Annotated in this window: 45 protein-coding genes, 1 tRNA gene and 2 pseudogenes (2 of these 48 only partly in view); 21 read left to right on the forward strand and 27 right to left on the reverse strand. The window is 59.5% G+C overall.

What is annotated here, in order from left to right; translation table 11 throughout:
• The 6 genes from ACPYOJ_RS04940 to metG form a co-directional block, all read right to left on the reverse strand.
• A protein-coding gene (locus ACPYOJ_RS04940; RefSeq protein WP_481415241.1) for an arginase family protein crosses the window boundary here: on the reverse strand, positions 1 to 689 show its 5' portion. The gene continues 184 nt to the left of window position 1, outside the view; only the first 689 of its 873 coding nucleotides appear in the window; the start codon lies at positions 687 to 689; its stop codon lies off the left edge, out of view.
• A 46-nt stretch (positions 690 to 735) separates the two neighbouring features.
• Positions 736 to 1,509 (reverse strand): slipin family protein, encoded by a 774-nt coding sequence (locus ACPYOJ_RS04945; protein ID WP_481415242.1) that lies wholly within the window; start codon positions 1,507 to 1,509, stop codon positions 736 to 738.
• Positions 1,506 to 2,882, reverse strand: coding sequence for an NfeD family protein (locus tag ACPYOJ_RS04950; RefSeq protein ID WP_481415289.1), 1,377 nt, complete (start codon positions 2,880 to 2,882; stop codon positions 1,506 to 1,508). Before ACPYOJ_RS04950 ends, ACPYOJ_RS04945 begins: the two co-directional genes overlap by 4 nt.
• Before the next feature lie 167 nt (positions 2,883 to 3,049).
• Positions 3,050 to 3,880 (reverse strand): MBL fold metallo-hydrolase, encoded by an 831-nt coding sequence (locus ACPYOJ_RS04955; RefSeq protein WP_481415243.1) that lies wholly within the window; start codon positions 3,878 to 3,880, stop codon positions 3,050 to 3,052.
• Between the two features lie 3 nt (positions 3,881 to 3,883).
• Positions 3,884 to 4,666 carry a TatD family hydrolase gene (locus ACPYOJ_RS04960; RefSeq protein WP_481415244.1) on the reverse strand — a complete coding sequence of 261 codons (783 nt, stop codon included), beginning with the start codon at positions 4,664 to 4,666 and terminating at the stop codon, positions 3,884 to 3,886.
• A gap of 9 nt (positions 4,667 to 4,675) precedes the next feature.
• Entirely contained in the window at positions 4,676 to 6,226 is a 1,551-nt protein-coding gene (gene metG / locus ACPYOJ_RS04965) for a methionine--tRNA ligase (RefSeq protein WP_481415245.1), read from the reverse strand.
• Between the two features lie 238 nt (positions 6,227 to 6,464).
• On the opposite strand from metG, the gene ACPYOJ_RS04970 reads away from it, so the two are divergent.
• Positions 6,465 to 7,265, forward strand: a complete 801-nt coding sequence (locus ACPYOJ_RS04970) for a sulfite exporter TauE/SafE family protein (protein ID WP_481415246.1) — start codon at positions 6,465 to 6,467, stop codon at positions 7,263 to 7,265.
• On the opposite strand, the gene ACPYOJ_RS04975 is transcribed toward ACPYOJ_RS04970, so the two are convergent.
• The 4 genes from ACPYOJ_RS04975 to ACPYOJ_RS04990 all read right to left on the reverse strand — a co-directional run bounded on the left by ACPYOJ_RS04975 (position 7,266) and on the right by ACPYOJ_RS04990 (position 11,470).
• Positions 7,266 to 8,291 (reverse strand): DNA polymerase III subunit delta', encoded by a 1,026-nt coding sequence (locus ACPYOJ_RS04975; RefSeq protein ID WP_481415247.1) that lies wholly within the window; start codon positions 8,289 to 8,291, stop codon positions 7,266 to 7,268.
• Entirely contained in the window at positions 8,284 to 8,967 is a 684-nt protein-coding gene (tmk, locus tag ACPYOJ_RS04980; RefSeq protein WP_481415248.1) for a dTMP kinase, read from the reverse strand. Before tmk ends, ACPYOJ_RS04975 begins: the two co-directional genes overlap by 8 nt.
• A gap of 124 nt (positions 8,968 to 9,091) precedes the next feature.
• Positions 9,092 to 10,285 (reverse strand): D-alanyl-D-alanine carboxypeptidase family protein, encoded by a 1,194-nt coding sequence (locus ACPYOJ_RS04985; protein ID WP_481415249.1) that lies wholly within the window; start codon positions 10,283 to 10,285, stop codon positions 9,092 to 9,094.
• 72 nt (positions 10,286 to 10,357) lie between these two features.
• Entirely contained in the window at positions 10,358 to 11,470 is a 1,113-nt protein-coding gene (locus ACPYOJ_RS04990; protein WP_481415250.1) for a septal ring lytic transglycosylase RlpA family protein, read from the reverse strand.
• A gap of 269 nt (positions 11,471 to 11,739) precedes the next feature.
• On the opposite strand from ACPYOJ_RS04990, the gene ACPYOJ_RS04995 reads away from it, so the two are divergent.
• A tRNA-Ser gene (locus tag ACPYOJ_RS04995) sits at positions 11,740 to 11,829 on the forward strand.
• Between the two features lie 420 nt (positions 11,830 to 12,249).
• On the opposite strand, the gene ACPYOJ_RS05000 is transcribed toward ACPYOJ_RS04995, so the two are convergent.
• From ACPYOJ_RS05000 to ACPYOJ_RS05010, 3 genes are all read right to left on the reverse strand, one after another.
• Positions 12,250 to 12,753, reverse strand: coding sequence for a very short patch repair endonuclease (locus ACPYOJ_RS05000; protein ID WP_481415251.1), 504 nt, complete (start codon positions 12,751 to 12,753; stop codon positions 12,250 to 12,252).
• A 6-nt stretch (positions 12,754 to 12,759) separates the two neighbouring features.
• Complete coding sequence (locus ACPYOJ_RS05005) at positions 12,760 to 14,175, reverse strand: DNA cytosine methyltransferase (RefSeq protein WP_481415252.1); 1,416 nt, start codon at positions 14,173 to 14,175, stop codon at positions 12,760 to 12,762.
• Positions 14,176 to 14,508: 333 nt separating this feature from the next.
• Positions 14,509 to 15,012, reverse strand: a complete 504-nt coding sequence (locus ACPYOJ_RS05010; protein ID WP_481415253.1) for a hypothetical protein — start codon at positions 15,010 to 15,012, stop codon at positions 14,509 to 14,511.
• 188 nt (positions 15,013 to 15,200) lie between these two features.
• Between ACPYOJ_RS05010 and ACPYOJ_RS05015 the strand changes: the two genes are divergently transcribed.
• From ACPYOJ_RS05015 to ACPYOJ_RS05035, 5 genes are all read left to right on the forward strand, one after another.
• Entirely contained in the window at positions 15,201 to 17,255 is a 2,055-nt protein-coding gene (locus ACPYOJ_RS05015; protein WP_481415254.1) for an ATP-binding protein, read from the forward strand.
• A 221-nt stretch (positions 17,256 to 17,476) separates the two neighbouring features.
• Positions 17,477 to 19,606, forward strand: coding sequence for a Z1 domain-containing protein (locus ACPYOJ_RS05020; protein ID WP_481415255.1), 2,130 nt, complete (start codon positions 17,477 to 17,479; stop codon positions 19,604 to 19,606).
• The gene (locus ACPYOJ_RS05025) at positions 19,603 to 20,598 is read left to right on the forward strand and encodes a PD-(D/E)XK motif protein (protein ID WP_481415256.1); all 996 of its coding nucleotides are present in this window, start codon (positions 19,603 to 19,605) and stop codon (positions 20,596 to 20,598) included. Before ACPYOJ_RS05020 ends, ACPYOJ_RS05025 begins: the two co-directional genes overlap by 4 nt.
• Before the next feature lie 231 nt (positions 20,599 to 20,829).
• Positions 20,830 to 24,630 carry a hypothetical protein gene (locus ACPYOJ_RS05030; protein WP_481415257.1) on the forward strand — a complete coding sequence of 1,267 codons (3,801 nt, stop codon included), beginning with the start codon at positions 20,830 to 20,832 and terminating at the stop codon, positions 24,628 to 24,630.
• Positions 24,631 to 25,070: 440 nt separating this feature from the next.
• On the forward strand, positions 25,071 to 26,033 hold the full coding sequence (locus ACPYOJ_RS05035; RefSeq protein ID WP_481415258.1) for a hypothetical protein: 963 nt from the start codon (positions 25,071 to 25,073) through the stop codon (positions 26,031 to 26,033).
• A 6-nt stretch (positions 26,034 to 26,039) separates the two neighbouring features.
• Here ACPYOJ_RS05035 and ACPYOJ_RS05040 read toward each other — a convergent pair whose 3' ends face one another.
• The 5 genes from ACPYOJ_RS05040 to ACPYOJ_RS05060 all read right to left on the reverse strand — a co-directional run bounded on the left by ACPYOJ_RS05040 (position 26,040) and on the right by ACPYOJ_RS05060 (position 32,227).
• Positions 26,040 to 26,543: a hypothetical protein gene (locus ACPYOJ_RS05040; RefSeq protein ID WP_481415259.1), complete on the reverse strand. Its 504-nt coding sequence runs from the start codon at positions 26,541 to 26,543 to the stop codon at positions 26,040 to 26,042.
• A 512-nt stretch (positions 26,544 to 27,055) separates the two neighbouring features.
• Positions 27,056 to 30,052 (reverse strand): hypothetical protein, encoded by a 2,997-nt coding sequence (locus ACPYOJ_RS05045; protein WP_481415260.1) that lies wholly within the window; start codon positions 30,050 to 30,052, stop codon positions 27,056 to 27,058.
• Between the two features lie 135 nt (positions 30,053 to 30,187).
• On the reverse strand, positions 30,188 to 30,373 hold the full coding sequence (locus tag ACPYOJ_RS05050; protein ID WP_481415261.1) for a helix-turn-helix transcriptional regulator: 186 nt from the start codon (positions 30,371 to 30,373) through the stop codon (positions 30,188 to 30,190).
• 179 nt (positions 30,374 to 30,552) lie between these two features.
• On the reverse strand, positions 30,553 to 31,881 hold the full coding sequence (locus ACPYOJ_RS05055) for a tyrosine-type recombinase/integrase (protein WP_481415262.1): 1,329 nt from the start codon (positions 31,879 to 31,881) through the stop codon (positions 30,553 to 30,555).
• A gap of 4 nt (positions 31,882 to 31,885) precedes the next feature.
• On the reverse strand, positions 31,886 to 32,227 hold the full coding sequence (locus ACPYOJ_RS05060) for a hypothetical protein (protein WP_481415263.1): 342 nt from the start codon (positions 32,225 to 32,227) through the stop codon (positions 31,886 to 31,888).
• Positions 32,228 to 32,779: 552 nt separating this feature from the next.
• Between ACPYOJ_RS05060 and ACPYOJ_RS05065 the strand changes: the two genes are divergently transcribed.
• Entirely contained in the window at positions 32,780 to 32,998 is a 219-nt protein-coding gene (locus tag ACPYOJ_RS05065) for a hypothetical protein (protein ID WP_168833668.1), read from the forward strand.
• Here the strand turns inward: ACPYOJ_RS05065 and ACPYOJ_RS05070 are convergent.
• Both ACPYOJ_RS05070 and ACPYOJ_RS05075 read right to left on the reverse strand, forming a co-directional pair.
• Positions 32,987 to 33,157 (reverse strand): annotated as a pseudogene (locus tag ACPYOJ_RS05070) (ATP dependent DNA ligase); the annotation flags it as partial. The gene ACPYOJ_RS05065 and the pseudogene ACPYOJ_RS05070 sit on opposite strands and share 12 nt — an antisense overlap.
• A gap of 38 nt (positions 33,158 to 33,195) precedes the next feature.
• Positions 33,196 to 34,581: an FAD-binding oxidoreductase gene (locus ACPYOJ_RS05075; protein ID WP_481415264.1), complete on the reverse strand. Its 1,386-nt coding sequence runs from the start codon at positions 34,579 to 34,581 to the stop codon at positions 33,196 to 33,198.
• 1,013 nt (positions 34,582 to 35,594) lie between these two features.
• Between ACPYOJ_RS05075 and ACPYOJ_RS05080 the strand changes: the two genes are divergently transcribed.
• The 5 genes from ACPYOJ_RS05080 to ACPYOJ_RS05100 all read left to right on the forward strand — a co-directional run bounded on the left by ACPYOJ_RS05080 (position 35,595) and on the right by ACPYOJ_RS05100 (position 41,292).
• Complete coding sequence (locus tag ACPYOJ_RS05080) at positions 35,595 to 37,457, forward strand: PAS domain-containing sensor histidine kinase (RefSeq protein ID WP_481415265.1); 1,863 nt, start codon at positions 35,595 to 35,597, stop codon at positions 37,455 to 37,457.
• Between the two features lie 174 nt (positions 37,458 to 37,631).
• Positions 37,632 to 38,279, forward strand: a complete 648-nt coding sequence (locus tag ACPYOJ_RS05085; protein ID WP_481415290.1) for a response regulator transcription factor — start codon at positions 37,632 to 37,634, stop codon at positions 38,277 to 38,279.
• Between the two features lie 85 nt (positions 38,280 to 38,364).
• Complete coding sequence (locus tag ACPYOJ_RS05090; protein ID WP_481415266.1) at positions 38,365 to 38,736, forward strand: response regulator transcription factor; 372 nt, start codon at positions 38,365 to 38,367, stop codon at positions 38,734 to 38,736.
• Between the two features lie 875 nt (positions 38,737 to 39,611).
• Positions 39,612 to 40,550: a LysR family transcriptional regulator gene (locus tag ACPYOJ_RS05095; protein ID WP_481415267.1), complete on the forward strand. Its 939-nt coding sequence runs from the start codon at positions 39,612 to 39,614 to the stop codon at positions 40,548 to 40,550.
• A 34-nt stretch (positions 40,551 to 40,584) separates the two neighbouring features.
• Positions 40,585 to 41,292: a peroxiredoxin-like family protein gene (locus tag ACPYOJ_RS05100; RefSeq protein WP_481415268.1), complete on the forward strand. Its 708-nt coding sequence runs from the start codon at positions 40,585 to 40,587 to the stop codon at positions 41,290 to 41,292.
• A gap of 276 nt (positions 41,293 to 41,568) precedes the next feature.
• On the opposite strand, the pseudogene ACPYOJ_RS05105 reads toward ACPYOJ_RS05100, so the two are convergent.
• A pseudogene (locus tag ACPYOJ_RS05105) lies at positions 41,569 to 41,875 on the reverse strand (ATP-binding protein); the annotation flags it as partial.
• A 226-nt stretch (positions 41,876 to 42,101) separates the two neighbouring features.
• Here ACPYOJ_RS05105 and ACPYOJ_RS05110 point away from each other — a divergent pair.
• Positions 42,102 to 43,154: a glycosyltransferase family 2 protein gene (locus ACPYOJ_RS05110; RefSeq protein ID WP_481415269.1), complete on the forward strand. Its 1,053-nt coding sequence runs from the start codon at positions 42,102 to 42,104 to the stop codon at positions 43,152 to 43,154.
• A gap of 199 nt (positions 43,155 to 43,353) precedes the next feature.
• Here ACPYOJ_RS05110 and ACPYOJ_RS05115 read toward each other — a convergent pair whose 3' ends face one another.
• Positions 43,354 to 43,560 (reverse strand): helix-turn-helix domain-containing protein, encoded by a 207-nt coding sequence (locus ACPYOJ_RS05115; RefSeq protein WP_481415270.1) that lies wholly within the window; start codon positions 43,558 to 43,560, stop codon positions 43,354 to 43,356.
• Here ACPYOJ_RS05115 and ACPYOJ_RS05120 point away from each other — a divergent pair.
• Positions 43,466 to 43,768: a DNA cytosine methyltransferase gene (locus tag ACPYOJ_RS05120; protein ID WP_481415271.1), complete on the forward strand. Its 303-nt coding sequence runs from the start codon at positions 43,466 to 43,468 to the stop codon at positions 43,766 to 43,768. The genes ACPYOJ_RS05115 and ACPYOJ_RS05120 overlap by 95 nt on opposite strands.
• 106 nt (positions 43,769 to 43,874) lie before the next feature.
• Here ACPYOJ_RS05120 and paoC read toward each other — a convergent pair whose 3' ends face one another.
• The 5 genes from paoC to ACPYOJ_RS05145 form a co-directional block, all read right to left on the reverse strand.
• Positions 43,875 to 46,073: an aldehyde oxidoreductase molybdenum-binding subunit PaoC gene (gene paoC, locus ACPYOJ_RS05125; protein ID WP_481415272.1), complete on the reverse strand. Its 2,199-nt coding sequence runs from the start codon at positions 46,071 to 46,073 to the stop codon at positions 43,875 to 43,877.
• A gap of 2 nt (positions 46,074 to 46,075) precedes the next feature.
• A complete protein-coding gene (locus ACPYOJ_RS05130; RefSeq protein ID WP_481415273.1) occupies positions 46,076 to 47,026 on the reverse strand; it encodes an FAD binding domain-containing protein in 951 nt (316 codons plus the stop codon).
• Positions 47,023 to 47,661 carry an aldehyde dehydrogenase iron-sulfur subunit PaoA gene (gene paoA / locus ACPYOJ_RS05135; RefSeq protein ID WP_481415274.1) on the reverse strand — a complete coding sequence of 213 codons (639 nt, stop codon included), beginning with the start codon at positions 47,659 to 47,661 and terminating at the stop codon, positions 47,023 to 47,025. The genes ACPYOJ_RS05130 and paoA overlap by 4 nt, the downstream gene beginning before the upstream one ends.
• A 677-nt stretch (positions 47,662 to 48,338) precedes the next feature.
• Positions 48,339 to 49,223: a YghX family hydrolase gene (gene yghX, locus ACPYOJ_RS05140; protein ID WP_481415275.1), complete on the reverse strand. Its 885-nt coding sequence runs from the start codon at positions 49,221 to 49,223 to the stop codon at positions 48,339 to 48,341.
• A 92-nt stretch (positions 49,224 to 49,315) separates the two neighbouring features.
• Entirely contained in the window at positions 49,316 to 50,410 is a 1,095-nt protein-coding gene (locus tag ACPYOJ_RS05145; RefSeq protein ID WP_481415276.1) for an ABC transporter ATP-binding protein, read from the reverse strand.
• Positions 50,411 to 50,823: 413 nt separating this feature from the next.
• Between ACPYOJ_RS05145 and ACPYOJ_RS05150 the strand changes: the two genes are divergently transcribed.
• The 6 genes from ACPYOJ_RS05150 to ACPYOJ_RS05175 form a co-directional block, all read left to right on the forward strand.
• Positions 50,824 to 51,651, forward strand: a complete 828-nt coding sequence (locus ACPYOJ_RS05150) for a p-hydroxycinnamoyl CoA hydratase/lyase (protein WP_481415277.1) — start codon at positions 50,824 to 50,826, stop codon at positions 51,649 to 51,651.
• A gap of 141 nt (positions 51,652 to 51,792) precedes the next feature.
• Entirely contained in the window at positions 51,793 to 52,827 is a 1,035-nt protein-coding gene (locus ACPYOJ_RS05155) for an ABC transporter substrate-binding protein (RefSeq protein WP_481415278.1), read from the forward strand.
• 12 nt (positions 52,828 to 52,839) lie between these two features.
• Positions 52,840 to 54,600 carry an ABC transporter permease gene (locus tag ACPYOJ_RS05160; RefSeq protein WP_481415279.1) on the forward strand — a complete coding sequence of 587 codons (1,761 nt, stop codon included), beginning with the start codon at positions 52,840 to 52,842 and terminating at the stop codon, positions 54,598 to 54,600.
• A 48-nt stretch (positions 54,601 to 54,648) separates the two neighbouring features.
• Positions 54,649 to 56,826: an acetate--CoA ligase family protein gene (locus ACPYOJ_RS05165; protein WP_481415280.1), complete on the forward strand. Its 2,178-nt coding sequence runs from the start codon at positions 54,649 to 54,651 to the stop codon at positions 56,824 to 56,826.
• Positions 56,826 to 57,590 (forward strand): enoyl-CoA hydratase-related protein, encoded by a 765-nt coding sequence (locus ACPYOJ_RS05170; RefSeq protein WP_481415281.1) that lies wholly within the window; start codon positions 56,826 to 56,828, stop codon positions 57,588 to 57,590. The genes ACPYOJ_RS05165 and ACPYOJ_RS05170 overlap by 1 nt, the downstream gene beginning before the upstream one ends.
• 74 nt (positions 57,591 to 57,664) lie before the next feature.
• Positions 57,665 to 57,671, forward strand: the beginning of a protein-coding gene (locus ACPYOJ_RS05175; RefSeq protein ID WP_481415282.1) for an aldehyde dehydrogenase family protein. 1,484 nt of this gene lie beyond the right edge of the window; 7 of the gene's 1,491 nt are visible here — the first part of the coding sequence; it begins with the start codon at positions 57,665 to 57,667; its stop codon lies beyond the right edge, outside the window.

Here is a 57,671-nt window from a genome sequence, read left to right on the forward strand (position 1 = left end):
TCCGGCTTGTTGAACAGGATCGGTCTGAAGCTGCGTGGGCTGATGGCGTCCACATCGAGATGCACTGCCATGTGAGTAATGCCTTCAGCTTTGATCCAATCCAGGATCCGCGCCGAACCATAGGCCAGCTCTTTCGAACTTGTCCGCCGGAGGCCCAGCCTGCTTAGCACCTCGTTTTCGGCCGGAGACCATTCATCCAGCCCGGCATACATGACCTTGGCGAGCTGGATCGGGCTATCGACCTCACGCACGAAATCCGCGTCACCCTCGCCAAGCAGCATGCCAAGCACTTGGGCGTGACCGTGATGGAAGTCTTTCAGCGTCTGAACGTCAGCGTGTGCATCGATCCAGAGAACGCCGACCTTCCCGCCGTATCGCTTGTTCAGATAGGCGATGGGCGCGAGATCAACCAGACAGTCGCCGCCTATGGTCAGCACCTTATCGGGCTGATGCTTCTCGATTGCCGCGCGGGCGGCGCGGGCCTGCTCCAGCAGGGCATTTTTGGCGAGAATGCCATCCTCGATTTTAAGGGCGGCTAGATCGTGCGGTGCAGGCACCGGCACGGTTTCACTTGGACCTTCCGTCGGAGGAAGCAGCCACGAAAGTAGTTGAGAGCTTAAGTGATACTCCGCCAGATTGCCGCCCTGCCATTGGGGCATATGAAGCCGAAGCGTTGTGACCAACGTCATTCCTCCCAATTCTGATAGGCGCATTATGGAACAAATGTCATGCCCATCATTCCGTCCCTCTATCGGTTTTGGCCGGAAACAGATTGGCTAAGTCGATTGGGAACGGAAATACGATCGTGGAACTGTTCTCGCCGGCGATGACATTCAGCGTGCTCAAATAGCGTAGCTGCATGGCCTGTGGTTGCCGGGCCAGAATTTCGGCAGCTTCCAGCAGCTTGGCCGCCGCCTGCTGCTCGCCTTCGGCATTGATGACTTTGGCGCGCCGCTCGCGCTCGGCTTCCGCCTGGCGGGCGATGGCGCGGATCATGGATTCGTTGATGTCGACATGCTTGATCTCGACATTGGCGACCTTGATGCCCCAGGCGTCGGTCTGCGTGTCGAGGATTTCCTGGATGTCATGGTTGAGCTTGTCCCGTTCTGCCAGCATCTCGTCGAGATCGTGCTTTCCGAGGACTGAGCGCAGCGTCGTCTGGGCGAGCTGGCTTGTGGCCATCATGAAATCCGCGACCTGGATGGTTGCCTTTTCCGGATCGATGACACGGAAATAAATCACGGCGCTGACGCGAACCGAGACGTTGTCGTGCGAGATGACATCCTGGCTGGGGACATCGAGAACACGCGTGCGAAGGTCGACTCGTACCATTTGCTGCGCATACGGAATGAGCAGAAACAGCCCGGGTCCCTTGATGCCGGTGAAGCGGCCAAGGGTGAAAACCACACCGCGCTCGTATTCCCGCAGGATCTTGATCGCGGCGGCGACAATGATGAGAAGTACGACAATGATGACGAGATAAAAGGCCAGATCTGCGAACATGCTCATGACTTTTCCTCCAAAGCCGGCTGCGGACCGGGTTTGACCTCGAGCGTCAGCCCGTTGCGGCCTGTGACCTTGACCCAGTCGCCGCCGACCAGCGGCTCGACGGAGACCGCTTTCCAGCGCTCGCCATGCACGATCACGTAACCGCTTGTGCTCGTCCAACTGTCAACCTTGGCTGGAAGGCCGATCATCTGCTCCGCGCCGGTGACGACCGCTCGCCAGCGCGAGGTCAAGGCGAGACGCGCGACGACAAGACTGAAGCCCAGGCTAGCGATGCCGATCCCGCCTAACATGGGCCAGGAGACCGACAGGCCTGGTATATCGACGTCGAACAACATGGCAGCGCCCAATACCAAGGCGAGCCCGCCGATGCCGCCGAGAATGCCGAACGAGGGCGAGTGCGCCTCCGCAACCGTCAGGCCCGCACCGAGGACGAGCAACCCTACCCCGGCATAGCTGACCGGCAGCAAAGCCAGCGCATAAAGCCCGAGCAGCAGGCTGATACCGCCGACCGTTCCGGGAACGAGTGTGCCCGGCGTCAGAAATTCGAGGATCAGGCCGTAGATGCCGATCATCATCAAGATCAGCGCGATATTCGGATCGGTGATCACTGAAAGAAAGCGGGTACGCCAATCCGGCTCGAGCTCCTCGATGGCAAGGCCAGCAGTGTCCAGCCGGACATCCGTCTGAGCTGTCCGGACGACACGCCCATTTGCCTGTGCCAGGAGATCGGTGATGCTGTCGGCCGTAAAATCGATGACGCTTTCGCGCGCAGCCGCAGGCGACGAAAGGCTTGCAGCTTCGCGAACCGCGCGCTCGGCCCAGTCGGCATTGCGGTGACGGAGTTCCGCCAGCCCACGGATATAGGCCACCGCATCGTTGATCGCCTTCGCCTCGCCCGCGTCGCGCGGCGCCGGAGGCGCCTTGCCGTCTTTCTCGTTTGTGTCGCTCGGGCTACGGGGGGCGTTATCGGGTGGCGGCCCGCCGAGCGAGATTGGTGTCGCCGCGCCGAGATTGGTCCCCGGCGCCATTGCCGCGATATGGCTGGCGTAAAGAATATATGTTCCGGCGCTGGCGGCGCGCGCCCCGCTGGGCGCCACGAACCCTGCGACCGGCACGGACGAGGCAAGGATCGCGCGGATGATGTCTCTCATCGACGTGTCGAGGCCCCCCGGCGTGTCCATCTGCAGGATGATCAGGCTGGCGTTGCGGTCGTTGGCCCGTTGAATGCCGCGTTTGACATAGTCGGCGACCGCCGGGCCGATCGCGCCGTTTATTCTCAGGAGCACGGCCACGCGTTCCGCTTCGGCTGCCGGGTAGCCCGGTAAAATGAACGCTGTCAGCAGACCGAATACGAGCGCGAGGATTGGCGACACCGGCCGCCAAAGCGCGGAACGCAAGGCCATCGTTCGACAAGCACTCATACCGGGAAATATATGTCGAAACTGCCAAACGGTAAGGTAGTGCAATTGGGGGAGGTCGCCGAGCGGCATGAGCGGCATCCGATGCGCCCTCGCCCCGCGACACGGCGGTCGCTAACCCTCTAGGAATCGCTAAGTTCGTCCAGTTCGATCTCGAACTGCATCTGATCGTACGCCGGTACGACGTTCTCCGGCGTCTCGGTCATCACCGTGTCGTAGTCCAGCGGCGTGTGCATATGAGTCAGGATGGCCCGCTTCGGCTTCAGCCGCCCGATCCAGTCAAGCGATTGCTCCAGGGACAGATGGCTCGGGTGATAGCGGTATTGCAGGGCATCGATGACAAGGACGTCGAGATCGTCAAGCTTTGCGACCGTTTCGGGCGGAAAGTCGCTGATATCACTGCAATAAGCGACCGCGCCGATCCTGAAGCCGAGCGAATGGATATCGCCGTGCTGCTGCAGATGCGGCTTGAACGAAATCGCCCCACCGGCGCCTGTGATTGAAATCGGCTTATTGATGTCTTCGATCAGGATCGGTTCGACGATTGGCGGATAATTGCTGTCGGGCGGCGTTTCGATGCAGTAGCTGAAGCCCTGGCGAATGCGTTCCATCGTGAACGGATTGGCATAGATCGGCACGCGCTGCTGAGCGTTGTGAAAGAAGCCGCGCAGATCGTCGATCCCGTGGATGTGATCGGCATGCGGATGCGTATAGAGCACGGCATCGACGTGCTGCACCTTGGCGGCGATCATCTGCTCGCGGAAATCCGGTCCGGTATCGATGACGACGGTCGTGACGCCGCCATTGTCGTCGTATTGCTGCACGAGGAAGGCTGCACGCGTGCGCCGGTTCTTCGGGTTGGCTGGATCGCAGGCACCCCAATCGCCGGTAATGCGTGGCACGCCAGGCGACGACGCGCAGCCGAGAATGGTGAAGCGCCGCCGGTATCCCACGCGCTAGACCCTCGGCATTTTCGAGAAGAGCCGGAACGCGTTCTCGGTCGTAATACGCGCAATGTCGGCATAGCTGAGATCGAGTGTCTCAGCGAGTACCTCGGCCGTATTCACGACATAGGATGGCTCATTGCGCTTGCCGCGCCAGCGCTTCGGCGCAAGGTAAGGCGCATCGGTTTCGATCAGCAGACGGTCATGCGGGATCGTCTTTGCGATCGCCCGAAGCTCCTCGGATTTAGGGAAGGTGAGGATGCCGGAGAAGGAAATGTAACCGCCGAGTTTGACACCGGTACGGGCAAGCTCCGGACCGGCGGAGAAGCAATGGAGAATGAAGGGGAAGGCCCCCTTCCCTGTTTCCTCAGTCAGGATCGCCGCCATATCCTCGTCGGCGCTGCGGCTATGGATCACCAGCGGCAGCTGCGTTTCCCGCGCGGCAGCAATATGCCGGCGAAAGCCGGTTTGCTGGTCTTCCGGTTTCTGCGTGTCATAAAAATAATCGAGCCCAGCCTCGCCGATTGCGACAACTTTTTCGTGGGCGTTGGCGAGGCGTACGAGATCCTCGGTCTGAATGTCGAGCTCCTCGTCCGCATTGTTCGGATGCGTCCCGACGGAGCAAAAGACCGAGGGATACTTTTCCGTAATCGCAAGCAGCGTTTCGAGCTTTCGCACGCGTGTCGAGATCGTCACCATCTGCTTCACGCCGGCCTGGTGCGCGCGCGAGATGATATCGTCGCGCTCTTCCTCGAAGTCGGCGAAATCCAGATGGCAATGCGTGTCGATCAGCATGGCAGACCCCTAAGCTTCCGGCGCCACATAGCGCGGGAACACAGGCTTCGGTGCTTCCAGCGGGGTCCCCGGTACGAGACGCCCGGCTTCGCCCAATGCGGCGAAATCGCGCTTTTCCGCAGGCGCAGCAACGAGGTCGAGTAGCTTGCCCGACGATTCCGGCATGAACGGCTGCAGCAGGATTGCAATCTGGCGCACGACCTCTGCCGTAACGTAAAGCACGGTGCCCATACGCGCCGGATCGGTCTTCTTCAGCGCCCAAGGCTCCTGACCGGCGAAATAGCGGTCGGTTTCCGAAACCACCGCGATGATCGATGCCAGCGCTCTGTGAATCAGCTGCTTGTCCATGTCCTCGCGGGTCGAAGCGAGCAGCGCATCGGCTTGCGCCAGCATCGCCTTATCCTCGTCGGTGAGCGGTCCGCATTCCGGTATCTGGCCGTCGCAGTTCTTGACGATCATCGAGAGAGAGCGGCTTGCGAGATTGCCGATACCGTTCGCAAGATCGGAATTGATACGCGTGCCGATCGCCTCTTCGCTGTAGCTGCCGTCCTGGCCGAAGGACACCTCGCGCAGGAAGAAATAGCGTACCTGATCGAGACCGAAATGGTTCACCAGATTGACCGGGTCGACGACGTTGCCGACCGACTTCGACATCTTCTCGCCCTTGTTGAGCAGGAAGCCATGCGCAAAAACCCGCTTCGGCAGTGGCAGCTTCGCCGACATCAGGAAAGCCGGCCAGTAGACAGCATGGAAGCGGATGATGTCCTTGCCGATCACATGGATGTTGGCCGGCCAGTATTTCCCCCTCAGGCCTTTCGGATCATCCAGATAGCCAGTCGCGGTAATGTAATTCGTCAGCGCGTCGACCCACACATACATGACATGCGACGGATCGTTCGGCACCTTGATGCCCCAGTCGAACGTGGTTCTTGAAATCGAGAGGTCCTTCAATCCCGATTTGACGAAAGAGATCACCTCGTTGCGCCGCTCGGCGGGGCCGATGAAATCGGGGTTCTCCTCATAGTGCTTGAGGAGCTTGTCCTGATATTCGGAAAGCTTGAAGAAATAGCTTTCCTCCTGCACCCATTCGACCGGCGTGCCTTGCGGTCCGTAGCGTACCCCGTCGGCGCGGAGCTCCGTCTCGTTTTCCTGGTAGTAGGCTTCGTCGCGCACGGAATACCAGCCGGCGTAGGAATCCTTGTAGATGTCGCCGTTCTCCGCCATCCGGTTCCAGATCTCTCTGGAAGCCTCGTGATGACGCTCTTCGGTGGTCCGGATGAAGTCGTCGTTCGAGGCGTTCAGCAGCTTGGCCATCGCCTGGAACTCACCGGAGTTGCGGTCCGCGAGCTCCTGAGCCGTGATGCCCTCCGCCCGCGCCGTCTGCTGCATCTTCTGGCCGTGTTCGTCGGTGCCCGTCAGAAAGAAGACATCGCGTCCATCGAGGCGCTGAAAGCGCGCCAAGGCGTCCGTCGCGATCAACTCGTAGGCATGGCCGATATGCGGCTTGCCGTTCGGGTAGGAAATCGCGGTCGTAATGTAGAAGGGCTTCTTGTCTGTCATGGCGGCCATCGTGTCCGGCTTACTCTCTAAAAATGTCAGCCGCTCTTAGCGCATGTCAGGAAGAAGAGAAACACTAAGTTTCGAAAGCGCCTGCGATTCGCCGGTTCGGCGAGGCTGTGAGCTTGACTCACTTTGTGCCGCATTCTACGCGTTGCGACACTGAAGAACGAGGCGCAGTCGACGTGAGATTTCCAACAGCGCATTACAGCAGTCTCTCGGTCTACCAGAGGTCCGCTGCTTGACGTTTCTCGAAAGTTTTCAGCCTCTCTATTCGCTCTCGGGCTTTGTTGTCGGCGCGCTTGTCGGCATCACCGGTGTGGGTGGCGGATCACTGATGACCCCCCTGCTCGTTCTGCTTTTTGGCGTTCATCCCGCAACCGCGGTCGGCACGGACCTGCTCTACGCGGCCATCACCAAGACGGCAGGTACTGCCGTTCATGGCATGCATGGCCGCGTCAACTGGCGCGTTGTCGGCTCGCTGGGGGCAGGCAGCGTTCCGGCAGCGATTCTGATGCTCTGGCTGATGGCCGGTGTCGACCGCAAGAGCCTCGAAGTCACCCAGACAGTGACTGTGGCACTGGGCTGGCTGCTTGTCATGACGGCGGTGTTGCTGATCTTCCGTCCGCAGGTTCTCGCCTTCGCTCGCCGCACCATCGGCGAGCGTGCGCCGCCGCGCCCAGCGACGATTGCCGCCCTCACCGTCGTTCTCGGACTGGCGCTCGGCGTTCTCGTCACGCTGACATCGGTCGGCGCCGGTGCGCTCGGGGTAACGATCCTGCTGATCCTCTATCCCAAGCTCGACGTCCGCGAAATCGTCGGCTCCGATATCGTTCATGCGGTACCGCTGACCTTGATCGGCGGTGTAGGATATTGGTTCATCGGAGAGGTCGACTGGCTGATGCTGCTGGCACTGTTGATCGGCTCCATTCCCGGCATCATTGCTGGCAGCCTCGTGGCGCCGAAGCTGCACGAACGCACCATCCGTATGGTCCTGGCGGTCACGCTGGCGATCGTCGCCTGGAAATTGCTTGCCGGCTGATCAAGGCCCCGGCTGCTTGATATCGCCGAGAATGCTGAGGATCGTCTGTTTGCGGTCGAGGTTGTAGGCGTCGGAAACGGCAAGCCGCTCATTGATGTCGGACTGGAGTCGCGCCAGCCGCTCTGCGGAGGAAAGCTCGCCTGCCCGCGCCGCATTTCGCGCTCGGTTCATCAGGTCATCCGCGATATGGCTCACGAAAAATTCGAAGATGGTGTCGCCGTCCTTGCCGGAGAGCGCGTCCGCCAAACGATGCATCGCTTTGCGGGCCGCCGGACCCTGAGCAGACAGCACTTCGTTATAGGCGGCGATGATTTCGCCTCCGCCGTAGTTCAGAAGCTTCAATGCTTCACCAACGCTGCCCTTCGCCATCGAAAGCACCGCTGCATCGCCGGCTGGCGTGCCAAGATTGGCGAGGGCCGCGCCCAATGCTCTGTCGTCGAGTGGCGCAAGCTTGAGCGGCAAGCACCGCGACCGGATCGTAGGCAGAAGCTTGCCCGGCGCGTGCGACAACACGAGAAAGAGCGCCCGTTTTGGCGGCTCCTCGAGGATTTTCAGGATGGCGTTTGCCGCATTGCGGTTCATGTCGTCTGCCGGATCGATGATTACGATGCGCCAGTTGCCCGTTCCTGATGTTTGCGAGAAGAAGCGGCCGGCCCGCCGCACCTCGTCCACCGTTATCGCCGACTTCACCTTGCCGGTCTTTTCGTCCACAGGACGTGAAAGATAGAGGAGGTTATGCGACGCCCCCGAGGCAATCTGGCGGCTGACAGCAGACGCAGGATCGGGATCTCCGACCACCTCCGGCGCTGTTGCCGGATCGGGATTCGACAGAACGTAATTCGCGAAGCGGAATGCGAGCGTCGCCTTGCCAATTCCCTCCGGCCCCTCGATCAGGACCGCATGGTGGCCTTTGCCCGACCGATAGGATTGGGAAAGAAAGGCCTGCGCTTCGTCATGCCCGAAGAGTTTTGTATTTTCGGCTGGCGAGATTGCGCCCTCCAGAAGCCCCGGCCGCTCGTCACTCATTCGCAGCTTCCGGCATTCTCTCGGTGAGTACAGGCGCGAGACGGTTATCGACGATCGCGAGAATCTCTGCGGCTATAGCCTCTTCGCTCTGCGTGGCGTCGATGACGTGGCACCGCTCTGGTTCACGGGCGGCGATATCGAGATAGGCTTCCCGGCGCTTTTCGTGTGTCTCAAGTTCTTCCTTCTCGAACCGATCCGGCCCATCCGCCGTTGCCGCACTGCGCTTTTTGGCGCGCTCCAAGCCGAGCCGTGCCGGAATGTCGAGGATCAACGTGCAGTTCGGCACGACCCCGTCGACAGCGATCCGCTGCAGCGTCTCGATGAAATCCGCCTCGAGATTGCCTGTGACGCCCTGGTAGACACGCGATGAATCCATGAACCGGTCGCAAAGGACGATCTTGCCTTGACGAAGTGCAGGGCGAATGACCTCCTCGACGTGATCGTTGCGGGCTGCGGCAAAGAGAATGGCTTCCATGCGCGTGCCGAAAGCTTCGGCCGCCCCCGATAGCAGGACGTGGCGCACGGCTTCGGCGCCGGGTGAGCCGCCGGGCTCCCGCGTCAGCAGAACGTCGAGCCCCCGCGCCCTCAACGCCTCTGCAAGGCGGCGGATCTGCGTGGATTTTCCCGCACCCTCCCCGCCCTCAAACGTAACGAACAATCCCGTACCGGATGACAATGACTCATTCCCGCATTCTGGCGCCGGCGGCGCGCCGGGCTCTTTTCTTATCTATCGAAAGACAGGGCCAAGCGAAACCGTCCGAGTGACCTCCATGCGTTCTCCGCAATCCGCCATTGGCGGATCAGGTCGGTTCTGCCCTGTCCCAGAGCCAGGAAAATAACAACGATTCACCAAGCTCCAGCAGCGCATCGACGGCACGGCTTCTGAGCGATCCCACCCCGACGCTCTGCGCTGTGTAAAGCGGTACCTCGCGCAACACGCGGCCGCCTGCCGCGATGACCAGCGTGCCGGCTTCCGTATCGGCATCAACGGGAGCCGTCAACGGCCACCGGTAGACGATCCGCGCCGACAGCCGCTCAGGGTTGCTCACTGGAATGTAGACGCTGACGGGACCCTTCGCGACGAGATCCACGGTCCGGGCCGTGCCGCCATAGACGCTGGCGGCGCCAATGGCCTCCTTGTCGGCAAAAAGCTGGCGGCTCTCGAAGGCCGTCAGGCCCCATTCCAGAATGCGTTTGGCTTCTTCGGTCCGTTCCTTGTCGGATGGCATGCCACCGAGCGCCAGGAAAAGCCGCTTTCCATCACGCTCCACCGACGCCACGAGCGAATACCCCTCGCCTTCTGCAAAGCCGGTTGCCAATCCGTCGGCGCCAAGCCCCAAGTCAAGCAAGGGGTTGCGGTTACGCTGGAATATCTTGTTCCATTCGAAATCCGGCTGCGCGAAATAATGATAATACTCGGGATAAGACTGCTGCAGATCCGTCGCGAGCGTCACTAGGTCACGCGCGGACACCTTGCTTTTGCCGTCCGGCAGGCCGGTGGAGTTTCCGAAGATCGTTTTTTCCATTCCGAGCGTTTGCGCCCGCCGGGTCATCGCTGCCGCGAAATTACCCTCGGTGCCGCTCATGCCCTCCGCAAGAATGATGCAAGCGTCGTTGGCGCCCTGGATCGCAACGCCCTTGACCAGGTCTTCGACGCGAATGCGCGATTTCAGCGCCGCAAACATCGTAGCCGTCCGCGAGGGTGCACCGCCCGTCCGCCAGGCATATTCAGAAACCGGATAGTCGGTGTCGAGCGTGATCTCGCCGTTCTTCAACGAGCCGAAGACAAGATCCATCGTCATCAGCTTTGCGAGCGAGGCGGGCGAGAAAGTCTGATCCTCGTTCTTTGCAAGCAGCACCGTCCCCGTCGACGCCTCGACCATATAGGCCTGCGCGGCTTTCGTGACAAAACCCGCGGGCGCGGGTTCTGCGGCGTAAGATGGCGAAGCGAAGGATAGAAGGCATGCGCAGAGGCGAAGCAGGCGCTTCAACATCGGAGCTCCATTGGACAGAAGTTTCGACTCCAAACGTTAGAGACAGTGCGCGCCGGGCGCAATCGCTTCCGTTCAGCGTGCGATCTGTTTTGCCTGCTGGCGCTTGTAGGAGGCTCGAATTGAATTCTGCGTCAGCCTGTCATTGCGAACCAGGACGGCGTCGAAGGCAAGTTCGACGGGCACCGTCTTCACAACCTCATCCTGGTAGCCCAAGGCGAGCGAGCCTCCCTGCCCGGCTCCGTAAGGACGCTCATAAGGAATAGGTCCGATTTCCGGCAGCACGACCATCTGCCCGAAAGCCTGCTCGGCACTGGCGAAAGCCGGAGCCTGCCCGGCATTGGCGAAGGCGGGAGCCGGCCTCGGTACCGGCGCTGCATTGTAGGGCGCACTCGGCGTTGCGCCGCCATAGGCCGTTGCGGAGAAAGGCACAGGTACGTTCGACGGATCGACCGTCAATGTCCCAAGGCTCTGGAGCTGGTCGCCGGTGATCTTCTTGCTGTTGGATGCGACCATCACGCCCGTTGCAATCTGGCCTTCCGGATTGACGGCCGGAATGCGGCTGCCCTTCGGTATGTAGGATGCCATCAGGTAAGGCATGTCATGCCCATCCATGCGCGCCTTGCCGACATATTGCACGCGCACCTTACCAGTACCGCTATGCTGCAGGTCGAGCATATCCGCCGTCTTGTTGGAAAGATCGATGATGCGGCCTTCGTGATAGGGGCCACGGTCATTGACGCGAACGATGACCGAGGAGCCGTTTTCGAGGTTCGTCACGCGCGCGTAGCTCGGCAACGGGAAGGTCGGATGCGCGGCGGACAGATGCATCTGATCGTAGACTTCACCATTTGCCGTCAGGCGGCCATGGAAGGCCGAGCCGTACCAGGACGCCACACCGACCTTGCTATAGCTGAAGTCTTCCTTGGGGTAATACCACTTGCCCCTGACCTCATAGGGATTGCCGACCATGTAGCGGCCGCCGCCTTTGGGTATGCTGTTGCCGGTGGCAACACGCGGGCTGGCCTTAACGCCGTATTCCTTTTCGGAGAAATATTCCTTGCCATGGGCCCGCTTCTTCGGCACCTGCGATGTCGTGCCACAAGCCGTGACGGTTGCGCACATAAGCGCCAATCCAAGCCACCGCGTACCCGTTGCGAAAGACGCCGCCCCGTATCTCAGTCTCATATGCCCCACGCCGCTCAAATCATTATGGTGAAGGAGTTGCCCGAAATGGACCAGTCACGCCTATCTCCATCCACCTAACGAGACTTTAATTCTGTGGTTTCGGCGTTGAATTTGCGGATGTTTTCGGCGGAATGCGAACAATTTTAATGGTTATAGTTAACGAGTTGCTAATGCGCTGCTTGTGACCGCCGCCGTTGCTGGTCCTCAAACCAAGATTTTTCCATCCGACCCTTGCATTGGCCACGACCTTTGCGCCATAAGGCGCGCAAGGAAGAGTGTCCGAGTGGTTTAAGGAACCGGTCTTGAAAACCGGCGTGCGGGAAACCGTACCGTGGGTTCGAATCCCACCTCTTCCGCCATTATCAATTGATTTTATTATGCTATTTCGTACAGTTGCTCGCTTGCCCATCCATTTGCCCACCTTCTTGTGACAGCGGGATGGGTTGTACCTCAACAAACCTTGCACGAACTTGGTACTGCCTGCTCCGTGCTAATAGAGGGGGCGCGAAAATCGACAGCGTTGTGGCTCCTGCGTAGGTCTACAAGGAGGCGCCCACCACACAGCTAGGCTCAAGGCGTATTAGTCGCCCCTGCCCCCCGGGCCTACCCCGGCAAGCGAGTGCATTCCACTTCATGGCCGCCCGACCAAACGTGTAAATTTCAAGCTTTTTGTCAAAACAGACAAATAGCTTTGCCTTCTTTGACAATCGCAGCACGGCTGCATGTTCCGGATAGACGCCGATGAAGGATGCAATCTACCCGGACTCATCAAAGGGATCTCATCGGTCCCCTATGCGGACTATGTGTCTTCCCTCAATATCGAGCCGCCCCAGAGCCGTATCGGAACGGATGAAAGTGCAAAGGTCGCCAAGGACTGCATCAATTGGCCGCCGACCAGGTCCTCTGAGGGCACATTCCCATACAACCGCCAATCGCCAACCCGTGTTTTGTAGTTTTTGGATAGTCTCGCGGTCTCTTGCTTGATTGCGTGCAATCTTCTCGGACCAAAATGCCGCGTTCGATCGTGGCCTAACCCCCAGCGAACATTCATGACCATGCCAGAAGCAGCCGTGCACGAATACGACCACCCGCGGACCGGTGAAAACTAGATCCGGCGTTCCGGGCAGACGTCGGTCATGCAGGCGATAGCGCAAGCCGAGCGCGTGCAGCCCGCGCCGGATTGCCATCTCAGGACGAGTATCGCGTGCCCGTATTCGAGACATGTTGAAATGGCGCTTCTCAGGCGTAAGAGGGTCTGCTCGTGTAGCTTGCCGCCTAGCCATCGAAGTTCAGGCCGCTACGGGCCGATTTCGGCAGGCCGCTGCTTTTGCTAGAGTTTTTAGGATTTCTGCTGCCACGACTCGCGCCAGGAGCGGCGGAACCGCATTTCCCACCTGCCGGAAACCCGCGTTCATCGCGCCGCGGAAAACAAAGCCATCTGGGAAAGACTGCAGTCGAGCCGCCTCACGGACCGAGATGGTTCTTGCCTGGGCGCTGTCGTAGTGGATGTGGCTGTAGCTGTCCTTGCCGAGGTGCGCCATCAAAGTGCGTGCGGGCAGATCCGGTTCCATCTTGCGCCACTTGTTGGGAAACTTGCCGGTGTCATAGGGCGGCACGATTGATGCCCTAAGGGCTTCCCACTCGTTTGAGCCTATTGGTGGGACGGCCCCTGATTCGGCCCCCAACTTAGTCAATGCCTCTTCGAACATACTTACGGCCACGGCGTGTGCTTGCGGGTATTGATCGCCCGGCTTTAGCCGAGCGAAAAGCTTCCAATCGCGCGGAAGGTATCGGATAACATGGTCAAAAACGCCCGTGTCGTTCTCGAAACTCGGCCATTCCCTCATCAGCCGGGCATACTCAGTCGTAGGAGCGGCTCGATACGTCGCCAGTCGATCGAAGCGCCGTATACCACGTCGGAGTTCGCCCCGCAGATGGTCGGTGATGATCGGAAGATCACTAAGTGCCTGCGCGGCCGTGACTGCTGGCGTCAGTCCCTTATGTGGTTGTTCTGCCGCCACGTAACCTTGAGCGTCACCAATAAACTCGCTCTTTAACAATTTTAGGGCCACGTGGCGACTTCCCGCGTAGCCGGTCGGAAGGTCCATAAAATGTGTGGGCAAGGGAAATGTAACACCGACCCCCAGCTCACGCCGGACGGCAATCAGAATCATACGCTCTCGCATCTGCGGAACACCGTAAAACGCGGCGTTCAGCAGAGTATAACGCGCTGCATAGCCAATCGACTCAAGGAATTCCCGTGTCTCCTCCGCAATGTTCTGACCGCCATGGTTCAAGACGTCAGGGACATTCTCCATCACCAATGCAAGAGGACGGAAGGCCTGAACGAATTTGAGGTAATCAAGATAGAGGCGGGCACGGGTGTCTAGCCGAAATGCCTCAGGGTGCTCGGCGACCTCGCGCAGTTTGGGACGTCCCACTCGCGCGAACGCTTGGCACGGTGGGCCACCAACGAGAACATCGATAGCGCCATCGACCGGACCGAGGCCTAGTTCTTCCGTCAGCCCTTCTGGCGTCAGCTTCGTAATGTCGCGAGGGCGTGCGTGCCGCGTGTCTGTTGGATGAAAGTTGGCGCCATGTGAAGCCGCAGCATCGGCATCGAGCTCTACAGCCGCTGCGATCTCAAAGCCTTCTGCGCGAAAGCCCAGCGAGAGACCGCCACACCCTGAAAAGAGGTCCAACACTCTAGGCCGGCCACCTCTTTTAAGACGTTCGATCCGCGCTAGTAAGGAGGCATCTATCACTCCGCTCAATCGCCGCGCTCCTCTTGCGAGCAAAGCTCGTAGTGAGGGCCCATATCAAAAGCCGCGCCAACTATATGCACACGCGTTGAGCTCGACAGGCTTGAACGTGAGCTGTCGAGAGCGCCCTCCCCTTGCAAATGCAACCACAGCGGTAAGCTCAAGTTCTGACACATTAATCTCGTTCCTCAAATGCAATGTCCCCAACCGCTTAGCTCGATCAAGACTGGTAGAAAAATGCCGCTCGATTAAAGGACTTGGCACTGCACGCCCTCACTACTCTATCGGTCGATAGATGCGCGCCTGACCTAGCGTCCGCGCGGATCCGCCAATGTACCAAGCATTCATTCGGATGTCCCAGCTCCTCAACATCACGAAAAGAGCCCAGTCGAACTCGTAAATTGCCTGCAGCGCCCAGTCCTCGTCCATGCGCACAACCAGTAAATACTCGAACAGCTGCTTCGCCGGATTTTCCCTATCTGGGTAGATCGTCCCAGTCTTTCGCCCTTGCTGAATCGCCTTTATTGAATAGCGTTCGCCCTTGCGAGAAAGCGCGTCGACGTTTGATGTCCCCGGCGGCGCCTCTTGAAGATTTGGGCAGCCGGGGGTCGCGTTAAAGTAATCGATGGCCAATTGTTCGGCCACACCACCCACGGTTACGGGAAGTTTTCTACACCTCATCTCCCGGATTGTGCCAGCGCGCAGTCGGATAAGTTGCTGATCAGACAGAGCCTGCAGTTGGTCGTTGATATTTAGGTCGGTCAGTATCGGCGGCCCCATATTTCTGCTACCCGAGTCACACTGCTACGACTCGCGATTTCCCTGTAGTGCTTTTCTGCCCAATGCCATCGCGGCTGTCAAAGGTCTGTCCCACCTAAAGGCTACGCCTGGGGATTGTGAAACTCGCATGCGTTCGCCTATGGTGCAACGAACGGGTGAATCGATCGGCAGCATTGCCGGGGGGCTGAATGAACTTCCTGATTCTGAGGGTGCTGCGGCACAGCGAGCTAGGCATGTTCCATGCCTACCGCCGCGGCGGACGAGAAGGATCTCGCCAGCGCTCGATTAACTTCGATGGCAACGTTGTGGATCGCGTCTTCCCCACCGCCTCAGACGTTGATCGCATCCCGCTGCGGCTACTGTACGACACCGATAGCGGCTCGCGGGTACTCGATCATTCGCTGAAGCGCCAAGCTAAGAATTGGCGCTTGGAAGGCAACTGCCCAACCGACGAGCTGTATGACTTCGTTTCACCCGGCTGCCTTTTCGCAATGCTGGTTGAAGCGGGTGTGACCCCTGCGACCGGCGCTTGGACCATTTTTCCCGAGGACGGTGAGACCGCTCGGGCGGTGCTCTCCGACGGGGCCACGGCAGGCTTCGCCCGCGCCGGCATGGTTGCGCTAGAACTCGATGAAGCGCCTCGGGTCTTTCGACTGCTTACGCAGGCGCGCCCCGATATGTTCACCTTATCCGTTTCCAAGGGACCGCCCATGAGTAACACTACTCCTCCCTCAGCCCAAGCAACCCCGGCAGATGATAATGCGAGTCCGCTGCGACTGCCGCCGGGGCCAGAACGTCTCGCTGCTATTCTAGGCGATGCTGGCCACAGCTTCGTCAGCGCCGTTGCCGACATTATTGATAACTCCATATCCGCCGGGGCTACTGAGATCGCCATCACCTTCGATCCACCGAACAGCGGCAACGGCCGTTGGCTGGCCATCCGTGACAACGGCCACGGCATGAGTTCCTACGAACTCCATGAAGCTATGCGGGTTGGAGGTGAGGTTGACTACGACAGTCGCAGTCTGGGCAAGTATGGCTACGGCCTGAAAGGCGCCTCTTGGTCGCAGGCGCGCAGCTTCACAGTCGTAACACGTCAAAGGGGTGGTCCACTAGCGCACCTAACCTGGGACCGAGACAACATGGCGGACTGGCGGGTGGATGAAGGCCAGCTGCAAGCTTGGGAGAGCGCTGCCGCCGATCCCGGCGAGCACGGGACGTCTGTACTTTGGAAAAAGATGAAGGCACCGGCGTCAGCGCCGACCGTGAAGGGAGTTGCGCCGTATGTGGCCGAAATACAGGAGCTGAGTCGGCACCTCGGCCTTGTGTTTCACCGCTTCCTGGATGGAGACGCCAAGGGACGCGCGCAACTAACCATCCGAATCAACGACATTCCTGTCGAGAGCAATGGGCCGGTGAGCCATCCCCTAACTGAAATCCACGACGCAAAGACACTCAAGATGCCTTATGAGGACGCTACGGCCTCCGTGCGGGTTCAGCCGTACGTGCTTCCCTCTGAAGACGAAATAAAATTGTACCACGCCTCGGAGGGAGCGGAAGCAATCCAGAAAGCCCTCGACCGCATCGGATACTGGGGGAAACGCAATGAGACGCAAGGTCTTTTCATCTATAGGAATGACCGGCTAATTCGATGGGGCGGCTGGCACGAGATGTGGGCCACCAACGACGAAAAGATGAAGTTGGCGCGCGTCACCGTTGACTTCGATCCTGCGCTCGACGAAGCCTTCCAGATCAACATCTCCAAGCAGACGGTCCGACTGCCCGGCTATCTCCAGGCCGAGATCAAGGAACTAGCGACGCCAGTACGAAAGGCAAGTAGAGCGAAGTACGTTGCGCCGCGTCCTTCGCCCAGATCGACTCCGATCTCCGGTGAGCCGTCGGCCGATCTAGACGCGCAGCGGGCGCCGATAGCGTCCCCACCTAAGGCCCCGGATGTGGGCGGTCTAGTACCTCCCTTTTCTCCAAGCACAGCGCCCATGCCGCCTGCCGCTCCTCCAATTACTATCCGTGCAGTGACCACGGCCAAGTTCGCATGGAAGATTACCGATGGCTTCACAGGCAGTCGAGTTCTTCAGATCAGTTCGGCGATTCCATCGCTGGCGGAACTGGCACGGGCAGTCGAAGACAGCCCTGCGGCAACGACCGCACTGGCCGCATTTCTCGGGGATCTGGACCAAGCCGACGTTCAGCAAACGCTGATCGAGGAGGTAGTCGACGCATGACGGCCGTCAGCCTGAGAGAGCTCCGGCCGTCAGCGCCCAACTGGACCGACGATTTGCCCCCCATGCCAGATGGCGTGTGGGCTCGCCTGGAGCGGCGCCTGAAAGAGGAAGGGCAATGGCGTTCCGCACCGCTGGCGAGCCTTTCCTCCGAATCCGCACGGGTGCTTCGGCACCTTCCTGACCCGCGAGCGAGGACCTCCTTCCAAGGCCGCGGACTAGTCGTGGGGTACGTCCAGAGTGGAAAAACGGCAAACTACACCGCCGTTGCGGCCCGCGCGGTGGACGCCGGTTATCGCTTAGTCATTGTTCTCTCAGGCATACACGATGCCTTGCGCAACCAGACCCAGGCGCGGCTCGAACGCGAACTGGTCGGCCCGCACTTTCCGTGGCCGAGCTGGACGGTCCTCACGGGAGCGACGGAAGACTTTCGTGACCCCGGCGCGGATGCGCTTGCAAGGCCGGGCGTCTTTCTAATTGTGGTCAAGAAGATCGTCCCGATCCTTGAACGTCTGGACGCCTGGTTGAAGTCGTCGGCCGACCTGCTCAACAACGTACCCATATTGCTGATCGATGATGAGGCTGATCAGGCGTCAATCAACACCCGCGGCAACCGCGCGCCGGACCCCTCCATGGATGACGACGAGGAGGAAGAACCTGCTCGGAGCCGCGAGGGCCCCACAGCTACCAATGCCCTCATCCGGTCGCTGCTCAAGCGCGCACCAAAGGCAGCCTATGTGGCTTATACAGCCACGCCTTTTGCCAATATCCTGATTGATCCCTCCGCCACTGACCGAAGGGTCGGACACGACCTATTCCCAAGAGATTTCGCACTACAGTTGCCCCGCCCAGAAGGCTACACGGGAACTGAAGAACTGTTCGGCGTCAGTGCCCAAGGTCGAGACGTCTTCCGTAGTGTGCCGGATGAGGATGTAGACCAGTTGAAGCGGGCGGCGCGTCGCCGGTCATCCGCCCCAGTGATCACCGGTCCCCAGCAGGAACTGCTCCCGGAATCCCTCGCAGACGCGCTGATCTCCTTTTGTCTCGCGGGCGCAATCCGCGAGCGCCGCCCGCCACTGGCCGGCCAACCGCACACAATGCTTATCCACGTAAGCGCCCGAGTCCAGGATCAAGCCCGCGTAGCCGCAGCAGTGCGGAGACAGCAGGATCTCTGGATTGAGGCCATTCGCCAGGGACAGGACCTCAGCGCCTTGTTTCGTAATCAGCTTGATCTGCATTTTCGGGGAGTCGAGCTGCCGCCAAAGCCCGAAGAGGTCGTCACTGGTGCATTAGACGTTTTGGCGAGACTGAACGTACTTGAACTTAATAGCACCACCGGCGAGAACTTGGAGTACGACAAGAGCCCGGGCCGACACGTGGTGGCAGTCGGCGGCAATCGGCTCTCTCGCGGGCTCACACTCGAAGGGCTGACGATTTCCTTTTTTCTGCGTACGGCCACCATGGCAGACACTTTACTGCAGATGGCGCGGTGGTACGGCTTCCGCACGGGGTATGAGGACCTGATCCGCATCTGGACCACCGACGGCATCGCCCGCTGGTTCATGGAACTTGCTCTCGTCGAACAGTCCCTCAGGGACAGCCTACACGCCCTCTACCGCGCAGGTCGACGGCCTTGGGAGATGGCCATTCGCCTTAGGACCCACAGCGGTCTTCTCCTTACCGCACGCAACAAGTCTGGCATGGCGGAGACGATCCAGGACTCGTGGTCAGGCGAGCACCCGCAGACAGTCATTCTGCCACTTCGTGACGATACCCGCCTTCAGGCAAATTGGCGTCTCGCCGACCGGCTACTGGTTATGGCCAAGCCTGGCCGAGAAGCATTGGGAGGATGGCTTTTTCGGGACCTGCCGCCGGAAATTGTCTGTGATTTCCTCAGGACCTACCAAATTCATCCCGACACCGTCGTCCTCAGGGGCGATAGTATCGCCGACTGGATCATGCAGCGGGTGACCGAAGGGGAACTGATAGAATGGTCAGTATTCCTCGCCGGCACTCAGAAGGGAGCGCCAATCCAGATCGGTGGTATCTCTACCCGCCTTGTCACGCGCACGCGGACTAGCGCTGAAAGTATCGGAATCTTGATCGATCCGCGTCACGAAGCAGTCGATCTGCCGAGAGGAGCTGCCTCCTTTCGCCGCACATCGGGAAACTATGACACTGCAGCTATGCGCTCCGCACGGCCGAGCACCCAAGGGTTGCTGATGATTTACCCACTTGATCCAACACCATTGGAGGCACGGGGCGTCGATGCGATTATCGCCCTGGCGCTAAGCCTGCCACATACGTCCGATGCGCGATCGGGCTCGATTGTGAACCGAGGCGTGGTCGCGTGACTAGCGAAGCCCTGATCGCAGCCTGGCGTGACCTTCGTGCGCAAAGAGTCTCCGGCGAGGAACTAAGCCTCACCACGCCTGTAATGCACGGCGGTATCAAAACAGGACTAGACCTAGCGGTAGACGCGTATGGCGCGCCCCACCTTCTGGCACCAGTGTCTGGTCCTCCCAATCGCGAGTTGCCGCCGGACTACAACGGTCTGCGGATCCGGCACGCCCGTCTAGGGGACAGCGAATGTCTCGACCTTCAGTCGCCGGCGGCCCATGAAACCATGTTCGCCGCTCTTTGCGGTCAAGTCATCGAAGCCATTTATGGGGAAGGCAGAGATCCTTGGGCGGCGGCCGCCTCGATAGTGCGCATCTGGCAATCCGCTTGGCGGCCGCTCCGCCAGCCGATGTCACGCAGGGAGCAGATTGGCTTGGCGGGCGAGCTACTCATGTTGCGTATGGTCTGGCTTCAAGCACTAGGGCCAGATGCTGTCCATCACTGGAGCGGGCCAGACAGAGAGCGACATGACTTCGTAAGCGATCAACTGCACATGGAGGTGAAAGCGACGACGCGAAGTCGTCACGAGCATGAGATCTCACGCGTGGACCAGTTGAAGGCCCCCTCGGGCCGTCGGTTGCTCCTAGCTTCCGTCCAGCTGGAAGAGTCGGCAGCTGGCATGCAATCGCTCGCCACTCTTATCGATGCCGCAATTGAAGACATTCGCCGCGACGCAGCAGCTGTCGACGGTTTCATGATGCGGCTCAGTGCACTAAACTGGTCAGATGATATGCGCCGATCGCCCGAGCTTGTGCGGTTTAACGTAAGGGATGCGCAAATCTTCGAAGTCGATGAGGAGTTTCCGGGACTGCCGCAGGATTTTCAGCTCCCGCCTGGCGTCCTGTCGGTCCGCTATACGATAAGCATGTCTAACCTGCCGGTCTTGGATGCGGCTGAAATCCTAGCCGATATTTCCCCACTGGTACACCGCCAAGAACAGAGATAAGGGCAGGTCCAGCGTTCGCCCGCGCCAAACGCCGACCTGCAGTGGCTCACAAGCCCCCGAAAAAGCACTGCCGGCCTTTCGGCTAAGTGCAGTTTGGCCGATTGCAGACTCATTTCCGGCGTGTGAAACATAGTAAGCCGCTGGTTTAATTATCATATTCGGACTGAAACGCGGCGCCTGTTTAAGCGGTAAGCCGCTACGTAGGCGATATTGAATGGAGATCTATACTCGATGACTGACAGGACGATGGTTAAGCTGGACGAGCACGAGCTGCTAGCATTCGTCAGAGGCTGCCTCGAGTGGCGAAATGCCGACGTCTTCGCATTTGGGAGGCGCGACAGCATCTCGCGGCTCGGCGAGATCGCCGGGTACATCTCCATGATGCACGACAAGGACAACAATCCTCGTGCCGATTCTGTTAGGATTGTGCTGCCGCCACCGGGTGGTCGCGACTTCCAACGGATGCTCGCCGACGTGCACGAGGGTGTGCGGCGTGCGTATCGCCGGTTCGAGCAGGACGACGAGAAGACTGGTCCGTTCGTTTCGGAAACCATCTCTAGAATCGATGTGGAGCATGCCGCCGACTTCAGGACCGCAGCCCTTGCTGCGCTCCTCGACAAATCGACGATTCGTCAGGCAGTAATCGTCGGAGAGGCCGCGCACTACCGCTTTCCCGATTTGGTTTCCGCCAGTAACGGGCCTCGTTTGCCCGAGGACGACTGGTGCGAACATCTCCACGGCGTGATGCTGATGGCCGAAGAGAAGGCGCGCGCCACCGAAAGCTATGTGGTTCTGGACATCGGCGAGTACCTGCCGTCGCGTAAGTCAAACGTTGAGCTTCTTAAGTCCGCCGGCGACGTCGGCCTCTGCGGCGGATCGTATGTGGACAAGCTCACCCCCGAAGACGTGATCGCCAAGGTAAGTGCCGCGTACGACCACGTGGCAGCCGGTGACGTGGGGACGGCTATCTCCCTCATCGAGAAAGATGAGAGCCTCTCGGATCTCCGGAAATGGATCATGCGCCTCGTTGTGCTTGAACGGGCGGGCATCCGAGATGAGGTGAGCCGCATCTTGGACGCGTCGGCCGAGACGATCGCGAAACTGAAGAGCGAGGATCTGCTGGGCGTGGCCCGGGTCGCGACCGGCGTCGAACGCGACGACTTGGCTCAAGTTCTCGTCGAACGCGTGTTGCCCGATCTCGTCGCGACGCACGACCTCGAAAACGCGCTGCAGATAGCGCTGGATACGCGCCGCCAAGCGCTTATCGGGAAGGTTCGCGAGCGGTTGCGAGCGCTCCACCCCGGTTCGCAGCTGCTCCGGTCGGTCGATGGGCGCACTTCGGCGCGCGAGGGCGACTACGCCAAGGCGGCGGATCTTCTTGGCGGATCGCCACATGCCAAAGAGCAAGTGATCGGCAGCGTGTTCGGTCTGCTGGCCGACGCGGTCGCGGGCCCCTCCTTCTCCGATCCGGTGGCACTCGGGCGTGAGCTCGCCGCCAAGATGCCCGACTGGGCGGCCACTATTCAGCGCGAGATCATGCGGTCGCTGGAGCGCGCTGGCAGGCGCGACGAGGCCGTGGCAATGCTGTTCTCCGGCGACGTCGCCTGGGAGGAAGAGTGGTTCGTCTTCGCGCGGGCCCTTCTCGAGCGGTCGCTTGCGTCCGGGAGCTACGCAGTTGGGCCTAACGTGATGAGCCGGCTGGTCGACGTCGCCGCCGCCTACATCGCCGAGCACCCGGGCGATGGCTATGCACGAACAAGCGTCGCCGACCTGCTCGATGCGGAGCGGGTGGGCATCCGCGGCGTCTCGATTTTGATGAAGATCGCAGTCGAGAGGGCGGATGGGCTGCCAGAGGTGGACAAGGATCGCGATCCCCCACAGAGGAAGCTCGACGACATCGAGCGGCTGCCGCGCATCATGGAGCGCGTCCTGAAATGGTTAGTGGAGAAGGGGGACGGGGTCGTGCTGGCGGGCCGCGACAAAGTCCCCGCCGAGGTTCTCGGTGAGAATCCGGATGCGGTTCTTACCGGCCTACTTGAAATGGTCGATCATTACGCCGCTGATGCGAACGATCCCGTTGACGAGCTGGTGATGAGAAACTTTGTGACGGTCGCGCTCGCCGTCGCGCCCGCTGCGGCGGATCCCGACGAAGATCTGCCGGTTCTGCGCGGGGCGGCGGTGAAAATGATCCTCGGAGGACGTCCCCAAGTGGCACGTGACCTCGCCGAGCAGATCCTCCTAGTGGCCGGCGACCGGCCCGAGCGTCGCAGGAAGGCGCTCGCAGCCTTCGCGGATGTCTACGCAAGGGTTGGAAGGGTGCGGGAGGCGCTGCTCGCGCTGATCGCCGCCTTCGAGCTGCCGTCTGCAGGAACCTGGCAGGAGGCCTGGACCGAGCAAAACATTCTCCTCCGCTTGCTGCGCGACGTTGGTCTGCCGGACGAGGCGATCCGCGTCGTCGAGCGTCTACGCAAAGTGATGGCAAAGGTTCCCAGAGCCGAAGTCTATAGCTCGCGTCTCGACACACTCGAGCTTAACGCGCAGTTTCTCAGACATCAGACTGGAAGCAACGACGCATGGCCGACGCTCCGCCTCCTCGAGTTAGCTACGGCGAACGCCGAGGCGGTGTTGGCCGACGGCGACGAGGCGCTGCCGGCAGCGGTGATGCTGCGACAGCTCATCGACCGCGCTGAGGCGGAGGGAACCAGGGTGGTAGCGATCGCCCATGAGATGTTCGAGCGCTTGACCTTCCGCCTGCCAGCTGCTTACCAGCCCCTAGTGGCTGCGGCGGGTCGGCTACCCGACGCGTCGGTGATCGCGGCGGTGGCGGGCCCCATCCAAGCGGCGCGCTACAACGACGACGTCAGTTACGACCTTCGCCTCGTGCGGACCATGGGCAGGAGGTTAGCTCGGGCATCGACCGAAACCACCGCTCCCGAGGGGTTCGCCTATTCGATAGAGCTGCTCGGCGCGCAGGGCGTCGGCGTCCGTGACGCGAGTGAAGAGGTGAAGGCGGCCGAGAGGATCCTCTTCGACGTGAAGTCGCCTCTCGCCACTGCCGTCGAGATCGCCGGCCTCGGCCTGCCTGTCGTGGGAATGGCGCTCGACGAAGAGGGGTTGATGGTGATGACAGTCACCGCCGACGGCCCAGAACCGCCCCTGGCCGTGGAGACCGCGACGTTCGATTCCAAACACCTACTGGATTGGGGCCAAGACTATCCTCACCGCTACTCCAATCCTGCGCTTAGCTCTGAGGAGTTTCGGAGCGCGACCGAGCGGCTTGGCCTGCCGAGTCTGCCGGAGCGCGCACTCATCGTGTCGGGTGACCTCTCCCGCATGCCGCCGAACATACTGACGGTCGACGGCGATCTCGCGGGTGTTTCTCGTTCGCTGGCGACCGCGCCTTCGCTCGCGTGGCTGAAGGCCTCGGTCGCCTCGGGCTGCAAGGCCGGCGACGGTACAGCGGCCGCTTGGATACCCATTGCCGCCGAGGCTTCATATATGGACACGCTCAGCCTAATGGCCGGCGATATCGAGGGGGTGCTGCAGCCGGCAGGCATTCAGCTTCACACCCAGTCAACAACGCCTGCCGCGCTCGTGTCGGCGGACCTTGCGATCGTCGGCGCGCACGGCGGGCTCGCGGAGGATAATAGATACTTCAGTGGGTTGAGCGACGACCTGAACGAACCGACTGACCTCCGCCAACTTGCAGACGCCCTGCGGGGCAGCCGAGTCGCGGTGCTGTTCGTCTGCTCGGGCGGCCGAGTCGATCAGCACCCGGAGAGTGGTGGCCTTGTCGGCATCGCCCACCGGCTGCTCGACAATGGTCTCCACGCGGTCGTCGCTCCATCGTGGCCCATCCCGTTCACAATCGCGCGCCCTTGGCTCGATGCCTTCTTGAAAGACTGGAACGGCGGCAGCCAGATCATCGATGCGTACCGCGCCGGAAATGACGCGGTCGCCGCCGCGACCAGCCACGACCTCGCGCGGTCGCTCGCGATGACGCTGTACGGCAATCCGTTCATTACGCGCTGAAGCGGTTTGGCGCGCGTGGCTGTGGCCGTTTGCCGAGTCTCGGGAGAGAAGTCGGCAAAAGTCGTCCATCGGTAGCGATGCCCGCATCAGGGACAATGTCCGCTTCGGATCGAAAGCAGTTGTGCGCGGTAATGCATCGGTTACTGCTCATGGCGCAACGCTGACATCGCGCGATCAATCGGCTTGGTGGCATTCGAAACGAGTGGGGAGATATTCCTTGTGTCTGTGATCTCCTCCGGTGCCGTCCCAGTTCGCCGGAGAGCCATGGTCGCGAGGGAAAGCCCATCAGTGCAATGAATTTTATCCCATGGATGGTAAAGCCGTTATGCTCTCTGGGGAAAAGCTATCAAACTATAGTTCGATTGCCGAGAATGAACTAATCTCCGAGCCTCAGCCAACACTAGACTGGATTGGATGTGTTTTTCACTGAAGAGCACCGCGTGCAGTTTGCCATCGCGGCACGGGGAACCCAGCGCGGCGGGGATGCTGCAATCAACTGCAGCGCGCGCACAAAGTCCGGCAAACTCTGCAAACGGCTCCCTGTCAGCGACGGCAATGGCCGATGCATCATGCATTGCGGTCCGGTGCTCGCTCGGCGATATCGTGAGCGACAGCGCCAACAATTCATGGCGGGCAAACTATCTGCAGAAGTATGGCTCAAAGCGGAAGCCAAGCGAGCGGTAAATCGGCAGCGAGAAACGTGGCGAAAGAACGCTTGGGCAAGGGGCAGCACGATTAACCTTGGTGCGCATGAGGTGGCGTTTCGCGATTCCATCCGGGAGCACGGATGCAGCGTCGAGCAGTTAGCACCGGCAGTGGCCGATTGGCTGCGTTGGCGTTTCCGGCGTTTGCAAATCGACCGCCGTGCCGATGATTCCTGGCAGCGTCTTGTCACCGGGGAACTGATGGAACGCTGTCAGATGGCAGGTCCGGCCCCTTCCGCGGCACCGGCTGCGTTCATGCAAGACAACGTGCCCGCGTCCAAGTCCAGTTTGGCCGCTGTCGATAGTAATGATGAAATGGGGATGAATGCCGTGGAAGAGTTCGGGGCAGGCCTGGGGGACGGACTTGGGGATCAAACATCCGGATTCTGGCGCGCAGAACAGCCGGTCGCGACATCCAAGCGTCAGCAGATTGATCGGCCAAAGCGGCCTTCGGTCATGAGGCCGCCAACGGCGCTGCGGCGCGGACGGCCGCGCAAGACGGAACCGACTGCGGCGGAGGGCGAAGAACTAGTGCTTCTGGCTTACCGGCACCGCGACATGCTGCAGCGGCTCTACATCCGCTGCGAATCGGAGCGCGACCGGATGACGGTGCTGTATGCGCTGCGCGATATGTTGGCGCGGCCCGAAGACCGCGCCGCCACGGAACGCTGGTGGGCGCTCGTCAGGAAGTTGCTATAAAGGCGGCTAACCAACCCCTTGCGTTACCGCCATCAGAAGCCCCTGTCCGTTCACCTCCACAAGCACATAGCCCGCCGGCAGCACGACGCTCCTTGCCTGCGCCAAATCTCCCCGCTGCAGCATATCCTGAACGACATGGAAAAGTGCCTCGTCGGGGTTGCGCTTCAGCAAATCCTTCCATGCCTTCGGCGGGTCGATCGAAGGGAATGAGGCAAGCGTTTCGGTCCCCTGCGGTGTACGCACGGCATAAAAGAGGATGGCCGCCTCCGAAATGTCGCTGAGGGCAGCGCGCTTGGCTTCCGGATGCTTTGCGTGTTCCACCTGCCCTTGCAAGTACTTGCGTGCATCCTTGCCGCGCAAAGCACGGACAACTGTGGCCCTGCCGTGTTGCGCACAAAGCGTCCGCCAGGCGTCATCAGCGATGCGGTACCAAAAGCGCACGGCGGGTGACTGGCGTTCGCGGGGGCAACTGTAAACGTCCTCGCGGATAGTCGGCGTGCTAATAGTCATGGTTTTGTCCTTTCCGATTTAGGCGCCGGGCACAGTGCTCGCGGCGTCGGGTATCGGTTTGGGCGAAGGATTCCATCGAGTTCGTCATTTTCAGTTCCTCATAGTGCTTGGTGGTTCGGGGCTGTTGATTGTCAGGACTCGTCCAGCATTCGCCCTGTGTCTGTGCTAAAGGGTGCGGTTCTTGCAGGTACGCTCCAGCACAGGGCGACGCGGATGACGCGGGGGTGACGATCCTCGCGTCACCTTTTTAGTCTTGTTTTTCAAAGACCTATGGGAGGGGTGACGAGGGTGACGGGGGTTTTTCTCTTTTAAGACAAGAGAGAGAGAGAGAGAGAGAGAGAGGCCCGTTGGCGATGGGTGCACCAGCTGTGCGATGCGAGCCGTTGCATGAAATGCAAGAAACCCCAAAGATCTCGTCACCCCGTCACCATCGTCATAATGCATTGTTTCTGTTCGTCTTTATGGTGACAGGTGAACATCACCGCCCTGTCACATCTACCACCGTCGCCGCATCACCCCTGCTGCGCCATTGCTGACGGGGGCACTGCGTCCACGTCCGCAAGCGAGCGAATGATTCGCAAGCGCTCGTTCTTCGTCCGGCGAAATGAAACCTCAATGCACCATGTTTCGCGCAGTGGCCCTGCGGCCCGGTCCAACGCTGCTGTGAATTGCGGAATAGTGTCGATCCGTCCAAAGCTTGGCCCCGTCATATACCGCAGCTTGTCGTACAGAGCGGATGTTGTTCCTTCCCAGGTCGCCCCCACCCCCTGTTGCCGAACGAGTTCCCGAACGCGGTACGCTACTGGATCTTCCTCCAAGTGCCGCTCATTGGCTTCGATGCAGTTTGCGTTCAGCGCTTCGAGGCACAGTCCCAACGGCCAGCCAGACGCCCAGGACGCCGCTTCGGCGACAAGCGCTGCATCAACTGCGCGTGGCGTGCTCGGCAGCAGTCCAGCTTCCTCGGCGCGCAGGAGATTGGGATACCGCTGCAGCGCCAGCACGGCCATGTCCAGAAGATCCGCCAACAGGTGCGGCAGATCGCGCTCCCATTCCGCGTTCAGATTGGCTTCCGACCGGCGCTTGCCGACCGGGGGCACACGCAGAGTGTAGGTGCGGCTCATCAGGTCCGCGCGCTTAACGAGCTCTTCCTTGACCGACGTGAAGACGAGGCTGGTCCGGGCCGTGTGGATCGCCCTGTCGGCGTCCGAATAGAGCCTGCGCGTTACATAGCCCGCGTCCGTGGCCAGCGCGCAAAACGCATCCGAATGCCGTGCGATGTTGGACAGGTTGTCGAGGACAAGCAGCGTCTGTTCTGCAGCAAACGCAAAGAGGGACAGTTCGTCGGAGGGCAGAGACGTCAGCACCGGTGCCGCATCCGGGTCCACCAGCGCCTTGATCCTGCGCGCGGCGGACGTCTTTCCGGACCCCTGCAGCCCTGCAAGTAAGATATGCGGCACCGTCCCAGGCCTGAACAGTTGCGCAAGGAACAGCATGGTATAAATGGCCCGCTGCTTCACGCCCTCATCGTTAGGATCATTCCGATCACTCACCGGCGCGAGGCGGATATGCCGCCCAAGGCGCTCGAAGAAAGTCACGCCGTCATTGGCACGGACGGGCCGCGGCAACGGCTTCGCTTTGCTGCGGTTCGCCATGTGCGCCGGGGCGGTGGACGCGGGAATAATCCGCCAGCCCGCGCCGTCGACCAATACCACTTTTCCATCCCTGTCCATGAGGTTCAAGGTCAGCACCGGGCGGGCCGGATCATCATTCTGCCATTGGCGGAAGAACACGTCCTGTACGGGAGCCGCGTACGCTCTCGCGCGCAGGAAGTCCTTGAAATTGTTGGCGGCCGTGCCGATAAGATCGCACCCGCGCTCCCGCGACAGCCAACCACGAACAGCGTCGAAGCCGTCGCCCCCGTCGATACAATGAAGTCCCCCTGCCAGCTTTACCCACGTTCGACCGGCAGGGCTGCGGAAAATCTCCGCACCAGCACTCCGGATAAGGGTGAATGCTTCCTCATGTGCTGGTGGGTCTTTCTTTTTGCCCTTGCTATTGCCTTTCTTTTCTTCTTCCACCCTTGAGGCACTCGCGGCAGCACGTTCGATCACTCGATCCAGGTCTTGTCTAATCTCGACCCCAGCAAATGCTTCCTTGGCGCACGCTGCCCGGAAACCGTCCAGAAGAGGGTCAATCTGCGCGTATCCGCCGTCATTTTCCCTAAACAGAAGCCCGACCAGCGCGGCAAACCCCATGCGTGGCGATTTGATACCGTCAAACAGGTCGCAATCATGAACCACGTCGCCGCCCCACTTACCGCACCATTCGAGGAACCAATTGCGAGCGTCCGCTTCCCACGGCGTGCCGAGCGACGCTCCGCGAACCATATGCGCGACGTCCACCTGAAATTCGCGGTCATCGTGCCACACCTGTGTGCCATTCGGCAGCAAATGGAGCGCCAATTCCAGCAATTCGCCGCGCGGCGCCAGCATTTCTGCGGCTGTTGCCGGATCGCCGGAGGCCGAACTGCTCTTGTGGCGTGCCCGCCCCGGCAGCCCAAGACGAACAGCTACCTCCTTGAGTTCGGCGCAAAGCTTAACATGGTCCCACGTTTTGGCATCGGGCTTCGGTCCGAGCACCGGCACGGCAAGGGCCAGCTTGCACCCGCGCGCACGCTTACTCGCATTGGGGATGTTGATCGAATACGGGGTACGCAAAACACGACGGGCGTCATGCACCAGATCAGAACCGAGAGCAGCGAGCACGTCGGCGATCAGCGTACCCGATGCCTCGATATCTGAACCAGCCTGAGGCGCGATGCGGAACCAAACATGATATCCGTTGCCCGAGTGCAATACCATGCAGGGGTCCAATCCCCGAAGCGCCTGAATGGTCCGTGACCAATCACTGTCGTTCGGCGGTGCAGACGTAAAGTCGAGATCGACAACAACAAAAACGCGCTGCGCCACATCCTCATTTTTCCCATGATGATTGCGGCCCACAAGTTCCGGGCGGCGCGGGTTAACTCCAAAATATGACCCGTAACAGCCGTCCCACTTTGCCATAAACGCGGCTACTTCGCCTGTATCGACCGCCAGCACCTGCGCAGTCTGCCGCGTCAGGATCCGTCTAACCGGAGACAGCGCGACAAACTCAATCAGACCGCTTGTCCCATGCAAATCAGCGGCAAGCGCCACCTGACGTTCTGAGACCCCCGCCCGCTTCCGCGCGTCCAGCAACTTCAGGTATGCTGCGGCGGGCGTCAGGGTGTCACCGCGCACCGCTTCGGCGATCTCCAGCAAGATCGCTTTCACCGCCTTGAAGAAGCTTTGGTCCAAGTGCTGTTCAATCAGCCGCGCGACCTCTTCCGCGCCGGGGGCATAGCCCAAGTCCGCAAAGACGGCCTCTGCTGGGACGGATGGCGCTTGCGCGCCAACCGACGGCGAATGATTGGAAATTTCGATGCGATGCGGCGTTCCCGCATCGGCTGACTGCCCGATAGCTGGCATGTTAAATCCTGATTGTGTTGTGAGTGCCGCGCCCGATCGGCGTTTTCTCAGGCGATTTACCCTGCCCTACCGGTAGCTTCGGCCGGGCATCCTGGGTTTAGGGCGCATTTCTGCCCCGCCCGCTGTGCTGCGGCTTTAGCTGGCTAGAAGTTGTGCCTCGACGTCTGAAGTGCGCCACTTGTTGTGGCCAAAGCGCTTGATCGGTGCGGGAAACTCACCCTTACGAACCATGCGGTAAAGCGTGGTTTCGCTGATCCTCAACGCCCGGCAAACTTGTTCGGTACTCATGAGGAGAGGAATGCTGTTTGCTGCGTTGTTCATGTTGCTCTCCGCGATCTGTCTTGGCTGTGCAGGAACCGTCCTGCACAGCCAAGCTCATTCAGACTCGATACATTTGCAACAAAAAACCAACATAAATTAATGACATGCATGTATTTTCTGACAAAGCAGACAAACATTTGACAAGGCAGGCAACTTTCCACAGGCTGCACTCGTCGCTGCTAGACACGTAGCGGGATGACGTTTTCCGAATCATGTGATTCGGCGAATCCCTGCCACGCCTGCAGCAGGCGACGCCGCTTTTCGATGGCATCGCCCCGACGGTAGGCGCGTTCGGTCGCATTGGCGACTTGATGAGCCAAGGCCCCTTCGATGATCTCCCAAGCGAAATCGGTTTGGTCGCCAGCCCAGTCACGGAATGATGACCGGAAGCCGTGCGCGGTGAACGCTCCTAACCCCATGCGCTTGAGCACCGCCGTCAGCGTCATGTCCGACATCGCTTTGCCCGCCTTTAAGCCGGAGAAGACGAACGCGGTGGGGTCGACGGGCGGCGGCTGCGCCGGATCATCGTGCGGTCCCGGACCTACGCCACCCCAGCGCATGAGCGTCAGCAACTCAACCGTGCGGCCGCACAGCGGCACGCGATGCTCACGCTTGGCCTTCATACGCGCTGCCGGGATGACCCACACCTTGGCATCCAAGTCCACTTCCAACCAGACCATTTCCCGGACTTCGCCGGAACGGGCGGCAGTAAGGACAAGGAACTCCAAAGCTCGGGCAGCGAAACCGGCCCGTTCGCGCAGACTAGCCATGAACGCCGGTATGTCACGATACGGCAATGCGGCATGATGCCCGCGCACAAGCTTGTTTGGCGGGGGCAGCAGCAGCGACATATGCCCTTTCCACCGTGCAGGGTTCTCTCCGGACCTGTCACCCTGCACGGCGGCGAAGTCCAGCACCCGTTCGATCCTGCCGCGCACCCGTCCCGCTGTTTCAGCCCGCGTTTGCCAATGGGGTTGCAGGCAGGCCAGAACGTCCTCCGTCGTGATCTCGTGCACCGGCTTATCGCGAAGCGGGCCGCAATAGTCCGGTGCCGGTTTGCGGCTGCCTTTGGCCCTTGCGGTCTTAGCCGGTCCAAGCAACGTCATCCGCCATTGATCGCCGTGCTTCCTGTTAGAGAAGCCCGCCCCGTGCACGGCCAGGAACGCTCGCGCGCAGTCGCCGAACGTCTTCCGCGCTGGTGCCGGGTCGGCAATCCGCAGGCGTTCCGCGGCTTCCTTGCGCCGTCCTTCAATGGGATCGCCCCCCGCCCGGATCTGTCGCCGGGCATCTTCCGCAGCGATGCGCGCATCCGCCAGCAGCACCGCCCCCTTGCCAGCTGGTCCGAGGCCCATGTCCTTGCGCGCCCCTGCAAACCGGTAGCGTAGAATCCACTGCTTTGACCCGCCGGCAGCCACCCGCAGATAAAGCCCGCCGCCGTCAGCATAGAGGCCCGGTTCTATCGCCGTGTCGACAAAGCGTGCCGTCAGCTTGTTGATCGCCCGTGCCATCAGTTCAGCCCTCGCTCATGTACCCGTTGTGCCAAGCGCACAGAAGGGCCTCCGGCAGTTTGGTGTGGGTGGCCACCTGTTGGTACGAAAGCTGCTTGTTGCACAGCAGTGCGTACAGGGCTTTGCCCATTGCTTTGGCTTCGCCGCCATGCGGAAGCATATGACGAGGCTCCCCCCATTCGATGAAACTGTGTGCGATGAGACCGGGCGCGAGCTGGGTCCTTCCGCTGCCAGCATCCCGTGCGAGATCCGCGTCCCAGTCGGCAAACCGGGACCAGTCAACACGATCGGGCGAACCATCCGACATGGAGAACGGAATCACGTTGCTTGCTGTTGGTTCAATCACAGTACTTGCCCATCCTTTTATCCACCTTTGCCCATCCTTTTATCCACCAAACTTCATGAGCTCGCGGGATAGAGTCTGACACGGATTGAAACGACAAGACAAGTACAAGGTTGATTCTATGTAATATTTTATTTTAGACGTGATCGAAGGAGACGGGACGAGACAGAGCGTGAACCGTGCATGTGGCGGCCACCTCTTCCGCCAGGTGCTTACTCATATAGTTGATATTTCACGATAAAATAGAACACCAAGGCCCAGTCCCACTTTGGGTCACACTTTCTCCCGCGTGTCTGACCGGAACGCGGCAATCAAGACCGCGCACGCCAAATTCGCTCGCGGAGGCAGGTCCTCAATGATCTCCCAGCGAACGATACGCGGATCGACTTCCTCCGCGGCCCTCATGTATTCGGAGATATGGAAGGCCATTCGCTCTTCCGGCGTACAAGCGGGGCTTCGGCTCGCCCCTTATGGCAAAGAGAACTGGGATGACGATTGACTCCCCAGGCCTGTGTGCGACTGTGGCTTAGCTCAAAATCACTGGCAGTTACAGCCATGACCCCAGAACGATTTTCCGAATGCCTTCTTCATATCCGATGGACGCCGATCAACATCGCATCGGCGCTCCAATGCGAGCTGTCGTGGATCGAAGCGCTCGAAGCCGGGAATGAGCAAATTCCCGCAGGTTTGGCTGCCTGGTTGGAAACACTGGCACAAGCACACGAGGCGCTGCCGCCGCCAACGACTTACTGCGGCAAGAAATCAAAGCTCTGACCCGTCGGGGGCAAAGTCCATCAATTGGTCGATCGCGGCTTCGTCCTGCTCCTCCCGTAGCCCCTTATACGACGCGTGCCGCAGCTTCCCGTTATAGGTCCAGGCGCGATACTCGATCTCGGCGATAAGTGTAGGTTTCACGAAAACAGGGTCGCGCTTCTACAGCCTAGATTGACCAACTGAGCGTCTGTCTTGGTTTAGGCGGCTGGTCGAATATTTTGGTTAACTCGGAAGAGATTGGCAGGATCGTATTTCTTCTTGATCGCAGCTAACCTCGGGTAGTTGTCGCCATAACTTGCCTTAACGCGCGCTTCGCCTTCGTCGTCCATCATGAAGTTGACATAGGCGCCGCCGGGATTGAATTTGTGGACCGCCTCCCAGTAGGCCCGGCCCCAGCGCGTCAAGGCCCCTGCCTGCTGCGGATTGGAATCGATCCCCGCGATCACCATTGACCAGTTGGCATCCCTCGCCCCCCAAGCCGTCTCGTCACTTCTGACACGGCGAACGGCGCCATCGATTGGGTAGAGATGCATCAGCGATAGTTCGCTCGGCGCCTTTGCCGATTCCGAGATGTAGGTATCGATTGCCGCGTCCGGGAGGTCCTTCACGAAATCGCCCTTCCAATACCATTGCAGGCCCTTCGGAAAAAACGGGTCGAATAACCCCTGCATAGCCGGGAACGGCATCACCCCCATCCAATTGAAGAAGGGCGCCGGAAGCTTGTCGAGGAGCGGCGCCAGCGCGCGTCTGCCATCCTCTTCGGTCCCGTTAAAGCTGGAGATTATGGCGCAGGCCCGCTTGCCCCACGCCTCGCGCGGGAACGGGTCCATCGACGGCACCGTCTTCAGCCCGACAAAAACACCGAGCTCTTCGGGCGACTTCGGCAGGAAGTCGCGATACGCACGCATGATTTCCTTGCCGTGGAGCGCGGCGTCCCAGAAAATCGGCCCGGCAAATACCATCTTTACCGGATGGGCCTGGAACAGAAAACTCGTCACCACCCCAAAATTGCCGCCGCCGCCTCGAAGGGCCCAGAACAGATCCGGGTTCTCCTTCTTACTCGCTGTCATGAAGCTGCCATCGGCCAAAACCACGTCAGCTTCAAGCAGGTTGTCAATGGTGAGGCCATACTTCCGCGTCAGATAGCCCGAGCCGCCGCCAAGCGTCAGCCCCGCGACCCCGGTTGTGGAAACGATGCCGAAGGGGACAGCGAGCCCAAAGGCATGGGTGGCATGGTCAACATCACCTGACGTACAGCCGGGGCCAACCCGCACAGTCCGGGTTGACGGGTCGACGCGCACACCTTTCATTGTCGATAGATCGATGACCAACCCATCATCGCAGCTGCCAAGGCCAGGGCCGTTGTGGCCGCCACCGCGGATGGCGACGAGCAGCTCGTTGTCTCGACCAAAACTCACCGCAGAAATCACATCAGCAACGTCAGCGCAGCGAGCAATCATCAATGGGTGCTTGTCGATCATGCCATTGTAAAGCTTGCGGGCCTCTTCATACTCAGCATCGCCGCGTTGAATGACACTGCCGCGAATTGTTCCAGCGAATTTTGTCACATCCTCATCGCGCATGATCTTTCCTCCTAGGATTATCAGTGGCTTAGCAGATGGTCGGCATCGAAGTGGGGCGTTAAATTTATCACGAACCAAGCCAACCGAAAAGTGACAACGCGTTTCGATCGGTTGAAGGCGGTGGACGAAGCATCTTCATTCCCGACCTGCACATCGATACCCTGAAGGTGAAGGCGAGGAATTTTCATTGATGAAGGTAATGTGCGGTTGTTTTGTGCACGAAGCTGGCGCAATCAGAGCCAAGTGTCCGCTGCCGGCCCATTGCGGTCATTGCGAACCCCGCTCTTTCTTACCTCACCAGATGATCTATCTTCGTCCCGATATCCTCAGAGAGGCGATATGGCTGAGGCAGACGAGAACAAGGATGCGGCTCGTGCGACGCTGGAGCAACATCGACGTGTTGCAGACTTGTCGGCCGAGCTTGAGAGGGTATGGCCCCGATTTTCGAGGCAATTGAAGGAGCACGGGCTGGCGAGGCCGTGGAATTCAACGGAAGGAAGCTTGTGATCAAAGGCGTCGCATAGCGAGGCTTATTGTATCAGCGACACACGAGGAGTATAACACAACTGGACCGCCAAGTACGGCAGCAATGAACGACGCATTGGTCGTCCTTGACACAGCACCGGCTACATCACACCGGAAACTTTAGCGCTCGATCTATACCAAAGTGACATGGCACATCGAGCGCCGGACGCGGATACGGATATGAGGCACTGAGGGTCGTTCATCATCCGGATGAATAACTCAAACTCATTTTCACGATCTAGCACCTCTGGGACGAAGTGGTTATTTTGCGCGCCAACGTACTCGAAGGAAGCTTCGGCTGAAGCAACCCTCGCCGGTTGCTTTGACACCAATCACGGACCAGTGCGACGCGCGGGCATCGAAATTCAAAGCAACCCGAGTGGGAGTTCACCGGAATTACGGTGTCTTCCATTCAAGCCTGCGAAGTTAATTCGCGATGATACGTGATTCAACGCTGCGCCGGCTGGCGCGAGAGAGATGTATCGGACATGAGTGAGGCGCGATCCGCGTTGGGGAGCGACTCGCCCCATACCGGCTTTGGGTGCGACAGCGTCCCGGCATTGATCTGCGAGATCGATCTCGATTGCGGCGGGCGCAGATTCAATCGCGCCTGGGAGCTCTTCACTGGAATCGCCCCTGCAGACCTCCTCGGCGACGCGTGGCTGAACGCGGTGCATGAAGAGGATCGCGAGACCCTCGGCTATGCCGCCGGCTCGGAAGAGGACACGCGCTCGGTCGACATCCGGATTCAGGACCGAAATGGTCAGTATCATTGGTTTCTAGTCAATATCGCCCTGCCCACCGACGCCCATCTCCCCTGCTCGTCGAAGACTCTCGTCGCGCTTCCGATCAACGAACGCAAGGCTTCCGAAGCTGCACGAGATGCGGATTCGGCAGACATCCGCATGATGCTCCAAAACATGCCTACCATGATTTGGCGCACGACGGCGGCCGGCGAGATGGACTATGCAAACGAACGATATCTCGCGCGCTGGGGTCAAACACTCGCCACCATCATTGGCGGGGGGTGGAAGGACTCGGTTCATCCCGATGATCGCGATGGCATCGTAAGCTACTGGGCCAACCACATCGGAACCGACGCTGACGGAATGTATGAGTTCCGCGCAGGCTCCCCCGAGACCGGATATCGTTGGTATCTCTCCATCGCCACACCTCGCCGCGACGAGAACGGGAATGTTGTTCAGTGGTATGGCGCGACCTTTGACATCGAGGACAGAAGGCGTGCTGAACACCAGCTCCGCCGGAATGAAGCATTTCTCCGCCAAGGCCAGCTAATCAACAAGTCGGGCAGCGTTGGCGCAAACCTTCGGACCGGTGAGCATCACTGGTCGGACGGAGCCTACCGGATTCTGGAGTTTGACCGGGAAGTGACGCCAGGGTTCGAGCCATATCTCCAGCGTGTTCATCCCGACGATATCGACCTCGTTCGGGACAAGCTTGAACACATAAAGCGCAACGAAAGCGACGTGGAATTCGAGCACCGACTTTCCTTCCCCGACGGTCGGATCAAGTACTTGCGAGTGTTGGTCAAGCCGGCGCCGGGTGAGGACGAGCTGAACGCCGTCGGCGTCATCATGGACGTCACCTCAGCGAAGATGGCCGAACAGGAAATACATCGCGCCCAGGCTGAACTTACTCGCGTCACACGCATCGCTACGATGGCGGAGTTGACCGCGTCGATCGCGCACGAGATCAATCAACCCCTTTCCGGAATCCTCACCAACGGCGAGGCATGTCTGCGCTGGCTCAATCGCGCCGAACCAGACATCGCGGAGGCGAGAGAGGCGATTGAGCGAGTCGTCGTCGGTGCCCGACGCGTCAGCGATGTCGTTCGGCAGCTTCGAGCGATCTTCACCCGCAAGGAGCCGGCTCCGACCAAGTTCGACCTGAACGACCTGGTGAGGAGCACCTTGCCGCTGCTGCGTTCGCTTATCAATCACCATCGGGGTTCGATCAGTCTCGACTTGGCGGACGACCTTCCAGCAATTTTCGCGGATCCCGTGCAGATTCAGCAGGTCGTCATCAATCTCCTGGCGAACGGACTGCAGGCCCCGAGGAAATCTGATGCGGGCGAACGTCGAATCACCATCGAAACCGCGCGGGATGAGGCCTGCGTCACGCTTCGTGTCAGCGACGACGGGCTCGGGATCGATGAGGCGCATCTGGCGAACATCTTCGAACCATTCTTCACAACGAAAAACGACGGCATGGGAATGGGGCTGTCGATCTGCCGGTCGATCGCCGAATCGCATGGTGGCCGGATGTTCGCCGGCGCAAATGCGGCCGGTGGGGCGACTGTAGGATTCGCGCTTCCGATCGAGCCTAGTTGACGTCCGTGGTGACCATCATGACCAAGACCTTCGTTTCTCAAACTATACAAATGTTCAATAGGCGGCGCTCCAGGCTTAGGTTAAGTCGAAAACGCCGTTTTATTGGCAAATTCGAGAATACCAACCCTGCGAGCGATGGGGCTGAGATTGCGCGTAATGTCGAACACGTCCGCCATGCAACCGAGCTCTAGCGCCGCGCCGATCGTACTCATCGTTGACGACGATGAGCTGGTCCTAAAGTCCATCGATGGTCTTGTCAGATCCGCGGGATATCGGTCCGCTCTTTACGCAAGTGCGGTCGAACTCTTGTCAAAGCCCCTGCCTGAGGGCGTCCGCTGCCTGGTTGCGGACGTGCGCCTGCCCCTCGTGAGTGGGCTCGACCTTCAAGCCGAACTCGCCAAGCGCGGAGAGCGCGTACCCATCCTGTTTATAACGGGTCATGGAGACATACCGATGTCGGTGCGGGCGATGAAGGCCGGTGCGGTGGACTTCCTATCGAAACCGTTCCGCGACCAGGATCTAATGGACGCGATCGCATGCGCGTTGCTCGAGGATATTCGGTTGAAGGAGCTGGAGAGCGAGCTCGAATCCCTCCGTGCGCGATACGAATCGCTGACATCGCGCGAGCGCGAAGTTCTGCAATTGGTCTCGTCCGGGCTCCTCAATAAGCAAGTGGCAAGCGAGCTCGGGTTAAGCGAGATAACGGTCAAGCTTCATCGCGGGAGCGCGATGCGCAAGATGTGCGCTCAGACGCTCGCACAGGTCATCAGGATGATGGAAGCGATCGAGCGAGGCACCCTCCAAGACCATACTCCAGTATAGGCCAGGCAAACACACGTTCGATTGTCGTGCCTCTCATCGACGTTAAACTGCAATCCGTATTTCCATGCTTCCTGAAAGGAACCCCTTGAGCGCGAGTATCGCCATCGCGATCGTCGACGACGATGAGCTTGTCCGGACCTCGATAGCCGGCTTGCTGCGCTCGTTTGGCATTCGGACTGCGGCCTTTGAGTCCGCTGATGCGCTGCTCGTGGCCGGCGCAAACGGCTTCGACTGCGTCGTTTCTGATCTCCAGATGCCCGGGACCAGCGGCCTCGAGCTGAGGCGCCTCTTGAACGACCAGGCAGATGTCGTGCCCGTCATCATCATGACGGCCTTCCCTGAGCGCGCGAACGATGCACGCCGCCTCGGCGAGCATTTCCCATTGATCGAGAAGCCGATCGATAGCGCGCAGCTGATCGCCTGTATCGAGGATGTCCTTGGATGTCGGGTCGGCTGATCCGAAAAGCGTCAGGTGGCTGCGCGATCCGGAAGCATATTTTGGTCGGGCTTGAACTTGTCGGCAGCGTCGGGATCGATGTTGAAGGAAATGTCGGCGCCTGATGTCGAGAACCTCGAGATCATGATAGCAGGGACGCGCTCCGGGCCAGCGACATCACGTCCGTGATGCGAAGCTCAAGGAGTCGATCAGCGAGCTTTTTTTGCCCTTGGCATCATCAAGAAATCCCAGACGGCGTTCGGCGACGTCAAGGCGACGTGCTTGCACGCGAAGATCCGGCGCATTTCGTACGCAGCAATTTCCGCTCGATTATCTAGAGATTGACGTGACCAGTCTGACTTCCAAGACAGCGCTAGCGTTCGACGCTCTCCTTTGGTCGAGCGAGTGACAGTCGCTATTAATGTCGCGGATGCGGAAGAATTCCGCGGCTGAGAACGTCAAAACGCCGTCCGGAAGATACCCCCGAGGCCGGTGTGACCGGAAGAAGTACTCATCCGATCCGCCCACGAACGCGGCCATCCAAATTCAATGGAGTGGTGCGACTGCAATAACCCCTTTTTCTAAGGGGTAGTTAAAGCAAACCACTGTATAGTTTCCAACCGCCAAGTTTTCATGAATAAAGACTGCATCGAAAGGTGGAGGTTTCCAGGATGCTAGTCAACGACACATGCAATTCCACCAGGGCAGCGTCGCGGGGCGTTGTCAATATCACCTCAAATTCTCCCACTCTCGCCGCGGGGCCTCGACAAGGGATGCGAGTTGGCCCTGATCACAAGCACATTTTCGTGCATGCGGAGCGGCCAATGCTTCCTGCGGTTTCGCCAACGCGATTACATGTCCTCATCAGCGACTTGAATAGGAGACGGTGAACACCAATGGAACTCCATCAGGTTCGGTACTTTCTGGCCCTTGCAAACACGATGAATTTCACGCGTGCGGCGGAGATGTGTAACGTGACGCAACCGGCGCTGACCAAGGGCGTGCAAAAGCTGGAGCAGGAACTTGGGGGCGAGCTCATCTACCGAGAACGTCAACTTACTCACCTCACTGACTTGGGCAAGGCGGTGCTGCCCATGCTTGAGCGCGCACTTGCATCGACTGAGGCGGTTCGACGCCGAGCGCGTGAATTTCAGCAAAAGGAAGTAGCTCCCTTAACGATCGGTCTCGCCCCATCCATTTCCGCTTCGCTCGTTGTCGAGCCCATCGCTGAGATCCGCAAATTCGTCCCCGGCCTCCATGTCGAGCTTCGAGAAGAGCCGCCAAGCCGCCTTGTCGAGCTTCTGCTGGAGGGCGAAGTAAATGTCGCCTTGGTTGGTGATCTCGACGAGAGACCAGAAAGAATCGACGATTGGACGCTGTTCGAAGAGCGCTATGTCGCGGTTCTCGCCCCGTCGCATGAACTTGCCGATCTTCCGGCGATCGGAATCGAAGCGCTTCGCGAAGCCGCTATCCTGAATCGCTCCTACTGTGACGTGGCTCGGAAATTTCGCCGTCTCTGCTTTCCCGACGCGCCGCCGCATCACAATCATCGAAGCTGCCGGGACTTGCACCTGCAACATTTGGCAGCGGCGGGGTTTGGAATAGTCCTCGCTCCCGAGCATATGCCCCGTTTACCCTCGCTAAAGGCGCTTCCGATTGAGGGTGACCCGGTATGGCGAGAGGTCCGGCTTCTTGCGGTCCAGGGCCGACGCTACTCGCCAGCGCTTGACGCCTTTGTAAAGGTCGCGCGGTTGCGCGACTGGTCTCTTCATACGGGATCGCCTCTGCAAACCGAGCGTCACAGCCACCTCGAAGCGACCGGTATGTCCGCATGAGTCCACATATTGCCCATTTCTTACGATACCCGGTATGCCGATGACCGTCGAATTGATGTCTGACCACTTAACCAGGACCCTCAATCAAGTGCGTAACGAGCTCATGGCCGGGTTCAGTGACGCCGACCGGGAATCCTACCTCTTTCTCGTCGATTGGCTCCGCAAGGCAGACATCGCCTCGCACGCATTGCAGGTTGGCGACACGGCGCCAGATTTTCTTCTACCCGATGCAAATGGACGACTTCATTCGTCCGAACAGCTTCGTGGTGAAGGGCCGCTTGTGGTTAGCTTCTATCGGGGGGGATGGTGTCCATTCTGCAACGCGGAGCTTCGCGCTCTTCAGGCGGTCAAGGCCGAATTTGATAGTCTGAAGGCGAACCTCGTCGTGGTGTCTCCCGAGACCCGTGATCTGCCGAGGCAACTGAAACGGCAGTTGAACCTCGACCTGACGATGCTCGCGGACGTCGACCATGGCGTGGCGATATCTTATGGTGTCTTGTTTCGCGTCCCTGAGGAAACCAAGGCGCACTACTCGGGGCAGGGTTACGATTTCGGGCACCGTCACGGATCGACGGAGTGGATGCTGCCAATTCCGGCGACTTTCGTGATCGATCAAGACGGCATAATCAGAGACTCCTTCGTCGAGCCTGATTTTACGATCCGCCAAGAGCCGTCCGACATCCTCAACAGAGTTCGCGAACTTGCCCCTCGGAGCGGCGAGAATTCAGCGCACTCTTGGTGACTACTACTAACGCTCCAATTAGAGGTTCTCAATGCCAGCGATGGCACATGCTATCGCGAGAGGCAGAATTCGGAGTGCCCCGCCGCGACGCATGGTGCGCTCAGATAGGAAGTGGCCTGGGCCTGGCCTGGCGAGGGAGATCCCGGCAGATGGACTTCTATCGCACGTTCCAGGTTGCCTCGGGCTTCTATCTGGCGGTTTTCGTGTTGATTTCCGTGCGGACCTGAGCCGGTTTTTCCACCGAGAAGTGAGCCACCTCTGAGTATGGTTTTCTGATCAGGGTTTGGTCAAGGGATTGCCGTTTTCTCCTCTCTTCTGGGCTGCTGTGGCCGAGCTGGCTTTGAAGCGGAAGCTGTCGTTCCCGGTTTCCAAGATATGACAACCATGGGGTCAGGCGGTCGAGGAGAGCCGTCGTCATTTTGGCGTCGCCGAAGACGCTGGCCCATTCGCTAAAGCTGAGGTTGGTGGTGATGATGACGCTAGTGCGCTCGTAAAGCTTGCTGAGCATATGGAGGAGCAGCGCGCCGCCTGACGCGCTAAATGGCAGGTATCCGAGCTCGGAGTGGACGAGACGATTGGCGATCGCTATGTGGCTGTTCCGGGTGGCCGGTCATTCAGAAGCCATAAAGCTGAAGACGCTCGTGGCAGTACAAACGGATCAAGCATGATCTTCATCACCGGTTGGTCAGCATGTCCGTGAGGGCAGCGTTTTCGCCTTAAAGGCCGCGCTTGCCAGGAACAAATTTTATCCACAGGACCTGAATGAGAAGGTTCGCCGCGAACCAAAGCAGATTGCGAGGTTCAATGCAATGTATTCCCGCCCAGACCTTGTTTCAGTTTCCATTGTTATTGCGAACTACAATTATGGACGCTGCATCGACAGCGCGTTGGAGCAAAGTTACGACAATGTAGAAGTCATTGTCATCGATGATGCCTCGACGGACGACACGGCCAATGTCGTCGCCTCGTATTGGCCGCGAATCAAGACATGTCCGCGGGGAGTAAATGGCGGGCATGCCGCAGCGTTCAACACCGGTTTCGCGTTGAGCCACGGTAAGATCGTGATGTTTCTCGACGCCGATGATTACCTCTATCCAAATGCGATATCTGAGGTAATCGATGCCTGGGAAAACAATACGGCCCAGGTGCAGTTCAGATTGCACATCGTCGATGAGCATATGCATGAAAAGGATGTGTTTCCGCGTCCGGAGGTACCGTTCGATTCTGGCGATGTCACGCCGAAGCTGCTGCAAAAAGGCCGCTATCAGACCACCGTCACGAGCGGCCTGGCATTCAAACGGTCCGTTCTTGACACCATCATGCCAATTCCGGAAAAGGATTTCAGGCAAGGGGCCGATGGATATTTGGTCACCGTTGCGCCCCTACATGGAGACGTGACGTCGATCGATGACTGCCTCGGTGCTTATCGCATGCATGGCGCCAACCATTCTGCCTTTGCAGAACAACTCGGCCAACGCGCACGTTGGCGGGTACAGCATGACTTTCATCGGCTGGAGGCCCTGTCGGATCAGGCAGCCGAGATCGGCCTGGAGGTGCGGCCGGACGTCGACCTCCATGATCCCATCCATTTGGAGGAGCGCTTGGCATCACTTTGCATCGACAGGCAGCAACACCCTGTCGCCGGCGACTCCAGGTTTGCCCTGGCGACTGCCGGCGCGGTTGCCAGCCTGGAAATGAACGCATCCCGACGACGCCGTGCGATGCTGGCAGCCTGGTTCCTTTCCGTCGGCGTCCTCCCTCGTCACATGGCGAAAGCCATCCTGTCATGGAAGCTTGTCGCCTCATCGAGGCCCAACGTCCTGCGGCGCCTTTCGAAAACTATCCGCCATGCCGTGGGATAGGTCGCCTTGGAGAATTTACGCAAGCGAGTTTCGGCTGCTTTTATCGGCAGGTCGCACTTCATTCAGCGCCACATTCCCCAGCCGGGCTCGTGTGGCTCTCCCTGATCTTCCGGCCTCAAGCGCTGATCTCTTCTCTCTACGCTATCGGCATCAAGGCCTTGCGGTTCACGGGGCTGTGTTGTCCGAGAAGCAAGGCTAGTCATTGGCTGCCCTTTGCGTGATCGGCTCGATATTGCGTCGGAGAAACGCCCATAATCCACCGAAAGGTGGCGCTAAACGCGCTATCGGAAAGGTAGCCCAGCGAATCGGCTATGGAGGAAATTGGCTCACGACCGCGCCGGGGCCGCGCAGCAGCGAGGCGCATCCGCCAGGGATTCCCTGACACGTGGGAATTCATCGGCGGCATCGGATCTGTCACCGATCAGCTCGGGAATGCCGTCGTCCCTGCCGTTGGGCAGGCGATGAGACTGGCAATGTTGTCGGCGTTGAAGGGATGGGAGATCGACTGGGAGCGGATGATGAGTATCCGCCCGGCCAAACGGATATCGGTCGCAGCGCCTCCGCTTGCCGAGGTATCAGGTTTAGATCTTATAGACACTCTGGTCACGATTTAAGGAGCTGGAGAAGAAATCGGCGCATCGCTGCATGCGCCGATTTCCTTGTACTTCAGCAGGAGTGCGAATCCGTAAGGGCATCGCGGGCGCAATTTGATCTGCTTTACTACGTCACGTCGGGCAGCTCGCCGATCAGCTTGTCGAGCGTGATCGGATAGTGCCTGACACGGATGCCAGTCGCGTTGTAGATCGCGTTGGCGATCGCCGCAGACACCCCGCAAAGGCCAAGCTCCCCAACGCCCTTGGCCTTCATCGGCGACGACATCGGATCGGCCTCGTCCATGAAGATCACTTCCTGATGGGGGATGTCCGCATGCACAGGCACCTCGTACCCCGCCAAGTCATGATTGACGAAGAAGCCGCGACGCGTGTCGACGGCAAGCTCCTCCGACAGTGCCCCGCCAGCTCCCATGGTCATCGCACCGATAACCTGGCTCCGGGCGGTGATCGGGTTGAGGATGCGCCCGGCTGCACAGACGGCCAGCATGCGGCGGATGCGCGTCTCGCCCGTGGCGCCGTCGACGCGGACTTCTACGAAGTGGGCTCCGAAGGTCGACTGCTGGTGCGTCTTCGTCAGGTCGCCCCAGTTCATCGTGTCCTCGCCGACGAGTCCCTCGTCGCCAGCGGCGTCGGCGAGCGCAACGGACCGATTGCCGGAGCGGACCTGCCCGTTCTCGAACACGGCGTCCTCGGAGTTGAAGCCCAACTTGCTTGCGACTGCCTCACGGAGCTTCACACAGGCCGCATAGACGCCCGACGTCGAAGAGTTCGCACCGAACTGGCCGCCGGATCCTGCCGACACCGGGAAGCGCGAGTCGCCGAGCTGCACGGCAACCTTGTCGATGCCGACGCCCATCATCTCTGCAGCGGTTTGCGCAATGATCGTGTAGCTGCCAGTGCCGATATCCGTCATGTCGGTTTCGACCGTGACGACGCCCTCGCGGTCGAGCTTCACACGAGCGCCCGACGGAATCACGAGGTTGTTGCGGAAGGCAGCCGCAACGCCCATGCCGACCAGCCAGTTACCCTCCCTGCGCGATGCCGTTTTCGGCCTCTCACTCCAACCGAACCGCTCGGCGCCGAGGGTAAGGCAACCATTAAGGTTGCGTTGGGAAAATGGACGCTCCGGATGTTCCGGATCCACCTGCGTGTCGTTGACGATACGGAACTGGATGGGGTCCATCCCCACCTTTTCGGCCATCTCGTCGATAGCGATCTCCAGCGCCATCAGCCCTGGTGCTTCGCCCGGCGCGCGCATCGCATTTCCTTCCGGAAGATCGAGCGTCGCAAGCCGCATGGCTGTCATGCGGTTGGCGCCCGCGTAGAGAAGCCGCGTCTGGTTGACCGCCGTCTCCGGCCCGCCTCCTGGAAGATCGCCCGACCAACTCTCGTGAGCGATCGCCGTAATCTTGCCGTCGCGCTCGGCACCGAGGCGGATGTGCTGGATCGTCGCCGGACGATGGGTCGTGTTGTTCGGCACAAAGGGACGCGGGAGCGCGACCTTGACCGGACGGCCGACCGCCTTCGAACCGAAGGCTGCAAGAACGGCGTCGGCACGTAGGAAGAGCTTGCCGCCGAAGCCTCCGCCGATAAAAGGCGACATCAGGTGGACCTTCTCCTTCTCGATCCCGAGCGTCGTCGCCAGATCGGTCCGCCACCAGTCGATCATCTGGCTCGAAGTCCAGACTGTCACCTCGTCACCGTCCCAGACGGCTATGGACGCATGCGGCTCCATCATCGAGTGAGACTGGTCCGGTGTTGTGTAACTCTCGTTCAGGGTAACGGGTGCTGACTTAAAGGCAGCTTCGAAATCGCCGACGGCGGTGTCAGGCTCAGTGGATTCGTCCGGCTTTGCGGCGGACGCCATCGCTGCCCGAAGATCGAAAATGCCCGCTTCTTCTTCGTAGTCCACCTTGACCAGCGCCGCGGCTGCGCGGGCCTGTTCGAATGTCTGCGCGACAACGACGGCGATGGCCTGGTGGTAGTGTTGGATCTCGGCGCCGCCGAACAGTTTGGCGGTATTGAACTTGCCCTTCTCCAGGTTGCCGACGTCGAGGGTCGTGACAACCGCGAGCACCCCAGTCGACTTCTTCGCGTCGGACGCATCGATCGACTTCACCCTACCTTTGGCGATGGCAGTCCCGACCGGGTAGCCATAGACATAGGGCGTGTTCTGGTCATGCCATTCGTAGGCATACATCGCCCGGCCAGTGGTCTTGAGTTGGCCGTCGATGCGATGGATCGGTTTACCCACCATCTTGAGCTGGTCGATCGGGTTGGTCGTTGCTGGCTTGTCGAACTGCATGATTACCCCCTTGCCTCCGCGATGACAGCCCCGAGTGTACGCTCGACGAGGTCGACCTTGAAGCGGTTCTGCTCGGTCGGACGGGCGTCTGCCATCAGGACGGCGACTGCAGCCTTGGTGCCTTGCGGAAGTTTTCCGTCAGCCTCTTCGACGCGCCAGGGCTTATGGGCGACGCCGCCGACAGCGACACGGCCCGTACCATCGGGATGGATGACCGCCCCAACCGACACGAGGGCAAAGGCGTAGGACGCGCGGTCTCTTACCTTCCTGTAGATGTGTTTGCCGCCGATCGGCGGTGGAAGGACGACAGTGGTGATGAACTCGCCAGCTTCGAGAACGGTCTCGATATGTGGGGTCTCTCCGGGAAGACGATGAAAATCGGCAATCGGGATCGAGCGTGTCGTCCCGTCCGCCTTGATGGTCTCTACCACTGCGTCGAGCGTCCGCATGGCGATCGCCATGTCACTCGGATGTGTGGCGATGCAGGCGTCGCTCGTTCCTACCACCGCGTGCTGTCGGGTGAAGCCGCCGATTGCCGAGCAGCCGCTGCCTGGCTGACGCTTGTTGCACGGCTGGTTCGGGTCGTAGAAGTACGGACAGCGTGTCCGCTGCAATAGGTTTCCGGCAGTCGTCGCCTTGTTGCGAAGCTGGCCGGACGCACCTGCGACCAGGGCACGTGATAGGAGGCCGTAGTCGCGGCGCACCGTCTCGTGCGCGGCAAGCGCCGTGTTTCTGACCAGGGCACCGATGCGGAGACCGCCCTCCTTGGTCGGTTCGATCCTGTCGAGGCCGAGCCCGTTCACGTCGATCAGGTGGGCCGGCCGTTCGATCTCGAGCTTCATCAGGTCGAGAAGATTGGTGCCCCCGGCGATGAACTTTGCATCCGGATTGGACGTGGCCGCTTTTGCAGCCCCTTCAACGGAGGTGGCGCGTTCGTAGGTAAAGGCTCTCATACTTCGAACCCTCCGACTTCCGAGATGGCGTCCAGGATGTTGGAGTAGGCCCCGCAGCGACAGATGTTGCCGCTCATGCGTTCGCGGACTTCGGCGGCGGTGAGCTTCGCCGGGCCTGTCAGGTCGGCGGTAACATGGCTCGGAATATTCGCCTTGATCTCTTCGAGAACAGCAATTGAGGAACAGATCTGACCGGGCGTGCAGTAGCCGCACTGGAAGCCGTCATGCTTGACGAAGGCCGCCTGCATCGGGTGAAGATTACCGGGCTGCCCGAGACCTTCGATCGTGGTGATCTCGTCACCCCCGTGCATGACAGCGAGCGTCAGGCAGGAGTTGATCCTGTGACCGTCGACTATGACGGTGCAGGCTCCACATTGGCCGTGGTCGCAGCCCTTTTTGGTCCCGGTGAGATGCAGGTGTTCCCTCAAGGCGTCGAGGAGCGTCGTCCTGTTGTCGACTTCCAGTTCCCGCCGTTCACCGTTAACGGTGAACGCCACAGGCGTCGTGAATTTCATATCGTCTTCCGCTGGCTGGGCCGCCGCGCTACTTGCAGCGGTCCCCGTGACCACGACCGTAGCTGCGGAGGATATAAGAAGCTCTCGGCGAGAAAGTTCCAGTTGGTTGTAATTCGACATGTCGGCTCCCGTCGGTGGCGTGGGTGAGCTAAGGCGAAATGCAATCAGGTTGTTTCCTGACATAGGGCCTTCAACAGCAATGATTAAGTGCCATCTGCCGCATGGCCTTATCGATGCCATTCATAAATAAGTGTTGGCTGCGTGAGCGCGCACTGCGGGAAGTCCGATTATCGAGGCCCAGTTCAAGAAAAAGCCGATCACGGACTCGTTGAAGTCCCACATGTCGAGCGTGTAGGACAGCATCAGCTTTGACCCGAACGCCATTTCGGAACAGGACGGTAGGCCATAGCGCGATAGCCGCCGCGAGCGTCCGACTCCCGATCGACCGGATCGCGCTGTCGCGGGAGATGCGAAAAAGCCGCCGGCTAACCGTTCGAGAACACTCAGGATCTCTGCAACGGCGCCGACATTTGGAGCTTGACCGAGTTCGCGAAGCCAGCATCCACCGCAGAGGGTTTCCCATTCGGTCGACCACGCCCTGGCAGCTTCTTTGACGACCTCTAGGGCATATCTCCTTTCGGTGACCTCCTTCCGAAGCCTCTCGATTTGCATGGCCGATGCCGCACCCAAACCTGATCATGCTTTATGATCGTCCGGAATTCCTTCGGACGGATGTCGATCGCGAGACGCTACGGGTTTTCGAGATTTATCGATAAAGGATAAGTTGGGGATTGGTATCAGAGATATTTCTTGAGCCAAGCCACCGTGCGATCCCAAGCCAAAACAGCCGCCTTTTCATCGTAGCGTGGCGTCGAATCATTATGGAATCCGTGGTTTACACCGGCATAGACATAGGTCTCATAGGTCTTGCCGCTGGCTTTGAGCGCCTCCTCATAGGGAGGCCATCCTTCGGTGATGCGCTGATCGAGTTCTGCATAGTGTAGTTGCAGAGGCGCGTTTATCTTCGAGACGTCGGGAAGCGACGGTTGACGGCCGTAGAAGGCAACGGCGGCAGTAAGTTGAGGAAAAGCGACCGCCGCGGCATTTGCTATGGCTCCGCCATAACAGAAGCCGATTATGGCGACCTTTCCGGTTGTGTGCTCGCTCTTCGCCAAATATTCGATCGCGGCAAAGAAATCACTTCTCAGTTTATCGGGATCGATTTTCTGCTGAAGCTCCCTGCCTTTTTCATCACTCCCGGGATAGCCACCCACGGAAGTCAGGCCGTCGGGCGCCAGCGCGATAAATCCCGCTTTGGCGATGCGCCTCGCGACATCCTCGATATAGGGATTAAGCCCTCGATTCTCGTGGGCGACAACGACAGCCGGAAGTCTTTCTTTTCCGGTGGTCGGCATGACGAGATATCCTCGCACTTGGCCATGCCCATGCGGGGATGGATAAGTCACATATTCGGCTTGTAAATTCAGATCGTCGAATTCGACCTGTTGTGCAAGCGCATAATTTGGGCTCATGGAAGCCAGAATGGCCGCCGCCGTCAAACCGCCGTCCGCATATTTTTTGGCACGGTTGAGAAATTGATATTTTGTAATTTCACCATGCGCATAGCCGTCATAGAGATCGAGAAGCTCTTGTGGAAAGTCCTGCGAGGTAAGGCGTCTCATGCGAACTCCGGTGCCTATGGGGAAGGTCAATATTCTTCCGCCAGGCGCAAACTGAATTGCGTCCTGCTTTATGCGTTGTGAGATATTCTCTGTCAGGCGGGGTCGCAAAGCACCGTGCACTTGCCGGGATCGATCGCGATATGAAGAGGCTTTCCAACAGGCGAAGGCAGCGAGGGATGGGCACGCGCCAGAAGCTCAGCACCGTTAATGTCGAGCCGCAATTCGAGGGTTTCTCCGAGGAAGCTCTTGGCCGCCACCATTGCTTGGAAGCGATTTTCGCTGCCGTCCTCAATGGGTTTGTCGGAGAGATACAGGTTTTCAGGACGGATCGCGAGCGATACGCGATTGCCGACCGCCACATCCATCGTCGACTTGACGCTGAGTACACCCATTTGTGTGTCGATCAAAAGGTGGCCGTCTCTCCGCTCACGCAGGTTGCCGCTCACGAAATTGGTATTGCCGATGAAGTCGGCGACGAAGGTCGTCGCCGGGCGCTCGTAGATGTCGCGCGGCGAGCCGATCTGAACGATCTTGCCTCTATTCATGACCGCGATCTGGTGCGAGAGGGAAAGGGCCTCGGCCTGATCATGAGTAACATAGATCGTCGTGATATTGAGGTTCCGCTGCATTTGCTTCAGCTCGAAGCGCATCTTTTCGCGCAGTTTTGCGTCGAGGTTCGACAACGGTTCGTCGAGAAGCAGAAGACTGGGTTCCATCGCAAGGGCACGCGCAAGCGCAAGCCGCTGCTGTTGCCCACCTGACAGGCGCGTGGCGTTTCTGTCCGCATATTGGTCGAGAGAGACAGTCTCGAGCAGTTTCATAACCTTGTCGCGGATCTCTTTTTTCGAATGTCGCTTCTCCTCCAGTGGGAACGCAGCGTTCTCGAAAACAGTCATATGCGGCCAGATTGCGTAGGATTGGAAGACCATGCCGAAACCGCGGTGATTGGGCGCGACGAAAACATTGCCGGCCGATGAATACACGACGCGGTCGACGGCGCGGATTTCTCCCGACACCGGCCTCTCCAACCCGGCGATGGAGCGCAAGGTGGTTGTCTTTCCGCAGCCGCTCGGACCGAGGAGCGTGAACAGGGAACCCCTAGGAACTTCAAACGTCACATCGTCGGCGGCTATGACAGGCTTTCCAGCCGTCTTGTAAGCCGTGACCAAGTTTCTCACAGCAAGCATTCAATTCCTCCCAACAGACCATCGCCCGTGCGTCATCGTGACCGCTTTGGGCGATCATGGCGACGGGAAACGAAGCCGCAGCATTGGCGTTGTCGTCGGCGGGATCTCCTCCAACGGCGTCGAATGAAGAACGCACCCCCATACTCGATGCCGCCCGCTACCCGCAAAAGACGTCTGACATGCATGATCCAGTGGCTATCGCGCTGAATCAACCAAAGTTTTTCTTGTAGCATCCAAAGGTTTTTTGTTGTTGTGCAAGCCGCGATAATTGGATTTCAATCTGTTGCACGGGCGCTCATCGGCCAAAGGCTGACAGGAGGATGGCGCCTCGATGGCTCAGGCCTTTGCATTCTGCGACTCAGGAAAGTGACGTTGAGAGGTCGCGCCGTCTTCGGCTGCGACGGGAGGAAGATTTGACTGCTGAACCGATTACTCTTGAAAATGTGAAGATCGAGCGGGACGGTGCCACGACCTTCGTGATCCTCAATCGTCCGGACAAGCGCAATGCGATGAGCCCGCAGTTGCATATGGACATGTGTGATGCGCTCGATTGGGCCGAAATGGATGACGACACCAAAGTTGTCATTATTACCGGTGCGGGCGGAAATTTCTGTGCAGGGCAGGATCTGAAGCTTTATTTCCGCGGCACCGAAAACGATCCGAAGGCTCGGATACGGGCGCGCCGGGCCGCCCACACCTGGCGGTGGGACAGGCTCTCGAATTTCTCGAAGCCGACGATTGCGATGGTTCACGGCTACTGCTTTGGCGGTGGCTTCACGCCAGTCATCGCCTGCGATTTCGCAATCGCAGCCGACGATGCGACCTTTGGTCTGTCCGAGGTCAATTGGGGTATCATTCCGGGTGGACTGGTCGCTTGGGCCATTACCCAGGTCATGAATTATCGCGATGCGATCTACTATTCGGTCACCGGCGATCAGTTTACCGGGAAGGAAGCCGCGGCGATGAAATTCGTCAACCGCTCCGTTCCGCTTGAAAATCTTCGTGACGAGGTTCTGGGGCTTGCCCGCAAGCTTGAGGCAAAGAGCCCGGCCGCGGTTCAATATACGAAGGAGGCCGTGCGGATGGTTCGCAACATGACGAAGGAGCAGGCCTTCGATTATCTCACCGCCAAGAGCGACGCACTGAAATTCAAGGATCCGGAAGGCGGTCGGCAGAAGGCGATGAAGCAGTTTCTCGACGAAAAGAGCTTCAAGCCCGGCCTTTCGCAATATCAGCGTTAGTCGGAGGCGAAAGCTCAGTCCCGGGGAGCTCTCTCAGGAAGCTGATGGCCCGGCATCTAACTTAACAAGTTAGCAAAAAGCATGACCAGGTGGGAGCCTGGTCGGCATTGGATCAACCTGTCATCTTTTAGGAGGAAATCGATGACGAAACTAGGTTTGGCCCTGGCGACAGGGTTTGCTCTCAGCACGTTGGTCACATCGGTTTTCGCCGAAGAACCCGATCAGGCACTCATTGATGCGGCCAAGAAGGAAGGCCAAGTCAATCTTTACGCCACGCAGATCATCAATCAGTTCGTTGTCCCGGTCTCGGAGGCCTTCGAAAAGAAATATGGGATCAAGGTCAACTATCTCAGGACGGACCATACCGACACCGTCCTGCGCATCCTGAACGAAGGGAAAGCCGGCCACATGGAGGCCGATGTCTTCACGCTGACCAATGGCATCAGCGCGCTGAAGGATGCGGGCCTCGTCGCACACTGGCTTCCGAAGAATGCCAGCGCCCTACCTCCCGAATATATCGACCAAGACGGCTATTGGGTCGCGACCAATCTTTATGTGATGTCACCGGCCTTCAACACGGAACTCATCCCTCCGGGTACGGAACCGAAGACTTACGAAGATCTGCTGAACCCGCAATTGAAGGGCAAAATCGCCTGGAATTCCAATCCGACCGCCTCCGGTGCGCCCGGCTTCATCGGCCTCGTTCTTGCCGATAGGGGCCAGGAAAAAGGTATGGAATTCCTCAAGAAATTTGCCGAACAACAGCCTGTCGGCCTCGGTGTTGCGGCACGCCAGGTTCTCGACCAAGTGGTCGCCGGCGAATATTCCTTAGCTCTTAATGTGTTCAGCCATCATGCCGTCATCAGCGCCGGCAAGGGAGCGCCTGTCTCCTGGATCCGCATGAGCCCGCTGCTTGGCACGCTTTCGATCGCCGCGGTAACGAAGGATGCGCCGCATCCGAACGCTGCCCGGCTTCTGGTGGAATTCCTGCTGTCGGACGAAGGTCAGAAGCTGCATCGTGACGCCGACTATATTCCGGTGGTCGATTCCGTGCGGCCGAAAGACCCGACGCTCCAGCCGCATGAAGGCGGTTACAAACTGATCGTCAAAACCCCGGAACAGCTGGAAAAGGAAATGCCGGCCTGGGTGGACATCTACAACCAGCTCTTCCGCTAGGAGGCCGGCCTGATGAACAGAAGTTCGGCAACTACCGTCCCTGAAAACAGCACCCTGACCCAGGAGCGCCGGCATTCGCTCAGGCTTATACCCAGCGAAAAAAGCATTGTCCTTGTCATCGTGGGCTTGCTCGTTGCCGTTCTCGTTCTGCCGCCCGTCTATTTCCTTCTGGAGAGCGCCTTCACCGCAGAAGAAAATGGCGTCGTCCGCATCACTTTCGATCGTTTTGCAGTACTGCTCGGCCAAAGTGGTCTGCTGACGAGCATCGGCGGGTCCTTCATATTTGCGATCGGCAGCGCATTTGTCGCGCTGCTGATTGGCGGGGTCGCGGCTTGGCTGGTCGAAAGGACCGATGCTCCGTTCAAGTCGCTGACTTACATCACTACTTTCATTGCGCTCGGAACACCTTACGTCCTCTATACGAGCTCCTGGCTCATGCTTCTTGCGCGCTCCGGCCCATTCAATACGTGGTTCAAGGCGGTGACCGGGACGAACAATGTGCTCATCAATGTCTATGGCTTCGGCGGCATGATCTGGATCGAAGGGCTGATCTGGTCGCCGCTGGTCTTCATGCTGTTGTGTGCGACGCTGAGGAACTTCAATCCGGAACTCGAGGAAGCAGCCCGGATGTGCGGAGCCAGCGCTTGGCGCACGGTACGACGGGTCACGATCCGCCTCTCCATGCCATCGGTGGTGGCCCTTCTCATGCTCGTCATCGTCCGCACGATCGAAGCATTCGAAGTGCCGGCGCTGGTGGGCGTTCCCGCGAATGTGCGCGTTCTGACGACCGACATCTACCAGTTGATGAACCGCAAGATCCCGCCGGACACCGGCACGGCCAGCGCCCTGTCGATCATCCTTCTCGTAATCGTCGTCGGGCTGCTCTGGTTCTACGGACGCCTTACCCGCAATGCCGAACGTTTCGCGACCGTCACGGGCAAAAATTTTCGGCCCAATCTTTTCCGGCTCGGAAAGTGGCGTGCCTTTGCGGGTGCGGTTCTGGTTGTCAATTTCATGCTGCTCGTCATGCTACCTCTCGCAATGCTCCTGTGGGTGTCGCTGCTTCCTTTCTATCAGGGTGTTCGGATGTCGGCGATCTCGTCCTTCTCTCTGGTCAACTACATCAACGTCCTGGAGACATCGCATTACGGCGGCCTCATTATCAATACGGTCATCGTCGCGATGGTGACTGCCTCGATCGTGATGGGCTTGACGGTGCTTTCCGCCTGGCTGTCGGTAAGAAACGTTCCCGGCGCACGCATTCTCGACCATCTCGGGAACATACCCTTGGTCATTCCCGGTATCGTGCTGGGTGTCGGCGTCATGCAGTTGTTCCTGGCTCTGCCTGTCGGTATCTACGGAACGATCTGGATCATCATTTGGGCACTCATCATCAATTATCTGCCCTTCGGCGGACGTTACAGCCACGCCGGGATGCTGCAGCTTCACCGTGAGCTCGAGGAGGCTGCAGCAATGTCGGGTGCATCGGCACTGCGCGGCTTCTATCGTATCGTGATGCCGCTGCTCGGCCCGGCAATGCTTGCCGGATGGTTGTTCATCTTCCTCCTGTCCACGCGTGCGCTCTCGTTGCCGATCCTGTTGTCAGGCCCGGGTTCACAGACGATCTCGGTCGCAATGTTCGATCTGTGGAGCAACGGCCAGGTTCCGGAACTTGCGGCCTTCGGCCTAATGTGGACCGTCGCAATGACTTTGCTCGCCGTTATCCTCCACGCGGTCATGCGGCGCGCGGGCATCACTCAAGGCTCTGTCTAAGTAATTGCGGTCCGTTTGATGATCGGACCAGAAATGAAGGTGTTAGAAATGCATATGGCAAGAATGGGTGCCGAAGGCGTCAGAGCGCTGGTCTCGCCTCGCAATGTCGTCATCGTCGGTGCAAGTGACAAGCCGGGAAGTTGGTCCAAGCGGGTTTTCGGATCCTTGACCCGTACGGGGTTCGATGGCGCGATTTATCCCGTCAACCCTCGCAGCGAGACCGTTTGGGGTGGCAAGACGTGCTACCGAAGCCTTTCGGATCTGCCCGAGCCCCCGGATCATGTCGTCATCCTCGTGCCAGGTGCAGCCGTCATCGACGTCATCAGAGAAGCGGGTGCGGCGGGAGCCCGAAGCGCAACGATCTTCTCCAGCGGCTTTGGCGAAGGTAATGATGGCGAAGGTCTTCAACTCGGTTCGGCTTTGCGTACCGCCATCGCGGAATCCGGTCTTGCGGTTTCAGGACCTAATTGCCTCGGCAATCTCGCAGCACCTCATAAGCTAATGACCTTGACGGATACGCGCATCGACCAACTTCAACGTGGCCCGGTCGCCATCTTCGGTCAAAGCGGCGGCATCGTTACGGCTTCCTATCGTGCGCTGCTCGGGCGAGGCATCCAGCCAGGTTATGCACTGACGGTCGGCAACGAAATCGGCCTCAATTCGGCAGATTATATTCGCTACCTCACCGAAGACGAGGATACGCGCGTCATCGTCGGCTATGTGGAGGCGATCAAGAACCCCATTGCATTTCGCGAGGCCTGCATGGCCGCCCGCCGGGCCGGAAAGCCGGTTGTGCTCTTGAAAATCGGCGGATCCGAGGAAAGCCGTGCGGCGGCACTCGCCCATACCGGATCGCTTGCGGGCTCGCTCGATTGTTTCGACGCCGTGGCTTCCGCCACCGGCGTGATCCGTGTCGATACGATCGACGACATCGTCGAGGTCGTCGAATTGCTGACCCATGGCAGGCTTCCCGACGGCCCAAGGGTAGGCGCGATCACCTTTTCCGGCGGCTTCAAGGGGCTAATGCTCGAAGCCGCGGCGCGCAACGACATCTCCTTTCCAAAACTGAGCCCGGAAACGCTCAGCCGCCTCAGCGAAATCGTCGGGATCGGCACCTCTCTCGGCAATCCTTTCGATGCCGGCTTCACGGCACTGACCAGCGGCGAGGCCTATCTGAAGTGCATTGAGATCCTCAAGGAGGATCCCAACCTCGACCTTCTGGTCGTGCAGGAGGAGTTGCCGTCCCGCGAAGGGCTAAATGCCAAGGCAGACAATTTGAGGCTGGTCGACGATATCGCGTCCTCTCCCGGTGGAAAGCCGGTCGCCGTCGTTTCCATGGCCTCTTACATGTATACGGATTATACGAGGGACTACCGCCAGACATTTCCAAATCTTCCAGTCCTGCATGAGATCGACAGCGCCCTGAGGGCGATCGCTGCGGTCAGCCGCTGGAACATCGCCAGGGAGCGAGACAGAACGATCCCCGAAGAAGAGAGAACGCCGCAATCCGACACTCTTTCTTCGATCTTGGCGGCTGGAACCGTAACCGATGGCCGACGTATCCTCGGAGAGGCGGATTCGAAGGCCCTGATCGACGCCTATGGCATTCGCGGCCCTCGGGAAACCTTTGCCGCAACCGCGGAAGCTGCGGCCGCTGCCGCCAATACAATCGGCTATCCTGTCGTGCTGAAGCTGGTTTCACCCGATGTCCAGCATAAGACGGAAGTCGGCGGCGTGGTCATCGATATCCGGGATAGTGCCTCCGTGGAGAGCGCGTTCGAACGAATTCGTACCAGCCTTTCCGCCGCCAGGCCGGATGCCGCCTTCGAGGGAGTTCTTGTCGCCGAACAGTTCGGAAAGGGCGTCGAAGTGGCGCTCGGCGTGCAATCGGATCCGGAAGTCGGCCCGGTCATCATGTTCGGCACCGGCGGCATACTGCTCGAGCTTTATAAGGACGTCGCCTTCGGTGCGGTCCCCCTTACCCGGGCACGGGCCGAGGAAATGGTTGCCAGAACGAAGGTGAGCCAACTGATCGCGGGCTTCCGGGGCAGCGCGCCATGCGACCACGATGCCGTCGTCGATGCACTTTTCGGCCTTTCGCGACTTGCTGCCGATCTTGGCGACCGGCTGGAGAGCATCGATCTGAATCCTGTCGTCGCTGTGCCGGGCCAAAAGGGGATCATTGCACTCGACGCGCTCGTCGTCTTGAAAGAGGAGGTAAGATGATGGACCCCTCGACGATCACGACCGCGCGTGAGGCAGAAATCGTCACGGTTACGCTCAATCGCCCCGACAAGGGCAATGCTTACGATGCAACGATGCTAAAGGAGCTGGATGCTTGCTTTGCAGCCCTAGCCGAAGATCCGGAGGTTCGCGTCATTGGCCTGCGCGGCAATGGTCGGCATTTCTGCACCGGAGCAGATGCATCTGGTAGCAAGCATCGTTCGGAAGGCGACGTGACTTTCAATCAGGTCCTCGCCCGGCTGGACAACCTGCCGAAGCCGTTGATTGCGGTGGTTCATGGCGGCTGCGTCGGTGGCGGGATGGCGATCGTCGCCTGCTGCGATGCCGTGCTTGCGCTTGAGGACTCTTTCTTTGCAATGTCCGAGTTGCGTGTCGGAATCGCTCCCTCGCCGCGATTTGCCGCGCTGATCACACGCGCCATCGGCAATAGGGCATTGCGCTATTACGGGCTCTCGGGCGTTCGCATGACAGCCGGCGAGGCCTGGAATTTGGGATTGGTCCATCAGGTCGTTGCGGCGGATGCCGTCGAAACGAAACTTGAAGCCCTTGTGGACTCGTTCCTGCACAATGCGCCAGGCGCTCTGGCCGATTTCAAGCAAACCCTGGCGGAATTCGCGAACCCTTCGCAGGAGAAGCTTTTCCCAATAGAAAGGGCAACGCCCGCCGGACTTGAGCGCTCCGCCGAAGCTATCGAGGGACTCGCCGCCTTTCGCGAGAAGCGCAAGCCGGCCTGGTACCGAAGGTAGGACCCGGCGGACGACATCGGATCTCATGAGATCGGTCCGGGAAGGACCGAATATTTACCTTGAAGGATTTGAAGATGAGGA

The organism is Rhizobium sp. SVR5-9E (assembly GCF_056755095.1).

Coding starts and splice junctions, on each gene's coding strand:
- ACPYOJ_RS05165 (WP_481415280.1), top strand. CDS start 54,649: ATGCATATGGCAAGAATGGGTGCCGAAGGCGTCAGAGCGCTGGTCTCG.
- ACPYOJ_RS05100 (WP_481415268.1), top strand. CDS start 40,585: ATGCCGATGACCGTCGAATTGATGTCTGACCACTTAACCAGGACCCTC.
- ACPYOJ_RS05130 (WP_481415273.1), bottom strand. CDS start 47,026: ATGAGAGCCTTTACCTACGAACGCGCCACCTCCGTTGAAGGGGCTGCA.
- ACPYOJ_RS05055 (WP_481415262.1), bottom strand. CDS start 31,881: ATGGCACGGGCGATCAACAAGCTGACGGCACGCTTTGTCGACACGGCG.
- ACPYOJ_RS05015 (WP_481415254.1), top strand. CDS start 15,201: ATGAACTTCCTGATTCTGAGGGTGCTGCGGCACAGCGAGCTAGGCATG.
- ACPYOJ_RS05030 (WP_481415257.1), top strand. CDS start 20,830: ATGACTGACAGGACGATGGTTAAGCTGGACGAGCACGAGCTGCTAGCA.
- yghX (WP_481415275.1), bottom strand. CDS start 49,223: ATGAGACGCCTTACCTCGCAGGACTTTCCACAAGAGCTTCTCGATCTC.
- ACPYOJ_RS05095 (WP_481415267.1), top strand. CDS start 39,612: ATGGAACTCCATCAGGTTCGGTACTTTCTGGCCCTTGCAAACACGATG.
- ACPYOJ_RS05110 (WP_481415269.1), top strand. CDS start 42,102: ATGTATTCCCGCCCAGACCTTGTTTCAGTTTCCATTGTTATTGCGAAC.
- ACPYOJ_RS05010 (WP_481415253.1), bottom strand. CDS start 15,012: ATGGGGCCGCCGATACTGACCGACCTAAATATCAACGACCAACTGCAG.
- ACPYOJ_RS04945 (WP_481415242.1), bottom strand. CDS start 1,509: ATGAGCATGTTCGCAGATCTGGCCTTTTATCTCGTCATCATTGTCGTA.
- ACPYOJ_RS05045 (WP_481415260.1), bottom strand. CDS start 30,052: ATGCCAGCTATCGGGCAGTCAGCCGATGCGGGAACGCCGCATCGCATC.
- paoA (WP_481415274.1), bottom strand. CDS start 47,661: ATGTCGAATTACAACCAACTGGAACTTTCTCGCCGAGAGCTTCTTATA.
- ACPYOJ_RS04985 (WP_481415249.1), bottom strand. CDS start 10,285: ATGTTGAAGCGCCTGCTTCGCCTCTGCGCATGCCTTCTATCCTTCGCT.
- ACPYOJ_RS05145 (WP_481415276.1), bottom strand. CDS start 50,410: ATGCTTGCTGTGAGAAACTTGGTCACGGCTTACAAGACGGCTGGAAAG.
- ACPYOJ_RS05065 (WP_168833668.1), top strand. CDS start 32,780: ATGACCCCAGAACGATTTTCCGAATGCCTTCTTCATATCCGATGGACG.
- ACPYOJ_RS05000 (WP_481415251.1), bottom strand. CDS start 12,753: ATGGCTAGGCGGCAAGCTACACGAGCAGACCCTCTTACGCCTGAGAAG.
- ACPYOJ_RS05160 (WP_481415279.1), top strand. CDS start 52,840: ATGAACAGAAGTTCGGCAACTACCGTCCCTGAAAACAGCACCCTGACC.
- metG (WP_481415245.1), bottom strand. CDS start 6,226: ATGACAGACAAGAAGCCCTTCTACATTACGACCGCGATTTCCTACCCG.
- ACPYOJ_RS05085 (WP_481415290.1), top strand. CDS start 37,632: ATGCAACCGAGCTCTAGCGCCGCGCCGATCGTACTCATCGTTGACGAC.
- ACPYOJ_RS05120 (WP_481415271.1), top strand. CDS start 43,466: ATGGAGGAAATTGGCTCACGACCGCGCCGGGGCCGCGCAGCAGCGAGG.
- paoC (WP_481415272.1), bottom strand. CDS start 46,073: ATGCAGTTCGACAAGCCAGCAACGACCAACCCGATCGACCAGCTCAAG.
- ACPYOJ_RS05170 (WP_481415281.1), top strand. CDS start 56,826: ATGGACCCCTCGACGATCACGACCGCGCGTGAGGCAGAAATCGTCACG.
- ACPYOJ_RS04975 (WP_481415247.1), bottom strand. CDS start 8,291: ATGAGTGACGAGCGGCCGGGGCTTCTGGAGGGCGCAATCTCGCCAGCC.
- ACPYOJ_RS04990 (WP_481415250.1), bottom strand. CDS start 11,470: ATGAGACTGAGATACGGGGCGGCGTCTTTCGCAACGGGTACGCGGTGG.
- ACPYOJ_RS05075 (WP_481415264.1), bottom strand. CDS start 34,581: ATGCGCGATGAGGATGTGACAAAATTCGCTGGAACAATTCGCGGCAGT.
- ACPYOJ_RS05080 (WP_481415265.1), top strand. CDS start 35,595: ATGAGTGAGGCGCGATCCGCGTTGGGGAGCGACTCGCCCCATACCGGC.
- ACPYOJ_RS04960 (WP_481415244.1), bottom strand. CDS start 4,666: ATGCTGATCGACACGCATTGCCATCTGGATTTCGCCGACTTCGAGGAA.
- ACPYOJ_RS05050 (WP_481415261.1), bottom strand. CDS start 30,373: ATGAACAACGCAGCAAACAGCATTCCTCTCCTCATGAGTACCGAACAA.
- ACPYOJ_RS05155 (WP_481415278.1), top strand. CDS start 51,793: ATGACGAAACTAGGTTTGGCCCTGGCGACAGGGTTTGCTCTCAGCACG.
- ACPYOJ_RS05115 (WP_481415270.1), bottom strand. CDS start 43,560: ATGCCGCCGATGAATTCCCACGTGTCAGGGAATCCCTGGCGGATGCGC.
- ACPYOJ_RS05040 (WP_481415259.1), bottom strand. CDS start 26,543: ATGACTATTAGCACGCCGACTATCCGCGAGGACGTTTACAGTTGCCCC.